General features: G+C 65.6%; 48 protein-coding genes and 1 tRNA gene (2 of these 49 only partly in view). 27 read left to right on the forward strand and 22 right to left on the reverse strand.

What is annotated here, in order from left to right; genetic code table 11:
- The 15 genes from IEJ03_RS02430 to IEJ03_RS02500 form a co-directional block, all read right to left on the reverse strand.
- Positions 1-211, reverse strand: partial view of a hypothetical protein gene (locus tag IEJ03_RS02430; protein WP_192037144.1) — the beginning only. 377 nt of this gene lie to the left of the window's left edge; only the first 211 of its 588 coding nucleotides appear in the window; its start codon is at positions 209-211; the stop codon falls past the left edge of the window.
- A 287-nt stretch (positions 212-498) separates the two neighbouring features.
- Entirely contained in the window at positions 499-1,902 is a 1,404-nt protein-coding gene (der, locus tag IEJ03_RS02435; RefSeq protein ID WP_192036142.1) for a ribosome biogenesis GTPase Der, read from the reverse strand.
- Positions 1,899-3,050, reverse strand: a complete 1,152-nt coding sequence (gene bamB / locus IEJ03_RS02440) for an outer membrane protein assembly factor BamB (RefSeq protein ID WP_192036143.1) — start codon at positions 3,048-3,050, stop codon at positions 1,899-1,901. The genes der and bamB overlap by 4 nt, the downstream gene beginning before the upstream one ends.
- The gene (locus tag IEJ03_RS02445) at positions 3,047-3,706 is read right to left on the reverse strand and encodes a tetratricopeptide repeat protein (protein ID WP_192036144.1); all 660 of its coding nucleotides are present in this window, start codon (positions 3,704-3,706) and stop codon (positions 3,047-3,049) included. The genes bamB and IEJ03_RS02445 overlap by 4 nt, the downstream gene beginning before the upstream one ends.
- Before the next feature lie 67 nt (positions 3,707-3,773).
- Positions 3,774-5,072, reverse strand: coding sequence for a histidine--tRNA ligase (gene hisS, locus IEJ03_RS02450; protein WP_192036145.1), 1,299 nt, complete (start codon positions 5,070-5,072; stop codon positions 3,774-3,776).
- A 28-nt stretch (positions 5,073-5,100) separates the two neighbouring features.
- Positions 5,101-6,216, reverse strand: a complete 1,116-nt coding sequence (ispG, locus tag IEJ03_RS02455; RefSeq protein WP_192036146.1) for a flavodoxin-dependent (E)-4-hydroxy-3-methylbut-2-enyl-diphosphate synthase — start codon at positions 6,214-6,216, stop codon at positions 5,101-5,103.
- Between the two features lie 6 nt (positions 6,217-6,222).
- On the reverse strand, positions 6,223-7,242 hold the full coding sequence (locus IEJ03_RS02460; protein ID WP_192036147.1) for a RodZ domain-containing protein: 1,020 nt from the start codon (positions 7,240-7,242) through the stop codon (positions 6,223-6,225).
- A 29-nt stretch (positions 7,243-7,271) separates the two neighbouring features.
- The gene (gene pilW, locus IEJ03_RS02465; protein ID WP_192036148.1) at positions 7,272-8,039 is read right to left on the reverse strand and encodes a type IV pilus biogenesis/stability protein PilW; all 768 of its coding nucleotides are present in this window, start codon (positions 8,037-8,039) and stop codon (positions 7,272-7,274) included.
- Between the two features lie 130 nt (positions 8,040-8,169).
- Positions 8,170-9,300, reverse strand: a complete 1,131-nt coding sequence (gene rlmN / locus IEJ03_RS02470; RefSeq protein ID WP_192036149.1) for a 23S rRNA (adenine(2503)-C(2))-methyltransferase RlmN — start codon at positions 9,298-9,300, stop codon at positions 8,170-8,172.
- 63 nt (positions 9,301-9,363) lie between these two features.
- Positions 9,364-9,792, reverse strand: coding sequence for a nucleoside-diphosphate kinase (gene ndk / locus IEJ03_RS02475; protein WP_192036150.1), 429 nt, complete (start codon positions 9,790-9,792; stop codon positions 9,364-9,366).
- Positions 9,793-10,021: 229 nt separating this feature from the next.
- Positions 10,022-10,348: an iron-sulfur cluster assembly accessory protein gene (locus tag IEJ03_RS02480; RefSeq protein WP_192036151.1), complete on the reverse strand. Its 327-nt coding sequence runs from the start codon at positions 10,346-10,348 to the stop codon at positions 10,022-10,024.
- A 106-nt stretch (positions 10,349-10,454) separates the two neighbouring features.
- Positions 10,455-11,603, reverse strand: a complete 1,149-nt coding sequence (locus tag IEJ03_RS02485; RefSeq protein ID WP_192036152.1) for an aminotransferase class V-fold PLP-dependent enzyme — start codon at positions 11,601-11,603, stop codon at positions 10,455-10,457.
- Between the two features lie 29 nt (positions 11,604-11,632).
- Positions 11,633-12,112 (reverse strand): Fe-S cluster assembly transcriptional regulator IscR, encoded by a 480-nt coding sequence (gene iscR / locus IEJ03_RS02490; RefSeq protein WP_192036153.1) that lies wholly within the window; start codon positions 12,110-12,112, stop codon positions 11,633-11,635.
- A gap of 177 nt (positions 12,113-12,289) precedes the next feature.
- Positions 12,290-13,219: a serine O-acetyltransferase gene (cysE, locus tag IEJ03_RS02495; RefSeq protein ID WP_192036154.1), complete on the reverse strand. Its 930-nt coding sequence runs from the start codon at positions 13,217-13,219 to the stop codon at positions 12,290-12,292.
- A gap of 119 nt (positions 13,220-13,338) precedes the next feature.
- Entirely contained in the window at positions 13,339-14,199 is an 861-nt protein-coding gene (locus IEJ03_RS02500; RefSeq protein ID WP_192036155.1) for an RNA methyltransferase, read from the reverse strand.
- 173 nt (positions 14,200-14,372) lie between these two features.
- Here IEJ03_RS02500 and IEJ03_RS02505 point away from each other — a divergent pair, with 173 nt between their 5' ends.
- Positions 14,373-15,170: an inositol monophosphatase family protein gene (locus tag IEJ03_RS02505; protein ID WP_192036156.1), complete on the forward strand. Its 798-nt coding sequence runs from the start codon at positions 14,373-14,375 to the stop codon at positions 15,168-15,170.
- A 225-nt stretch (positions 15,171-15,395) separates the two neighbouring features.
- On the opposite strand, the gene secF is transcribed toward IEJ03_RS02505, so the two are convergent.
- The 5 genes from secF to queA all read right to left on the reverse strand — a co-directional run bounded on the left by secF (position 15,396) and on the right by queA (position 21,063).
- On the reverse strand, positions 15,396-16,319 hold the full coding sequence (secF, locus tag IEJ03_RS02510; RefSeq protein ID WP_192036157.1) for a protein translocase subunit SecF: 924 nt from the start codon (positions 16,317-16,319) through the stop codon (positions 15,396-15,398).
- Positions 16,316-18,163, reverse strand: a complete 1,848-nt coding sequence (secD, locus tag IEJ03_RS02515) for a protein translocase subunit SecD (protein ID WP_192036158.1) — start codon at positions 18,161-18,163, stop codon at positions 16,316-16,318. Before secD ends, secF begins: the two co-directional genes overlap by 4 nt.
- 118 nt (positions 18,164-18,281) lie before the next feature.
- Positions 18,282-18,611, reverse strand: coding sequence for a preprotein translocase subunit YajC (gene yajC / locus IEJ03_RS02520; RefSeq protein ID WP_192036159.1), 330 nt, complete (start codon positions 18,609-18,611; stop codon positions 18,282-18,284).
- Positions 18,612-18,711: 100 nt separating this feature from the next.
- A complete protein-coding gene (gene tgt / locus IEJ03_RS02525) occupies positions 18,712-19,839 on the reverse strand; it encodes a tRNA guanosine(34) transglycosylase Tgt (protein WP_192037145.1) in 1,128 nt (375 codons plus the stop codon).
- A gap of 180 nt (positions 19,840-20,019) precedes the next feature.
- The gene (gene queA, locus IEJ03_RS02530) at positions 20,020-21,063 is read right to left on the reverse strand and encodes a tRNA preQ1(34) S-adenosylmethionine ribosyltransferase-isomerase QueA (RefSeq protein ID WP_192036160.1); all 1,044 of its coding nucleotides are present in this window, start codon (positions 21,061-21,063) and stop codon (positions 20,020-20,022) included.
- Positions 21,064-21,220: 157 nt separating this feature from the next.
- On the opposite strand from queA, the gene IEJ03_RS02535 reads away from it, so the two are divergent.
- The 18 genes from IEJ03_RS02535 (at position 21,221) to IEJ03_RS02620 (ending at position 46,005) form a co-directional block, all read left to right on the forward strand.
- A tRNA-Leu gene (locus IEJ03_RS02535) sits at positions 21,221-21,307 on the forward strand.
- 99 nt (positions 21,308-21,406) lie between these two features.
- Positions 21,407-22,687 (forward strand): site-specific integrase, encoded by a 1,281-nt coding sequence (locus IEJ03_RS02540; RefSeq protein ID WP_192036161.1) that lies wholly within the window; start codon positions 21,407-21,409, stop codon positions 22,685-22,687.
- Positions 22,688-22,783: 96 nt separating this feature from the next.
- Positions 22,784-23,428: a hypothetical protein gene (locus IEJ03_RS02545; protein ID WP_192036162.1), complete on the forward strand. Its 645-nt coding sequence runs from the start codon at positions 22,784-22,786 to the stop codon at positions 23,426-23,428.
- 113 nt (positions 23,429-23,541) lie between these two features.
- Positions 23,542-23,799, forward strand: a complete 258-nt coding sequence (locus IEJ03_RS02550; RefSeq protein WP_192036163.1) for a helix-turn-helix domain-containing protein — start codon at positions 23,542-23,544, stop codon at positions 23,797-23,799.
- A 223-nt stretch (positions 23,800-24,022) separates the two neighbouring features.
- On the forward strand, positions 24,023-24,856 hold the full coding sequence (locus tag IEJ03_RS02555) for a toprim domain-containing protein (protein ID WP_207116426.1): 834 nt from the start codon (positions 24,023-24,025) through the stop codon (positions 24,854-24,856).
- Positions 24,846-26,780, forward strand: coding sequence for a DUF927 domain-containing protein (locus tag IEJ03_RS02560; RefSeq protein WP_207116427.1), 1,935 nt, complete (start codon positions 24,846-24,848; stop codon positions 26,778-26,780). Before IEJ03_RS02555 ends, IEJ03_RS02560 begins: the two co-directional genes overlap by 11 nt.
- Positions 26,777-27,232, forward strand: a complete 456-nt coding sequence (locus tag IEJ03_RS02565; protein WP_192036166.1) for a hypothetical protein — start codon at positions 26,777-26,779, stop codon at positions 27,230-27,232. Before IEJ03_RS02560 ends, IEJ03_RS02565 begins: the two co-directional genes overlap by 4 nt.
- A 912-nt stretch (positions 27,233-28,144) precedes the next feature.
- The gene (locus IEJ03_RS02570) at positions 28,145-30,124 is read left to right on the forward strand and encodes a class I SAM-dependent DNA methyltransferase (RefSeq protein WP_192036167.1); all 1,980 of its coding nucleotides are present in this window, start codon (positions 28,145-28,147) and stop codon (positions 30,122-30,124) included.
- Positions 30,121-31,461 carry a restriction endonuclease subunit S gene (locus tag IEJ03_RS02575; RefSeq protein ID WP_192036168.1) on the forward strand — a complete coding sequence of 447 codons (1,341 nt, stop codon included), beginning with the start codon at positions 30,121-30,123 and terminating at the stop codon, positions 31,459-31,461. Before IEJ03_RS02570 ends, IEJ03_RS02575 begins: the two co-directional genes overlap by 4 nt.
- The gene (locus tag IEJ03_RS02580; RefSeq protein WP_192036169.1) at positions 31,458-32,390 is read left to right on the forward strand and encodes a GIY-YIG nuclease family protein; all 933 of its coding nucleotides are present in this window, start codon (positions 31,458-31,460) and stop codon (positions 32,388-32,390) included. Before IEJ03_RS02575 ends, IEJ03_RS02580 begins: the two co-directional genes overlap by 4 nt.
- 25 nt (positions 32,391-32,415) lie before the next feature.
- Positions 32,416-32,937 (forward strand): hypothetical protein, encoded by a 522-nt coding sequence (locus IEJ03_RS02585; RefSeq protein ID WP_192036170.1) that lies wholly within the window; start codon positions 32,416-32,418, stop codon positions 32,935-32,937.
- 101 nt (positions 32,938-33,038) lie between these two features.
- On the forward strand, positions 33,039-36,266 hold the full coding sequence (locus tag IEJ03_RS02590) for a DEAD/DEAH box helicase family protein (RefSeq protein WP_192036171.1): 3,228 nt from the start codon (positions 33,039-33,041) through the stop codon (positions 36,264-36,266).
- Positions 36,267-36,370: 104 nt separating this feature from the next.
- Positions 36,371-36,721, forward strand: a complete 351-nt coding sequence (locus IEJ03_RS02595; protein ID WP_192036172.1) for a hypothetical protein — start codon at positions 36,371-36,373, stop codon at positions 36,719-36,721.
- Positions 36,722-37,184: 463 nt separating this feature from the next.
- Positions 37,185-37,763 carry a hypothetical protein gene (locus tag IEJ03_RS02600; RefSeq protein WP_192036173.1) on the forward strand — a complete coding sequence of 193 codons (579 nt, stop codon included), beginning with the start codon at positions 37,185-37,187 and terminating at the stop codon, positions 37,761-37,763.
- A 566-nt stretch (positions 37,764-38,329) separates the two neighbouring features.
- Positions 38,330-40,060 (forward strand): methyl-accepting chemotaxis protein, encoded by a 1,731-nt coding sequence (locus IEJ03_RS02605; RefSeq protein WP_242458024.1) that lies wholly within the window; start codon positions 38,330-38,332, stop codon positions 40,058-40,060.
- 302 nt (positions 40,061-40,362) lie between these two features.
- Positions 40,363-42,057: a methyl-accepting chemotaxis protein gene (locus IEJ03_RS02610; protein WP_347400989.1), complete on the forward strand. Its 1,695-nt coding sequence runs from the start codon at positions 40,363-40,365 to the stop codon at positions 42,055-42,057.
- Positions 42,058-42,346: 289 nt separating this feature from the next.
- Positions 42,347-44,074 (forward strand): methyl-accepting chemotaxis protein, encoded by a 1,728-nt coding sequence (locus IEJ03_RS02615; protein ID WP_242458025.1) that lies wholly within the window; start codon positions 42,347-42,349, stop codon positions 44,072-44,074.
- Positions 44,075-44,424: 350 nt separating this feature from the next.
- Positions 44,425-46,005, forward strand: coding sequence for a phosphodiesterase (locus IEJ03_RS02620; protein ID WP_192036176.1), 1,581 nt, complete (start codon positions 44,425-44,427; stop codon positions 46,003-46,005).
- A 91-nt stretch (positions 46,006-46,096) separates the two neighbouring features.
- On the opposite strand, the gene IEJ03_RS02625 is transcribed toward IEJ03_RS02620, so the two are convergent.
- Entirely contained in the window at positions 46,097-47,029 is a 933-nt protein-coding gene (locus tag IEJ03_RS02625; protein WP_192036177.1) for a LysR family transcriptional regulator, read from the reverse strand.
- A gap of 173 nt (positions 47,030-47,202) precedes the next feature.
- On the opposite strand from IEJ03_RS02625, the gene IEJ03_RS02630 reads away from it, so the two are divergent.
- From IEJ03_RS02630 to IEJ03_RS02645, 4 genes are all read left to right on the forward strand, one after another.
- Positions 47,203-47,673: a DoxX family protein gene (locus IEJ03_RS02630; protein WP_192036178.1), complete on the forward strand. Its 471-nt coding sequence runs from the start codon at positions 47,203-47,205 to the stop codon at positions 47,671-47,673.
- Between the two features lie 113 nt (positions 47,674-47,786).
- Positions 47,787-48,641, forward strand: coding sequence for a class III extradiol ring-cleavage dioxygenase (locus IEJ03_RS02635; RefSeq protein ID WP_192036179.1), 855 nt, complete (start codon positions 47,787-47,789; stop codon positions 48,639-48,641).
- Between the two features lie 217 nt (positions 48,642-48,858).
- A complete protein-coding gene (locus tag IEJ03_RS02640; RefSeq protein ID WP_192036180.1) occupies positions 48,859-49,467 on the forward strand; it encodes a LysE family transporter in 609 nt (202 codons plus the stop codon).
- Positions 49,468-49,561: 94 nt separating this feature from the next.
- The gene (locus IEJ03_RS02645) at positions 49,562-50,821 is read left to right on the forward strand and encodes an EAL domain-containing response regulator (protein WP_192036181.1); all 1,260 of its coding nucleotides are present in this window, start codon (positions 49,562-49,564) and stop codon (positions 50,819-50,821) included.
- Between the two features lie 203 nt (positions 50,822-51,024).
- Here the strand turns inward: IEJ03_RS02645 and IEJ03_RS02650 are convergent, their stop codons facing one another.
- Positions 51,025-52,680: an acyl-CoA dehydrogenase family protein gene (locus tag IEJ03_RS02650; protein WP_192036182.1), complete on the reverse strand. Its 1,656-nt coding sequence runs from the start codon at positions 52,678-52,680 to the stop codon at positions 51,025-51,027.
- Positions 52,681-52,829: 149 nt separating this feature from the next.
- Between IEJ03_RS02650 and IEJ03_RS02655 the strand changes: the two genes are divergently transcribed.
- The 4 genes in view from IEJ03_RS02655 to IEJ03_RS02670 are tightly spaced (at most 3 nt apart) and all read left to right on the forward strand, a layout consistent with a single transcriptional unit that may run on beyond the window.
- Entirely contained in the window at positions 52,830-53,369 is a 540-nt protein-coding gene (locus IEJ03_RS02655; RefSeq protein WP_192036183.1) for an NUDIX domain-containing protein, read from the forward strand.
- A complete protein-coding gene (locus IEJ03_RS02660; RefSeq protein WP_192036184.1) occupies positions 53,366-54,295 on the forward strand; it encodes a MoxR family ATPase in 930 nt (309 codons plus the stop codon). Before IEJ03_RS02655 ends, IEJ03_RS02660 begins: the two co-directional genes overlap by 4 nt.
- Before the next feature lie 3 nt (positions 54,296-54,298).
- The gene (locus IEJ03_RS02665; protein WP_192036185.1) at positions 54,299-55,363 is read left to right on the forward strand and encodes a DUF58 domain-containing protein; all 1,065 of its coding nucleotides are present in this window, start codon (positions 54,299-54,301) and stop codon (positions 55,361-55,363) included.
- Positions 55,360-57,390 carry the 5' portion of a DUF3488 and transglutaminase-like domain-containing protein gene (locus IEJ03_RS02670; protein WP_192036186.1) on the forward strand. Its footprint extends 348 nt past the window's final position, so only the first 2,031 of its 2,379 coding nucleotides appear in the window; the start codon lies at positions 55,360-55,362; its stop codon lies beyond the right edge, outside the window. Before IEJ03_RS02665 ends, IEJ03_RS02670 begins: the two co-directional genes overlap by 4 nt.

A 57,390-nucleotide genomic window follows, 5' to 3' on the forward strand; every position in this document is an offset into this window, starting at 1 on the left:
GCAGGCCCAGCCCCAACGCCATGGTGGCCTTTAGGGGCAGGCTGCCCATGCCGAGACTCGAGGCCACCAGGGAACCGATGTCACTGGTGTCGAGGCCGGCATCGATCTGGTAGGGCCCGATGCTGACCTTCTCGATGCCGAGCGAGGTGACCGCCAGGCGCATGGCGAAGAGCCCGGTCTGGGGCAGCGCGAAGCAGGCACTCAGCAGCATCAGCAGGCCGATGGTCAGCGCCTGGCGCCAGGCACGGCATCGGTGGAGCAGGGCCTGGGGCGAGCGGATCAACCGAGACCGGTTCAAACGAGACCGGATCGAATGAGACAGAGTCAGGCGAGAAAGAGCGAAGTGAGACAGGTTTAAGCAAGACATGATGGCACCCCTCGGCATCCATCCACGGAGGCTTCAGCATAGTCGCATAGTCGAGGGCGCCCACAACGCGCAGCCCCCGCCGGACGAGGTCGGGCGGGGGCAGGCGCATGGGGACGGTGGGGGTGAGAACGCTAGCGGCGGTTCTTGCGGGCTTCCTTGGTCCGGTTGAGCTCGCGCTTCTTGGCCTTCTCGCGATCGCCGGCGCCGGCCATGTTGTCATACGGGTTCTTGCCGGAGCGGAACTCGAAGCGGATCGGTGTGCCGCGCACCTTGAGCACCTTGCGGAAGGTGTTGGTCAGGAAGCGCTTGTAGGCTTCCGGCAGCGCCTCGGTCTGGTTGCCGTGGACGACGATGATCGGCGGATTGCTGCCGCCCTGGTGCGCCATGCGCAGCTTGATGCGGCGGCCATGGACCAGCGGCGGCTGATGCTCGGTGACCGCATCCTGCAGGATGTTGGTCAGTCGGTTGGTCGACCAGTGGCTGTTGGCGGAGGCGAAGGCGCGGTCGATGGACGGATAGAGATCGCCCACCGCGGTGCCGTGCAGGGCCGAGATGAAGTGCATCTCGGCATAGTCGGCGAAGCCCAGGCGGCGCTTGATGGCGGCGCGCATCTTGTCCTTGGCCTCGGCCTCCAGGCCGTCCCACTTGTTGACCGCTAGCACCAGGGCGCGCCCGGAGCTCAGCACATAGTCGAGCAGATGCAGGTCCTGCTCGACCAGGCCGGAGCGCGCGTCCAGCACCATGATCGCGACATGGCACTCCTTGATGGCGTCGAGGGTCTTGATGATCGAGAACTTCTCGGCGATCTCCTTGACGTTCTTGCGCCGGCGCACACCAGCGGTGTCCACCAGTACATAGGGCTTGCCGCGGCGCTCGAAGGGGATCTCGATGGCGTCGCGGGTGGTGCCGGCCTCGTCGAAGACCACCACCCGGTCCTCGCCGAGCAGGCGATTGACCAGGGTCGACTTGCCGACGTTGGGCCGGCCGATCACGCCGATGCGGATGCCGTTGCTCAGGTCGGGGGGCGCGGCATTGGCCTCACGCTCGGGGAAGGGTGCGAGCACTTCCTCGATCAGCGAGGTGACGTTGCGGCCGTGGGCCGCGGCGATCGGGCGCGGGTCGCCGATGCCCAGTCCCCAGAAGTCACCGGAGGCGGTGTCTTCATCCAGGCCGTCGGTCTTGTTGACCACCAGCCAGGTCTTCTTCTGGTTGACCCGCAGGTGGTTGGCGATGGCCTCGTCGGCGACGTTCAGGCCGGCGCGGCCGTCGACCATGAACAGCACGATGTCGGCCTCGTCGATGGCCAGCAGCGACTGTTCGGCCATGGCGGCGTCGATGCCTTGCTCGTCGCCGCTGATGCCGCCGGTATCGATCACCGTGTAGGTCTTGTCGCCGAGCGCCCCGTTGCCGTACTTGCGGTCACGGGTGAGGCCCGGGAAATCGGCCACCAGGGCGTCCCGCGAACGGGTCAGGCGGTTGAAGAGCGTGGACTTGCCGACATTGGGTCGGCCGACCAGGGCGATGACAGGATTCATGGTAGTTCGCGGATCTCCAGCGCCTCGAGGCGCCCGTCGTTGGCCAGCGCATGGATGCGCCGACCGTCAGTGAGGGGGCGCAGGCTGATGCCTGAGCTATCGATGTGCTCGCGACCGGCCAGGCGGCCGTCGGTGGCATCGAGCAGGTGCACATAGCCTTCGAAGTCGCCGAGCACCAGCTTGCCATCGGCGAAGGCCGGGGCAGTCAGCTGGCGACCCTCGAGGGTGTTGCTGCGCCATTTGAGTTGGCCGGACAGGGCGTCCAGCGCCAGCACATGGCTGGCATCGTCGATGATGAAGAGGGTCTCGCCGACCAGCAGCGGCGACAGGTAGCTCGAGATATCGCGCTCCCAGATCAGCTCGCCGCTCTGGGCCTCCAGGGCCACCAGGCGACCGTGGTAGCTGGTCAGATAGAGCCGACCGTCGCGGGTCAGCAGCGGTTCGCCATCGAGATCGATCAGGCGATCCACCTCGCTACGGCCCTTGGGCACGGCGATGCGCTGTTCCCACAGCGGCTGGCCGCTGCGGTTATCCAGGGTCGCGACCCGGCCGTTGGCGAAGCCGGCGAAGGTCACCGGCTCGATGACTCGGGGGGTGCCGGTGCCACGCAGGGTCAGCGCCGGGTCGCTGGTGGTGTAGACCCATTGCTCGGCGCCGCTCTCGCGCTCGAGCGCCGTCACGCTGCCGTCGACGCTCTGCACGACGAGCTGCTGCTGGTTGGGCTGGGGCGCGGCCAGCACTTCGCTGGGCACCCGGGAGCGCCACAGCACCTTGCCATTGGCCTGATCGATGGCCAGCACCTCGCCATTGCGGGTGCCGAGATAGAGTCGCTCGGCCACGGCGGTCAGGCCGCTGGAGACGGGATGATCCAGCGTGACCGTCCAGCGACGCTTGCCGTTGGCAGCATCGATGGCCATCAGTTCGCCCTCGGCATCGGCGGCAAACAGGGTGTCGCCGTCCTGGGCCGGGCTGATCGGGTAGCGCGCCTCGCCCAGGCCGTCGCCGACCTGGAGCGACCAGAGGTTATCCAGCGTCACGCGCTCGGTGAAGCTGGTGAGCTCCTTGGGCGGGGTCTCGGGTTCGACCTGACCGGCGCAGCCGGCGAGCAGGCCAAGTGACGCCAGGGCGATCACCAGGGTCGATTTCATAGCGTGGCTTCCTCTGCGCCGAGGTTGTCGAGCTTGAGCCTTGTGCCGAACAGGGGCTGACCGCCTGCCTCGGCGGTGGCCAGCGCCTCGCGATAGGCGTCGCGGGCCTCGTCCTGGTTGCCGAGCGCCAGCTGGGCGTCGCCACGTAGCTCCAGGCGCTGGGCGTCGAGGGCCTTGCTTGCGATGGCGTCCAGGGTGGCAAGCGCCGTGTCGGCTTCGTCGGCGGCCAGCTCAAGGCGGGCCAGACGCAGCCGCGCCAGGTCCTTCAGGTAGCCACGCTCGGTGCCTTCGATCAGCGCGGACAGGGCCGCACGGGCGCCGGCCAGGTCGCCATCGGCCACCGCCAGGCGTGCCTCGATCAGCGTGGCCAGGTCGGCGTAGAGGCTGCCGCCATGCTCGTCGTTGAGGGCGGTCACCTGTTCGCGGGCCTGGGCCAGGGCGGCGTCTTCAAGCGTCGGCTGGCTGGCCAGGGTCAGCAGCTGCTGGTAGCGCATGGAGGCGGCCTCGGCCTGGTTGGCCTGATAGCCTTGCCAGGCCTTCCAGCCGAAGATCCCGGCGGCGGCGATGACCACGCCGGCGATCAGCGAGGTGCCGTTTTCCTTCCACCAGCGCTTGATGGCCTCCAGCTGTTCTTCTTCGGTGTTCAGCTCCGCCACGGGCGGTCTCCTTGCGTCAGTGACCCGCCGCGCCGGCAGCCGGCGCGGGGATGGGCATCATGGATGGTCAGGCGTGGCCCAGCGGCCGGTCGACCAGCGCCGGCAGGACCTCGGCGAGGGTCTCGCGGGACAGGCGCTGCTGCTCGCGGTCCTCGCGCAGGAACTTGACGGTCACGGCATTCTCGGCGAGCTCTTCCTCGCCGATCAACAGCGCGAGCCGGGCGCCGCTCTTGTCGGCCTTCTTGATCTGGCTCTTGAAGCTGCCGCCGCCGCAGTGCACCTGGGCCCGCAGCTCGGGCAGGGCGCTGCGCAGGGTCTCGCCGAGCAGCAGGGCGCTGCGGGTGGCCGCAGTGTCCATGCCGAGCACATAGACGTCCAGCGGCGGACGCGCCTCGTCGGGCACCAGCTCGAGGGTCTCGAGCAAAAGGATCAGCCGCTCGACGCCCATGGCGAAACCGACCGCCGGGGTCGGCTTGCCGCCGAGCTGCTCGACCAGGCCGTCGTAGCGGCCGCCGGCACAGACCGTGCCCTGGCTGCCGAGCGCGGTGGTGGTCCACTCGAAGACGGTGCGCGAGTAGTAATCGAGGCCGCGCACCAGGCGCGGGTTGACCACGTAGTCGATGCCGGCGGCATCGAGGATCGCGGTCAGCTGCTCGAAGTGGGCGCGGGAGTCCTCGTCGAGGTGATCCATCAGCTTGGGCGCGCCCTCGATCACCTCGGCCATCGCCGGGTTCTTGGAGTCGAGGATGCGCATCGGGTTGCTTCCGAGGCGCCGCCTGGAGTCCTCGTCGAGGGCGTCGGCGTGCTGCTCGAAGTAGGCCACCAGCAGGTCGCGATAGGCGGCGCGGGCCTCACTGGAGCCTAGCGAGTTGAGCTCCAGGGTCACGTGCTTGTCGAGGCCGAGCTGCTTCCACAGCCGCGCCGAGAGCAGGATGACCTCGGCGTCGATGTCCGGGCCTTCGAGGCCATAGGTCTCGATGCCGACCTGGTGGAACTGCCGATAGCGGCCCTTCTGGGGGCGTTCGTGGCGGAACATCGGACCCTGGTACCACAGCCGCTGGGTCTGGTTGTGCAGAAGGCCCTGTTCCATGGCCGCGCGCACGCAGCTCGCCGTGCCCTCGGGACGCAGGGTCAGGCTGTCGCCGTTGCGATCCTCGAAGGTGTACATCTCCTTCTCGACGATATCGGTGACCTCGCCGATCGAGCGCTTGAACAGCGCGGTCTGCTCGACCACCGGGGTGCGGATCTCGTCATAGCCGTAGCGGCCCATCAGGGCGCGGACCTGGCCCTCGAAGTACTGCCACAGGGGCGACTGGTCCGGCAGCAGGTCGTTCATGCCACGGATGGCCTGGATCTTCTTACTCAATGCTTGCTCCTTGAGGGGGTCGTCGGGCTCAGGCGTCCCGGGCGATGACGTCCTGCTCGGCCTGCTCCTTGAGGCGGACCCGTTCGCGAATCAGGGCCTCAAGATCGTCGACCAGATGGTCGTTGCGCAGCTTGCTGGCCGGCTTGCCGTCCAGATAGACGAGGTTGGCCGGGGAGCCACCGGTCAGACCGACATCGGTTTCCTTGGCTTCCCCGGGACCGTTGACCACGCAGCCGATCACCGAGACATCCAGCGGCGTCATGACGTCCTCGAGGCGTTCCTCGAGGGCGTTCATGGTGCCGATGACGTCGAAGTTCTGCCGTGAGCAGCTGGGGCAGGCGATGAAGTTGATGCCCTTGGCGCGCAGCTTGAGGCTCTTGAGCATGTCGAAGCCGACCTTGATCTCCTCGACCGGGTCGGCGGCCAGCGACACGCGAATGGTGTCGCCGATGCCGTCCATCAGCAGCATGCCCAGGCCGATCGATGACTTGACCGTGCCCGAGCGCAGGCCGCCGGCCTCGGTGATCCCCAGGTGCAGCGGCTGCTCGATGCGGGTCGCCAGATCGCGGTAGGCGGCCACCGCCATGAAGACGTCGGAGGCCTTGACGCTGACCTTGTATTCCTGGAAGTCGAGACGGTCGAGGTGATCGATATGGCGCATCGCCGATTCGACCAGGGCCGCCGGGGTCGGTTCGCCGTACTTCTTCTGCAGGTCCTTCTCCAGGGAGCCTGCATTGACGCCGATGCGGATCGGGATGCCGTTGTCGCGGGCGGCGCTGACCACTGCCTTGACGCGGTCCTCACGGCCGATGTTGCCGGGGTTGATGCGCAGGCAGTCGACGCCGAGCTCGGCGACGCGCAGGGCGATCTTGTAGTCGAAGTGGATGTCCGCGACCAGCGGCACGTTCACTTCGCGCTTGATGCGGCCGAAGGCCTCGGCGGCGTCCATGTCCGGCACACTGACGCGCACGATGTCGGCGCCGGCGGCCTCGAGCTGCTGGATCTGGCCGACGGTGGAGGCCACGTCCAGGGTGTCGGTGTTGGTCATGCTCTGCACCGAGATCGGCGCATCGCCGCCCACGGGCACGTTGCCGACATGAATCTGGCGGGAGCGGCGTCTAACGATGGGAGACTGCGCGTGCATGCGAAATCATTCTCCTAGGCTGAAGCGGGCGACGTTGTTGCGGCCGGCATATTCGGCCAGATCGACGGCCTCGCCCCGGTAGCGCAGCTCGACGCCGCTGGCGTTGCCGATGGTCAGGCGGAAGGGCGGCACGCCCTCGGCGCGGGCGGTGCTGCCGGCCGACTGCAGGCCGACGAAGATGCGCTCGTTGTTGGCGTCGAAGATCTCGGTCCAGGACTGCTCGTTGAAGGTCAGCTCGAGCAGGTCGGGGCCGGCGGTGGCCGGGTCCTCGGTCGCGTCGGGAGCGGTCGTGGCGCTGTCTGAGGACTGAGCCGTGGACTGGGCGTCGGGTGTTTCGGCCACGGCGGGTGCGGCGTTGACGGTCTCTGCCGCCGTGGGCGCGTCGCCGGTGGTGGGCTGAGCGGTGTCCGTCGTGCTGGCGGTCTCGCTCTCGGCGGCGCCGTCGGTCAGCCCCAGGGCATCGTCCTCGGCGGGCAGCGGCGGCATCTGCTCGTCGGCCGTGCCTTCGGGGGTCGGCTCGATGGCGGTGGGCTCCTCGGTCACGGCGGTGCCGTCCAGGGTATCCACGGCGACCGGCTCGTTGTCGCTAAGGCCCGGCAGGCCGCTGCCGTCGCGGCTCTGCCACCACAAGAGAGTCAGGCCGGCCAGCCCCAGGATCACCACCAGGGTGACCAGTTTGAACAGCCAGGCGCCGAGCTTGGAGGGCGGCTTGGCGATCTTGACCGGCGTGACGCGACGCTCGGTCTCGGTGGTGCCGTTGACGGCGCGATAGGCATCCAGCACGCCGGCCTCGTCGATGCCCAGCAGCCGGGCATAGGCGCGCAGGTACCCGCGGCGGTAGGCCACCACCGGTACCTGCTCGTAGTCGTCCTGCTCCAGGCCGGCGACCACGGCGGGGCGCAGGTTCAGGGAGGTGGCGACCTCGTCCAGGGAAAGCCCCTGTTGCTCGCGTTCACTGCGCAGCATGTCACCGGGGGATGCCTGGCGGGCCCTATCGACGGTGTCGTTGTCGTGCATGTCGCTCATGACTGAGCATCCTTGATCGAGAAGCGGTTTCAGGGCGTGCCACGGGAGGCGTCCGCGGAGCCTGACGGCACGAGCTGGCGGGCATAGAAATCGGCCCGCTCGGTGTCGCCCCGGGCCAGCGCGATATCCTGCGCCAGGGCCAGGTTGTCCGACGTGATGCCTGCCAGGCGCATGTGCGCCTGGATGTTGTCCCAGGCACGGGCTTGATGCCCCTGCGCATGTTCAAGTCGTGCCAGCAGCAGATAGCTTCTGGGCTGGCGCGGGTCGATGACCTTGGCCCGCTCCAGGGCCTCCCGCGCCTCCTCCGTCTGGCCCAGATCGCGCCGGCACTGGCCCAGGTTGGCAAACAGCTGGGCACGATTGGCGTATTGTGTGTCTTCGCTGGCGAGCGCCAGCTGCTTGCAGGCGTCACGCGTCCGCCCCTGAGCATACAGGAAGGCGGCGAAATTGTTGCGTGCCCGGGTCGCGTCGGGGGCGGCGTCCAGGGCGCGACGGAAGTATTCCTCGGCCAGCGCGATCTCGTCCTGACGCTGGAAGATCATCGCCATGGCCTGCAGCGCCTCGGGGTCGTTGGGGGCGACCTCGAGGGCCCGGTTGAGGGCGCGAGTGGCCCGCGGCAGGTTATTGCGTTCGAGGTAGGCCGTGCCCAGGCGGGTGTAGGCCTCCACGGCCTCGTCCTGGTTGTCCTGTTGCGGAACCGCGGTAGTCGCGCAGCCGCCCAGCCACGCCACGCATAGCAGGGCGGCGAACAGGGGGCCTCGCCTGGGGCCGGTCGGTAGGCGATGACGGCGTGTCATGGGCATTTCTTGCGACATGTTGGAGGCGTCCCGGGTTGCGGCCGGCCACGCTGCCAGGAGTGTCGGCGTGGCCGATAAGGCTTGTTCATCAAAGCGTTCTGCCTAGTTGAAGTCAAGCGCACCCGGGGCGTCAGTCGGCGTCGAGCTGGATCGACTGAATGTAGCGCTCGTGGCGCTTGGTGCGGTCCTTGACCCGGCCGACCAGCTGGCCGCAGGCGGCATCGATATCATCGCCGCGGGTGCTGCGCACCGGTGCGGTATACCCCAGTTCGTAGAGCCACTGCTGGAAGCGCATCGTCTGGTTGCGGGACGGCTTCTCGTAGCCCGAGTGCGGGAAGGGGTTGAACGGGATCAGGTTGATCTTGCACGGCAGCTCCCGGAGCAGTTCGGCGAGCTGTTCGGCATGCTCCTGCTGGTCGTTGACGTCCTTGATCAGGGTGTACTCGATGGTCACGATGCGGGTGTCGTCGCACTTGGCCAGGTAACGCTGGCAGGCATCGAGCAGGGAACGGATGTTGTACTTGCGGTTAAGCGGGACCAGTTCGCTGCGCAGCTCGTCGGTGGCGGCGTGCAGCGAGATGGCCAGGCTCACGTCGAGTTCGTCGCCGAGCTGGTCGAGCTTCGGCACCACGCCGGAGGTCGACAGGGTGACGCGACGCTTGGACAGGCCGTAGCCGTTGTCGTCGAGCATCAGCTTCATGGCCGGCACGACGGCATCGTAGTTCATTAGCGGCTCGCCCATGCCCATCATCACCACGTTGGTGACCGGGCGATTGGCGGTGTCGCGGCGCGGGCCCACGCTGCGCTGGGCGACCCATACCTGACCGATGATCTCGGCGGCGGTAAGGTTGCGCTGGAAGCCCTGCTTGCCCGTGGAGCAGAAACTGCAGTCCAGCGAGCAGCCGACCTGGGAGGATACGCACAGGGTGCGGCGCTTGCCGTTCTCGGCCGGGATCAGCACGGTTTCCACGTAGCTGCCGTCCTCGACCTCGAGTACCCATTTGCGGGTCCCGTCGCTGGAGGTGCCTTCATAGACCACGCCGGGGCCACGGATCTCGGCCACCTCGGCCAGGCGTTCGCGCAGGGCCTTGGACAGGTTGGTCATGGCGGCAAAGTCGTCACAGCCTTCCTGATGAATCCACTTCATCAGCTGGGCAGCGCGGAACTTCTTCTCGCCAATGGACAGGAAGAAGGATTCCATCTGTTCTCGGGACAGGCCGAGCAGATTGGTGCGGGACGGGGTGTCGGTCGTGGCAGTCATGGTGGGCATCGCGGGGTCGGTGGGCGGTACGCGGGAGGCCGGGCCTCCCGCGTGGAGACGCTATCAGCCGCGCGGGCAGATCTCGTCGGCGCCGAAGAAGTAGGCCACTTCACGCTCGGCGGACTCGGCGGAGTCGGAGCCATGAGCGGCGTTGGCATCGATGGACTCGGCGAAGTCGGCGCGGATGGTGCCGGCTTCGGCTTCCTTCGGGTTGGTCGCGCCCATCAGGTCACGGTTGACGGCGATCGCGTTCTCGCCTTCCAGCACCTGAACCATCACCGGGCCGGAGGTCATGAAGCCGGTCAGGGCGCCGAAGAAGGGGCGTTCCTTGTGCTCGGCGTAGAAGCCTTCGGCCTTCTCCTGGGAGAGGTGGATCATCTTGGCGGCGACGACCTTGAGGCCGGCCTTTTCGAAGCGAGTGTAGATCTCACCGATCACGTTCTTGGAAACGGCATCGGGCTTGATGATGGACAGCGTGCGTTCGGTAGCCATGGGACAGGTCTCCGTAAGGGGGGTTGGAAGCGTCGGGAACTTCATAGGACGGCGCGCCGCCCGCAGCGACACACGAGCGGTGCATGCCACGGGCGGCGCGTCGAAAATCGTGGATCTGCCGCGCTCGGCGGCCGATGAGGCGCGGATTATAACGCCGGAAGTCCGCGGGGGACAATCTTCGACCACCTCGCTCCCACAGGCTATAGGCGCGCGGGCCCGGGCGCGTGGCTCAGACGGTGAAGCTTTCGCCGCAGCCGCACTGATCCTTGACGTTGGGGTTGTTGAAGCGGAAGAAGCGGTTGAGGCCTTCCGAGACGTAGTCGACCTCGCTGCCGTCGAGCATCTCGAGGGCCTCGGGGGCGACATAGACGGCCGCGCCGTGCTCCTCGAAGGTCACGTCCTCGTCGCCCTGTTCGTCGGCGAAGTCGAGCACGTAGCTGTAGCCGGAGCAGCCGCTCGGCTTGACCGAGACGCGCAGGCCGAGGCCGTGGCCGCGCTCGTCGAGCACCTGACGGATCTGGCTGGCGGCGGCGGGAGTGATCGAAAGATGGGCCATGGTGCGAGCCTCCTTGTAGGTGTCGGGTGCGTGGTGGTGCAAAGGGTGCGCAAAGATCGTGTCAGCGAACGGCCTGTGTGCTGTCACGGAACTCCACGTGAGGCCGTCAGCGACGCAGCGCCGGTACGGCGTGCTGGAGCTCGGCGATGGCGGTATCGATGTCGGCTTCGGTGGTGAAGCGGCCAACGCTGAACCGCAGCGAGGCCAGCGCCTGTGCCCGGGGCACGCCGATGCCCTTCAGTACATAGGACGGCTCGACGCTCGCCGAGTTGCAGGCCGACCCGGTGGAAATCGCCAGGCCGCGCAGCGCCATCAGCAGCGACTCGCCGTCCAGGCCGCTGAAGGCCAGGTTGATGATGTGCGGCACCGACACCCGGGTGTCGGTGTTGCGATGCAGGCCCTCGAGGCCCTCGAGGCCAGCAAGGAAACGCTGCTGCAGGGCGCTGGCGTGGGCACGATCGACCTCGCCTTCGCTGGCCGCCTGAGCGAAGGCCTCGCCCATGCCGACGATCTGATGGGTCGGCAGGGTGCCCGAGCGCATGCCGCGCTCGTGGCCGCCGCCGTGGATCAGGGCCTCGATGCGCAGGTCCGGGTCGCGGCGCACATAGAGGGCGCCGATGCCCTTGGGGCCATAGGCCTTGTGGGCCGACAGCGACAACAGATCTATCCCCATGGCGGCGGCGTCGAGAGGCAGCTTGCCCGGTGCCTGGGCGGCATCGACATGGAAGGTCGCGCCGCGGGCATGCACCACCTCGGCAAGGGCGGTGAGATCGTTGATGGTGCCGAGCTCGTTGTTGACCGCCATCAGCGACACCAGCACGGTATCGTCGCGCATGGCATCAGCCAGCTGATCCGGCGTGATCCGGCCGTCGGCGCCGGGCGTGAGCCAGGTCACCTCGAAGCCTTCCGCCTCGAGAGCCTTGGCGGTGTCGATGACCGCCTTGTGCTCGATGATCGAGGTCACCAGGTGACGCCCTCGGGCGCGATTGGCGCGCATGAAGCCGGTCAGCGCCAGGTTGTCGGCCTCGGTGGCGCCGCTGGTCCAGACGATCTCCCGAGGGTCGGCTCCGATCAGGTCGGCGACCTGGCGGCGTGCGCCCTCGACCGCCTGTTCGGCCAGCCAGCCGGCGATATGGCTGCGCGACGCCGGGTTGGCGAAGGTGCCATCCAGGGTCAGATGACGGGCCATGACCTCGGCGACCCGCGGGTCGACGGGGGTGGTGGCGGCATAATCGAGATAGACGGGAGCGCTCATGGTGATCCGGTATCAGTGAGGAGTCGGGGTCAGGACGCCGTCGGCGAGGATACGGCGATGGTGTCCGCATCGGCACGCAGCCGCTGACGCTTGGCGATGTGCTTGACCTCATGGCGCTTGACCAGCTCACCGAGGGTGATGCCGTCTAGGAAGCCGTGGATCTCCTTGGAGAGATCGCACCAGAGGTGATGTGTCAGGCAGGTATCGCCCTGCTGGCAGTCCGAAAGCCCCTGGCAGCGGGTAGCGTCCACCGACTCGTTGACCGCGTCGATGACCCGGGCCACCGAGATGTCGCCGGCCTCGCCGGCCAGCAGATATCCGCCCCCGGGGCCGCGCACGCTCTTGACCAGGCCGGCACGGCGCAGACGCGAGAACAGCTGCTCGAGGTAGGACAGCGAGATCTCCTGACGCTTGGAGATATCGGCCAGGCTGGTGGGCGTGGCGGCGCCATTCATCGCCAGATCGAGCATCGCGGTGACGGCGTAGCGTCCTTTGGTGGTCAAGCGCATGGCAGTGTCGCACGCAGAGGGTCGAGGGCCGGCCCGCTCATGGCGGACCGAAGGATGATCGTTAGGGAGCCATTATGAGAATCCCGAGTATCACGGTCAACAATTGGGTCGGGCCCCGCTGGGCCGCGCATCGCTAGGCCGCGCCGCGCTGGCAGTACGTCGGCCGGCCGCATGGCCTCAGGTGCCGGTGCCGCCCTGCCGGCGGGGCGCTGCCTCGGTGGCCATGTCACGACCCCGGTCTCGCTCCTTGCCCTGATCGTTGCTTTGGTTCTTGTCTCGATCATTGCCCCGGTCGGCCTCGTCATCGATAGGCGGGCAGCAGCTGTCGACGTCGGCAAGCACGCCTTCGAAGTCCTCATCGCGCAGCTCCGGCAGTTGGCCGGCGCGGTAGCTGTGATCGAGCCGGCGCAGGGTGGTGCACATCAGCTCGATGCGCCCGTCGACGGCGTGCATGTGATCGAGCATCGCCTGCATCGAGCGCGCCACCGGGTCGGGCATGTCCTGGCTGACGCCGTAGGCATCGAAGCCGAACTTCTGGCGCATCGCCTCGCGGCGGGCCGGGTCGACGTCGAGGACGGCCTCGCTGTCGGGCTCCTCGCGCTTGACGATCTTGCCGGGGATGCCGACCACGGTGGCGCCAGCCGGCACCGCCTTGGTGATCACCGCATTGGAGCCGATCTTGGCGCCGGCGCCCACCGTGAAGGGGCCGAGGATCTTGGCCCCGGCGCCGACGATCACGCCGTCTTCCAGGGTCGGGTGGCGCTTGCCCTTGTTCCAGCTGGTGCCGCCCAGGGTCACGCCCTGGTAGAGGGTCACGTCGTCGCCGACCTCGGCGGTCTCGCCGATCACCACGCCCATGCCGTGATCGATGAAGAAGCGCCGGCCAATGGTAGCCCCCGGGTGGATCTCGATGCCGGTCAGCCAGCGGAACAGCTGCGACAGGGTGCGGGCCAGCCACTTCAGGTTCTTCTGCCACAGCCAGTGGCTCAGCCGGTGTGCCAGCAGGGCATGCAGGCCCGGATAGTTGGTCAGCACTTCCAGGAAGTTGCGCGCCGCCGGGTCTCGGGCGAACACGCTGTTGATATCTTCTCGCAGACGACGAAACATGCGGCAAATCCTTGTGGAAGAGAGTCGGCGCGCAGGAGCCGAGCGGACCCTGATTATTGGGGCGCCGATTGTCCGCTGCAAGGCGGCCTCTCACGTCAGCTTATGCAGACGCTCTGTTATCAGCCCTGATCCCTGGGGGCGGTCTTCTTCTCGGTGGCGCTGAGGATGCCGCGCAGGATGTTGATCTCCATCTGGTCCGGGCGGGCGCGCAGGTACAGCCGGCGCAGCCGGGCCATCAGCTGGCGGGGCTTGTCCGGGTCGTGGAACTCGAGGGTGATCAGGGTGCGCTCCAGGTGCTCGAAGAAGCGCTCCAGGTCGGCGTGGCTGGCCGGCGGGTGATCCCAGGCGATGCCGAAGACCGCCTCGTGCTCGGCGCTCGCCGCCGCCTGCTCCGCTTCGGCGTCGCGCCCTGTCGCCGCTGCCGAGGTTGCCGTTGCCGAGTCAGTATCGGCTTCTGACGGCGATGACGACGCGGGCTGTCCATGCTCCAGCCAGGCCAGACGGCACTCGTAGGCCAGCACCTGCACCGCGGCGGCCAGGTTCAGGGAGCTGTAGTCCGGGTTGGTGGGGATATGCACGTGGGCATGGCAGCGCTGCAGCTCGGCATTGGTCAGGCCGGTGTCCTCGCGGCCGAACACGAGCGCCACCCGCGATTCGGGATCCGCCAGTTCCGCCGGCAGCCGTTCGCCGAGGGCGCGGGGCGTGATCATCGGCCAGGGCAGGGTGCGCGATCGGGCGCTGGCACCGACCACCAGCCGACAGTCGGCCACGGCGCTTTCCAGGTCGTCGTACACCGGGGCGTGGTGGAGGATCTTATCGGCCCCCGAGGCCCGGGATATGGCCTCCGCCGAGCGCGATTCGCCGCGCGGCGCGACCAGGGCCAGGTCGGCGAGGCCCATGTTGTGCATGGCGCGGGCGGTGGCGCCGATATTGCCGGGGTGACTGGTGCCGATGAGGACGATGCGAATGCGCTCGAGCATGGGGCCTGGGCCTGTCTTGGGTGACGATGGGCGACATAGTCTAGCATGTACCACCGGCTCCTGGCGGCCCCTGACCGGGGGTGTCGATGGCGAAGGAGTGGCGAATCTGCTAGGATACGCCCCGATTTGCGTCACCGTTCTTTAACAGTACCCGACTCCTCGAAGGCCCGATCATGCATCCGATGGTCCAATTCGGCCTGCGCGCCATGCGTAGTGCCGCTGAACAGTTCGTGCGTATCCGCGAGCGTATCGAAAACTCCCATGATGAACACAATCTCGACCGTCTGCTCGAAGACGCGGGCCGCAACGTCGAGACGCTGGTCGCCAACCAGCTCTCCCGCGGCTATCCCGAGCATGGCATCTCCGGTCGCTATATCCCCTACCGCGAAGGCGAGGGTGAAGGCGGCGATCATCACTGGAAGATCGAACCCTTCCACGGCTATTCCAACCTGAGCGTCGCCGGCAGCGGCTTCGCGATGTCGCTGGTGTGCCTGGTCAAGGGACGCCCCGAACATGCCATCGTGATCTGCCCGTTCGCCGATACCGAGTTCCTGGCCAGCCGTGGCCGCGGTGCCCAGCGCAACGGCAAGCGCATTCGTGTGCCCAAGACCACCGCCATCGCCGGCTCGCGCCTGGCGCTGGGTCTGCCGGAGCTGTGGCTGCGCCCGCGTCACCTGCCGACCTATCTGACCCTGGTGCAGCAGCTCGGCCCGCAGATCGAGACCCAGCTCGCCACCGGCAGCGGCCTGCTCGACCTGGCCGAACTGGCCAGCGGTCGCTGCGATGCGGCCTTCGTGCTCGGCCTCGAGGAGCAGGACAAGCTGGTCGGCACCCTGCTGCTCAAGGAAGCCGGCGCCCTGATGGGCACCCCCGATGGCGGCCCCAGCGTCGAGATCGAGGGTCAGCTGATGGCCGCCGGCCCGCGCCTCTACAAGGCACTGATGCAGCAGCTCAAGCCGCACATGGTCTGAGCCTGCACCGAGCGTTCGAGTAAGAGAGATAGACGAAGCCCCACACGCCCAGGCGTGTGGGGTTTTTTTGTGGCGATGGTTCGGGGGCGGAAGCGTGACGAGCGAGGGGCCGACAACTACAGGGCCGACAACTAACGGGCCGACAAAAAAATGCCCCCACTCGAGGAGCGGGGGCGCGAGGGGCCGTCAGTTACATGACGCAAGGCCGGTGGAATAGGCTGCCGCTCAGGGCAGCTCCTCGGCGTCCTCGTTTTCCTTCGGCGCCGGGATCAGGTCGGTGCGCACAAGCTTCAAGGGCAGCAGCAGCGCCGAGGCGACGTAGATCGACGAGAAGGTACCGACGCCGATACCGATCAGCAGCGCCACGGCGAAGTTGTGGATCATGTCGCCGCCCAGGATCAGCAGTGCCAGCAGCACCAGCACCGTGGTGCCGGAGGTCGCCAGTGTCCGGCTCAGGGTCTGGTTGATGGCGTCGTTGAAGATCGCCGGCATGTCATCGATGCGCGAGGTGCGGATGTTCTCGCGGATCCGGTCGTAGACGATGATGGTGTCGTTCAGCGAGTAGCCGATCACCGCCAGCACCGCGGCCAGCACGGTCAGGTCGAACTCGATCTGGAACAGCGAGAAGGCACCGAGCACCAGGATCACGTCGTGAACCAGCGCCAGCAGCGCGCCGATGGCGAACTTGTACTGGAAGCGGAAGGCCACGTAGAGCATCACCATGCCCAGCGCCACCAGCATGCCGAGCCCGCTCTGGTCGCGCAGCTGCTCGCCGACCTGGGCGCCGACGAACTCGGCCCGCACCAGCGAGACCTGATCGCCGCCCTGGCGCAGCAGGTCGGTGACCTGCTGGCCCACGTTGGGGTCGAAGGCCTGCTGCAGGCGGATCAGGATCTCGTCGGCGGCGCCGAAGGTCTGCACCGAGATGTCCTGGAAGCCGGCGGCCTCCAGCACCTGGCGCACGCTGTCCAGCGCCGGCGCCGTGGCGTAGCTGACCTCGACCAGGGTGCCGCCGGTGAAGTCGAGCCCCAGGCTCAGCTGCTGCACGGCCAGCGAGCCCAAGGCGATCAGCAGTAGCACCGCCGAGGTGATGAAGGCCAGGCGGCGCTTGCCCATGAAATCGAACTGTCGCATCGCGAGGCTCCTCATATCCAGAGTGTCTTGAGTGGCTTGCCGCCGACGGTCAGGTTGACCATGGCGCGGGTCACCATCAGGGCGGTGAACATCGAGGTCAGGATGCCCAGCGACAGGGTCACGGCGAAGCCCTTGACCGGGCCGGTGCCGATCGAGAACAGGATCAGCGCCACCAGCAGGGTGGTCAGGTTGGCGTCGACGATCGAGGTGAAGGCGCGTTCATAGCCGGCGTGGATCGCCTGCTGCACCGAGAGGCCGGTGCGCAGCTCCTCGCGTATGCGCTCGAAGATCAGCACGTTGGCGTCCACGGCCATGCCGAGCGTCAGCACGATACCGGCGATGCCGGGCAGCGTCAGGGTGGCGCCGAGCATCGACATGGCGGCGATCACCAGCACCAGGTTGATGCCGAGGGCCACGTTGGCGATCACGCCGAAGGCCTTGTAGCGCAGCAGCATGAAGGCCACCACCAAGAGCAGGCCGATCTGCACCGAGAGCACGCCGCGGTCGATGTTGTCCTGACCGAGGCTCGGGCCGATGGTGCGTTCCTGCACGAAGTAGATGGGCGCGGCCAGCGAGCCCGAGCGCAGCAGCAGCGACAGCTCGGCGGCCTCGGTGGGGGAATCCAGTCCGGTGATGCGGAAGCTGTTGCCCAGGGCGCTCTGGATGGTGGCCAGGCTGATGATGCCGCGTTCGGTGTAGGGGTCGCGCACCACCACCGGCTTGCCGTCCTGCATCACGGTTCGGTCGCGGGTCTTGTGCTCGATGAACACCACGGCCATGTTGCGGCCGATGTTGGAGCGGGTCGCCCGGTTCATCAGGGTGCCGCCGGTGCCGTCCAGGTCGATGTTGACCTGGGGACGGCCGTTCTCATCGAAGCTGCGGGTGGCGCTGGAGACGCTGTCGCCGGTGATGATGACGTCGCGCATCAGCTCGGCGGTGCGCGGGCTGGAGCGGAACTCGAGGCTCTCGGTTTCCTGCGCCGGGGTGTCCGGGCGGGCCTCGAGGCGGAACTCCAGGTTGGCGGTCGCACCCACCACGCGCTTGGCGGCGGCGGTGTCCTGCACGCCGGGCAGCTCGACCACGATGCGGTTGGGGCCCTGGCGCTGCACCAGCGGCTCGGCCACGCCTAGCTCGTTGACGCGGTTGCGCAGGGTGGTCAGGTTCTGGTTGATCGCGTAGTCCTGGATTTCCTGGACTGCCTGATCGCTTAAGGTCATCACCAGGGTCGCGCCGCGATCCGCCTCGCTCTCTTCATACTGGAAGTCCGGGAAGTCGCGGCTGATCAGGCTCCTCGCCTCGTCGCGATCCTCGGCGTTCATGAAGTCCAGGCTCAGCGTGCGACCGTCGATCTCGGTGTTGCGGTAGCGGATGCGCTCGTCGCGCAGGGTCTCGCGCATGGCGCTGGCGTTGACCTCGAGGCGCTGGGTCACCGCGGCGTCCATGTCGACCTCGAGCAGGAAGTGCACGCCACCGCGCAGGTCGAGGCCCAGGGTCATCGGCGAGGCGGCCAGGTTGGCGAGCCAGTCGGGCGTCGACTCGGCCAGGTTCACCGCGACCACATGGTCGTCATCGAGCAGGCCGTCGACCACGCCACGGGCGCGCATCTGGTCGGAGGCGCGATCGAGACGCAACAGGACGCTGGTGGCATCGCGTTCGGTGGACTTGAGGGAAATGTCGGCATCGGCCAGGGCGGTCTGAACCCGCTCCAGCTGGGATTCGCTGAGATCCTCGCCGCCGCTTGCGGGGCTGATCTGCACCGCGGGGTCTGCGGGGAAGAGATTGGGGAGCGAATAGACCAGGCCGACGGCGAGGACAAGAAGTATCAGCAGATACTTCCATAGGGGGTAACGGTTAAGCATGCAGGCCCTGCCTTGTAGCTAACATGGCGACATCGCGAGAGCGAAAGAGGGGGTCGCCACCGGCGCACCGCCGACGGGCGGGCGCGGGCCTGCCCGCCGGCGGTGCCGGGGTGCGAGATCAGATGGACTTGATGGTGCCCTTGGGCAGGACGGAGGCAACGGCGTTCTTCTGCACGTTGATCTCGGTGCCTTCGGCGATTTCCATGGAGATGAACTCGTCGGCCACCTTGGTGATCCGGCCCAGCATGCCGCCGCCGATGACCACTTCGTCACCCTTGGACAGGCCGGCGATCAGCTGCTTGTGCTGCTTGGCCCGCTTGGCCTGGGGGCGCCACAGCAGGAAGTAGAAGATCAGCACGAAGCCGCCCAGCATGACGATCTGGGCGATACCGCCGCCTGCGGCCGCGCCGCCTTCGGCGTGTGCCGGGGAAATGAGGAAGTCCAGCATGTTGTTGGTTCTCCTGAGAGGGTTGCTAGGGTCCAGAATGGCCGGATGATGAGCGCATCACCCGGCCGTCAGATTCGGTGCAGACGGGCCTGCGACCCCGTCATTCGGGGCTTTGTTCCAGCGGTGGAACCGACAGCCCGCGGCGACCATAGTATGCTTCTACAAAGTTTGCCAATGTACCCGCTTCGATGGCACCGCGCAAACCGTCCATCAGGCGCTGATAATGGCGCAGATTGTGGATGGTGTTGAGCATCGAACCGAGCATCTCGTTGCAGCGATCCAGGTGATGCAGGTAGGCCCGCGAGAAGTGCTTGCAGGTGTAGCAGTCGCAGTCGGCTTCCAGCGGTGCCGTATCGTGGCGATGCCGGGCGTTGCGGATCTTGACCGTGCCCTCGAAGGTGAACAGGTGGCCGTTGCGGCCGTTGCGGGTCGGCATCACGCAGTCGAACATGTCGACGCCGCGGCGCACACCCTCGACCAGATCCTCCGGCTTGCCCACGCCCATCAGGTAGCGCGGCTTGTCGTCCGGCATCCACTCGGGCAGGTAGTCGAGCACCTTGATCATCTCTTCCTTGGGCTCGCCCACCGACAGTCCGCCGATCGCGTAACCGTCGAAGCCGATCTCATCGAGGCCCTTGAGCGAGGCCTCGCGCAGGTCCGGGTACATGCCGCCCTGGATGATACCGAACAGCGCCGAGGGCGAGTCGCCGTGGGCGTCGCGGGAGCGCTTGGCCCAGCGCAGCGACATCTCCATCGAGCGCTTGGCTTCGTCATGGGTGGCCGGGTAGGGCGTGCACTCATCGAAGATCATCACCACGTCCGAGCCCAGCGAGCGCTGCACCGCCATGGATTCCTCGGGCCCCATGAAGACCTTGGAGCCGTCGACCGGCGAACGGAAATGCACCCCTTCCTCGGTGATCTTGCGCATCTCGCCAAGCGAGAAGACCTGGAAGCCGCCGGAGTCGGTGAGGATCGGCTTGTCCCACTGGGCGAAGTCATGCAGGTCGCCGTGTTCCTCGATCACCTCGGTGCCCGGGCGCAGCCACAGGTGGAAGGTGTTGCCGAGGATGATCTCGGCGCCGATCTCCTCGACCGACTGGGGTGTCATGCCCTTGACGGTGCCGTAGGTGCCCACCGGCATGAAGGCCGGGGTCTCGACGGTGCCGCGGGGGAAGCTCAGGCGGCCGCGGCGGGCCCGGCCGTCGGTGGCCAGGCGCTCGAAGGTCATGAAGCATTCGTTACGCATGAAGGCTCTCTCGCATGAAGGCTTTCTCGAAAGGGGCGGGCGACAAGGATCGCCCTCGAATAGTGGGTGCGCCAGAAGACGAGCGGCCCGATGCGTCGGGCCTTGGCGAATGAGATATCGGCTGTCGGGTATCGGCGGTCGAGTATCGCTTGTCGGATGTCGCTAGCCGGCGTCGGCGCGGGTCAGGAACATGGCGTCGCCATAGCTGAAGAAGGCGTAGCGCTCCTCGACCGCGGCCCGGTAGGCGTTCATCACCGGCTCGAAGCCCGCGAAGGAAGCCACCAGCATCATCAGCGTCGACTCCGGCAGGTGGAAGTTGGTGACCAGCGCATCGACGCAGCGCCATTCATAGCCCGGATAGATGAAGATGTCGGTCTCGCCGCGGTAGGGCGCGATCTCGCCGGTTTCACTCTTCATGCAGGCCGATTCCAGGCAGCGCACGCCGGTGGTGCCCACCGCCACCACCCGATTGCCGCGGGCCTTGGCCTCGCGGACCTTGGCACAGGCGGCCTCGTCGACCTCGATCCACTCGCTGTGCATGTGGTGGTCGCGGATGTCGTCGGCGCGCACCGGCTGGAAGGTGCCGGCGCCCACGTGCAGGGTGACGAAGGCGCTCTCGATGCCCTTCTCCTCGAGTGCTGCCATCATCGGCTCATCGAAGTGCAGGCCGGCGGTGGGGGCGGCCACCGCGCCATCGCGCCGCGCGTAGACGGTCTGGTAGCGCTCGCGGTCGGCCAGCTCGTCCTCGCGGGTGATGTAGGGCGGCAGCGGCATGTGGCCGTGGGCCTCGAGCAGCGCGATCAGCGGCGTGTCGCCGAGGAAGCGCAGCTCGAACAGAGCATCCTGGCGGCCTTCCACCACGGCGCGCACATCGCCCTCGAAGATCAGCTCGGTGCCCGGCTTCGGCGACTTGCTGGCGCGGATATGCGCCAGGCCGCGGTGGGCATCCAGCGGCCGTTCGAGCAGCATTTCGACGCGGCCGCCGCTGGCCTTCTGGCCGTGCAGGCGGGCCGGGATCACTCGGGTGTCGTTGAACACCAGCAGGTCGCCCGGCTCGAGGATCTCGAGCAGGTCCGGGAAACGGCGGTGGTCAAGCGCCCCCGAGGCGCCATCGACGCACAACAGGCGGCAGTCACTGCGACGCTCGGAGGGGTAACGGGCGATCAGCTCGTCGGGAAGCTCGTAATGGAAATCGGCGCGCTGCATGGGAGATATCGACTCGGGCTAGCTAAGGCGGTGCAGGAATGGTGCTGGACCATTCGGACAAGGCGCCTAGGATACCCGTTCCCGCCAGTGAAGTCAGTCGCTTGCGGTGCGTTTGCGATTGACCTGCGAGGTGGCTGCCGTATAATGCGTCCCCGCTGCCGGTGTGGCGGAATTGGTAGACGCAGCGGATTCAAAATCCGCCGCCCTAACAGGCGTGTCGGTTCGAGTCCGACCACCGGCACCACTAAATCAAGTAGTTACCCTCCCTGCCTTGTGGCCTCGCGTGGCATAAACTAGCATCCAATAACACTACCTATGTTGGTAAGGATGTTGGTAAGCGGCCATGTCAAAGAAAGCCCATCCCCTGTCTGCCCTTGAAGTGAAGCGCATCGCTACCCCTGGCTATCACGCCGTGGGAGATGTTGCTGGCCTACTACTGCGTGTCGATAAGAGCGGCGCTCGGTCGTGGATACTGCGCTATTCCACCGGCGAGACTCGCTTGGCCCAGAGCGGCAAGCCCTACAAGGTGCGCCGGGACCATGGCCTAGGCGGCTACCCTGACACCTCACTGGCACAGGCCCGCGAGAAGGCTCGCAAGGTCCGCGAAATGTTGGCCGAGGGCATCGACCCACTTGCAGAGCGCAAGGCCGCCAAACAAGCCCGGTTGGCTGCTGAGCTGCGCCGGCTTACCTTCGTCCAGGCCGCCGAGGCCGTTATCAAAGTGAAGCAGGCCGAAGCCAGCAATCCGAAGCACGCCGCTCAGTGGCGGCGAAGCCTGGAAGCATATGCCTTACCAACATTGGGCAATATGAGTGTGGCCGATATTGAACTGGTTCACGTCAAGAAAGCCCTTGAGCCTATTTGGCAGAGCAAGCCCACTACTGCCGCCCGTGTGCGCCAGCGCATCGAGTCAGTTATGTCATGGGCGACGGCCCACGGCCACCGCGCCGGCCCCAATCCCGCCACCTGGAAAGGCAATCTGGATGCCGTGTTGCCGGCGCCAGCCAAGATCAAGAAGAAGGCACACCATCGCGCCATGCCCATTGATGAGATGCCGGCGTTCTGGGCGCGGCTGAGCGAGCGGGACGATATGCCGGCAAAGGCGTTGGCGTTTACGATCCTAACGGGCAGCCGTTCCGGAGAGGTGCTGGGCGCCCGCTGGGAGGAGATCGACATGGCCGGTGCGGTCTGGGCGATACCGTCGGAGAGGATGAAGGGGCGCCGAGAGCATCGCGTACCGCTGGCGCAGGCTGCCGTTGAGCTGTTGCGTTCGGTGCCCCAGGCTGATGAAGGGCTGGTATTCACCCGCGATGGCGGGCGCAAGCTGTCCGACCGGGCAATGACCGACCTGCTGGCCGCCATGGGGGAAAAGGAGCAGGCGACGGTTCACGGCATGAGGTCCACGCTACGCGACTGGATGGCAGAACGCACCGCTACCCCGCAAGACGTTGCCGAGATGATCCTGGCCCACGCCATCGGCAACCAAGCCGAGGCCGCCTATCGGCGCGGCGACCTGCTGGCAAAGCGGGCTCGAGTGATGAAGCAGTGGGCCACCTTTCTGGCCACCCCTGCCAGCGCCAGCGGCAAGAAGGTAACGGCGATCCGCAAAGGCGGCACTGAATGACCGATTTGGCCGGTTAGGGCCGTACACCCGAAAGCGCGGCGACTCCACCGCGCCCGCCGGCCAATCTTCCCTGGAGCAAGCGCGAGGAGTAGCGCAATGGCCATTTCGCCATGGCACCTACTGAGTGTTATCCGATGTGATGATGTAGCTGCATTGCTCGCCGATTTTGATCCTGCAGTTCCCACTGTTGACAGTTACACAGGCCGCTTATACGACGAGTGGCGACGGGTCTTGGTGGAAGAGGCACAAGCAGGCCACCTGTCCCCAGCGAAAGTTTTCGTTGGGGATGATGAAGTACAGCAGTACACAGACGCTCTCGTCCCCCAGCCAATTATTCATACTTGGCGAAAGATTCACCCTAGTAAGAATGATTGGCGCTATCACTCATATGCAGAGATACGGTTAAGCTTCGATAGAAAGGAGCTTTATCGCTGGCTAAAACAAGCAGTGCCTGCAGCAGAGATACCTGAGGCATTGCGCCTCATACCGAATACCCAGGCGCCAGCCGCACCGCAAGACAAGCCCCTTCACCACAAGCGCCGGCAAACCTACCTGAAATTGATAGAAGGGCTGGCGCTTGAGGTATTGGGCGGCGAGATGCCAGATGAGCCCTACAAAGCCGCTGTCATGCTTCAACAGGTGCTGCAGCGCCACGGGCTGAAGCTGGATGACGAGCCGATAGCCAAGACGGTGCAAGAGATACTGGCCGCCCGCGAGGAGCGCGAAAGCGACCCTTTTTGATGCGACATAGCCCTATGTCGCATCCATGACGGACGGCACTCGCCCTATATAGAACTACCGGCCAAACTGCCACGCCATGCTCCTCGTGAATTCACAAAGCGAGGCAGTGCCACATGGCAATTCCCACCCGAGCCGCCACCACCGGCGACTACGACACCACTGCACCGGAGCCGCGCGGCGCCAGCAATGCTTGGCGTCTCTGGTTCTCCGTCAAGCAACTAGCCCGCCGCTACGGCACCCATGAGGCCACCATTTGGCGCTGGTCACGTGAGGGCCGCTTTCCCGCGCCAGTGAAGCTGGCGGGCAACCTCACTCGCTGGTCACTTCACGACGTTGAGAGCTGGGAGCAAACCCAGCGGGAGCGGACGTGATGTTCGAGCTCTCAAGCCTACTGGCTGGCGCTTGGCGCTGGATTACTCGACAAGGTGGACGAAGCGTTCGCCGCAAACCCGGGGAGGGCGAGCAATGACTCCCTCAAATCAAAAGTCTCATCCCCCTGAGAAGAGCAGGCCCCGTATTGAAGCGCCGCCGAAAGCGCCCCCCAAACATAGCACCATCGAGGTCGCGCTGGCCGACGCATTAGCCGGCTATGGCGTGACGTTGGCGCCCAAGGCGTCAGGCCGCTTCGAGCGATTCGACGCGCCCGACAAGCCCAAGGGCAACGGCAATGGTTGGTATCGCATCCATTCGCCCCAGGCGGCGAGCTTTGGCATTTGGCATCTGGACGTTTCTGAGGTTGTGACGCTTAACGACGTCAGCAACTCTGAAGCCGTGGCTCAGTCAAGGCTGGAGGCTATACGAGAGCGCGACCGCCGCGATCGAAAGCGCCAGCAGTGTGAAGCCCAGGCCGCCGAGAAGGCCCGGCGCTGGTGGTCCGAGGCCGCTCCCGGCGATCCGGCCCACCCCTGGCTGGCCCGCAAGCGTCTACCGCCCCACGCTCTTCGCCAGCACGGCAAGGTGCTGTTGGTGCCTCTGTATGTCGAGGGCGGCCTGGTCAACTTGGAGCGCATCTTTCCCGACGGGAACAAGCGCACCCTGGCAGGAGGCCGCGTTAGGGGCGTGGCTAGCCTGATCGGCCGCCTGACCGGCGCTGGGCGCGTGCTGGTGGCTGAGGGTTGGTCAACGGCCGCTGCGCTCCACGAGGTCATGGGTTGCCCGGTCGTAGTCGCTCGAAACGCCGACAACCTGGCCTTGGTCGCCCGTCGCCTGCGCCAGCGGCTCCCTGATGCTGACATCACCATCTGCGGTGATGATGACCGCCACCTGCCGGCCAAGGGCAAGCCCAACAAGGGCTCGGTTGAAGCCCGCCATGCCGCCCTAGCCATTGGTGCTGACCTGCTGATGCCGTCGTTCTGCGAGGGCTGCCGGCACTGTACTGACTTTGCCGACGTGCGCCTGTGCCGGCTGGGAGGTGGCCATGGTGGCTGAGTACCTCGACCCCGATAGTGTCGATATGTTCGGAAAGCCTGACACTGAGCCCGCCCATACCTCGTTGGGCATGTCCCAGGTGTCCCACGTGTCCCAGCCCAGCAATGACGCGGCTTCCCGCCGGGACACCACCGGGACACCACTTGTCCCAACGTGTCCCATCGCCCGCGAGGTAGACCCGAGCGAGGCGGCGCCGGCCAAGGTGAAGGAGCCAGTGCGCCCTACCTTCGCCTGCTACTTGACCTCCAGCCAGTACGGGCCGCCGGGGCTTTACTACCACGGGCAGCGCATTCCCAAGGGCGACGGCGACCCCGAGCCCTTCGACAAGCGCGTCTGCACCCCCGTCGAGTGTCTGGCCGCCACCCATGACGAGCGTGGCGATAACCATGGGCTGCTGCTGCGCTTCAAGCCGCTGTATGGGCCGTGGCGGCAATGGGCGATGCCGCTGCGTCTGCTGAGGGGCAGCGGTGAGGAGATGCGCGGCGAGCTGCTGGACATGGGCGTTCGTATCGAGCCCGACGCCTTTAAGGAGCTGAATCAATGGGCTGCGAGGCAGGCGCCCGATGAGGTGGTGGTGGCCGCGACCCGTGTGGGTTGGCATCGCGTCGAGGAGGCGCTGGCGTTCGTCATGCCCCGGCACACCATCGCCCAGGGCGAGCTGGCGCGCCGGATCACCTTCCAGAGCGAGGTGGCCGGCCAAGACGAGTACGCCACCGCCGGCAGCCTGATGAGCTGGCGCGAGGCGATTGGCCGGCTATGCAGCGGCAACCCGCTAATGGTGCTGGCCGTGTCCACCGCCCTGGCCGGCCCGCTGCTGTACCTGACGCACCGGCAGACGGCAGGCATTCATCTGGTAGGCGATTCATCCAACGGGAAGACGACGCTGCTGGAGGTCGCTGCGAGCGTCTGGGGCGGTCCCGACTTCAAGCGCACCTGGCGCGCCACCGGCAACGGACTGGAGGGCATCGCGGCAGCCCTGAGCGACACGGCGCTGATACTGGACGAGATAGGCGAGGCCGACGGCCGCGAGATCGGCGCTACCGTCTACGCCCTGGGCAATGGCACCGGCAAGGCCCGCGCCAGCCGCAACGGCACTGCAAGGCGCCCGCACCGCTGGCGCATCGCGGTATTGAGCAGCGGCGAGCGTACCCTGGCCGCCCACATGAGCGAGGCCGGCAAGCGCCCCCTTGCCGGGCAGGCCGTCCGGTTGCTGGATATACCCGCCAAACGCGCCCACGGCGCCTTCGACACCCTGCACCACCTGGCCGATGGTCGCGCCTTTGCGGATCACCTGAAAAGCGAGGTGACGCGCCACCATGGCCACCTTGGGCCGGCGTTCATCGAGCGGCTGGTAGCCGAGGAGCGCGACCTGGCTGCTGAGGTGGACCGCTTCGCCCAGGTAGACGGCTTCGCTTCGACCCGCCCGTTACAAGGCCGGGCCGCCAAGGTGCTGGCGCTGATAGGGCTGGCCGGCGAGCTGGCCACCGAATACGGGCTGACGGGCTGGCAGCCGGGCGAGGCGATGGCCGCCGCTGTCGAGGCGTTCCACGCATGGGCCGCCGGGCAGGGCGGCGTGAGGTCCGAGTATGAGCAGATATTGGACAGCGTGGGCGGCTTCATCGAGCGACATGGCGATGCCCGTTTCAGCAGCGTCGAGAGCGACCCGGCCCATATCCCCACGGTCCACAACCGGGCCGGCTGGTGGCGCGATGATGCCAAGGGCCGAACCTATCTGTTCAACGGCGAGGGCTTGAGCGAGGCGCTGGGCGGCTTCGACCTGAAGCGCGGCACCGAAGCCCTGGAGGTGGCCGGCTGGCTGGTCGAGCGCGATGCTGGCGCCCGGTCCGTGCGCGTTCGGATCAACGGCAGCCGCCGCCGGGTCTACGCGATCCGCCCGGTGGAATGTGAGGAGAGCGTGGCATGAGCCTGGACGATGTTTACCGCGCCTTCGCTGGGACATCACGGGACACCACCTGTCCCGCACCTGTCCCGGCGCCAGTCCGCACGGTTGAGCAGTTGGGGCACGTCGGACACATGGGACATTACGAAAATGAGGAGCGGCAAGACAAGGCGGGGCCTGCGCATGAGGTCGAGACGCTGCTGGCCGCTCTGGCTGATGCTGGCCGCGACCTCAGGCCGGCACTGGCGCATCGCCTACGCGAAACGCTGTTGCCCCTGAGTCGGCAAGTACGGGCTGAACTGATCGCGGTAATAGATGATGCCTTCGAAGTGGCTCCCGACGTGGAGGCCGCCTGCAGGCATGCCCATCGCCTGCTTGACGACCCTGCTGCCGTGGAGGCCGCCAAGGCGGTTTGGCCAGCCTACCCTGAGCCACTGGCCCCACAAAGACTTGGCAACGTGAGAAAGTCAGGTTGAGCCGCCATGGCTGGCATCACCCATTACAGCGAACTGCTGCCAGGCGATGTCAGCTACGCGATACGCCATCTGTCCCAGCCATCCGAAGATGAAGCCAGGAAACTGGCCCGCTGACAGCCTGATAAATATGTCTCCCCTGCGAAAAGGCCGGTCAGGTGTTATCTGAGAGTCCACACGTGACGGCCGGCGCTGTTGTTCCACATCTATACGCGAGGAGTCCAGCATGACAATAGATAACCAAGCCGAACTTCGTAAAAGATACCGGGCATGGTCCAGAGCCATAGCCAAGGGTGAGCGTTTGCCCTTCCCGGAGGAGTGCCGTGGCCTGCGTTGTGGTGCCAGAACGAGAGCTGGGACACCTTGTAAGCGCCGCGATCTTTTCAGCTCCGGTCGCTGCCGACTTCATGGCGGGCTATCGACAGGTCCAAAGTCCGGCCCGAGAGTTAAGCAGTCGGAGCCACCCATCAAGCCTAAGGCAACGTTACCTTCCTTGAATGATCCTGAGTTTCAGGAGTATATACGGAGGTTGTGTCAGTTCTGATGCTGCTGGCCCGCCAAGCTAAACCCCATGAACACTCAGCAATAGCAAGTTAATTGGAGGTTGGCAGCCAGGGCCTGCTTTAGGGGGAACCCATAATACGCCGTCAAAAAACGCTACCTTCTTGATAGCACATTCTTCAGTCCAGAGGGTGCCGCGAGCTTCTAGACGACCCGAGGTCGAACGCTTCCGGCGACACCACTCACCGGCATGAGCTAATGAGCCGCATACCGTTGTAGGAGTTCGCCGACAGAGGATGTAAGGCAGGCCGCGTCATGGCCATCTCTAAGGTGTCCCTTGCCCCTCTCTCCGCCCCGCTGTGTATGATGGTGCCCATTCATCATCACTAGACTCAGCACACCCGGAGACGCATCGTGAACACGGACAGTCACTCTCAGACGGCGGCCTTCATCTGGTCGGTCGCAGACCTGCTGCGCGGCGATTTCAAGCAGTCCCAGTATGGGCGGGTGATCCTGCCGTTCACCCTGCTGCGGCGCCTGGAGTGCGTGCTGGCGCCGACCAAGGCGGCGGTGCTGGCCGGGGCTCAGGAACATCAGAACAAGCCCGAGGCGGTGCGTGAGAAGCTGCTGCTGCGGGCGGCAGAGCAGCAGTTCTTCAATGCCTCGCCGCTGACGCTGGGCACCCTGTCGGATACTCAGACCGCCGACGACCTGATGAGCTACGTGCAGGCGTTCAGCCAGGATGCCCGAGAGATCTTCGATCACTTCCACTTCGAGGACTTCGTCCAGCAGCTGGCCGCCAACGACCTGCTCTACCAGGTGGTGCAGCGGGTCGCCAGCATCGACCTGAGCCCGGAGCGGATCACCAACTACGGCATGGGGGTGATCTTCGAGGAGCTGATCCGCAAGTTCGCCGAGAGCTCCAACGAGACCGCCGGTGAGCACTTCACGCCCCGCGACATCGTGCACCTGACCACCTCGCTGGTGCTGACCGGCCAGGACGAGACCCTGCGCCCGCACCGCATCGCCACCGTCTACGACCCCACGGCGGGCACCGGCGGCTTCCTCTCCGAGAGCGATGAGTACATCCGGCAGGTCAGCGACCAGGTCACGGTGTCGCTGCACGGCCAGGAGCTGAACCCGGAGTCCTACGCCATCTGCAAGGCCGACATGCTGATCAAGGGCCAGGACGTGGCCCAGATCAAGCTCGGTAACACCCTCTCCGACGACCAGCTGCCCGCCGAGCGCTTCGACTTCATGCTCGCCAACCCGCCGTTCGGGGTCGAGTGGAAGAAGGTCCAGAAGCAGGTCACCGACGAGCACAAGCAGAAGGGCTACGATGGCCGCTTCGGCCCGGGCCTGCCGCGCGTCTCCGATGGCTCGCTGCTGTTCCTGATGCACCTGGTCAGCAAGATGCGCAGCCCCAAGGACGGCGGCTCGCGGATCGGCATCATCCTCAACGGCTCGCCGCTGTTCACCGGCGGGGCCGGCAGCGGCGAGTCCGAGATCCGCCGCTACCTGCTGCAGCACGACCTGGTCGAGGCGATCGTCGCCCTGCCCACGGACATGTTCTACAACACTGGCATCGCCACCTACGTGTGGGTGCTCTCCAACCACAAGCCGGCCGAGCGGCGCGGCAAGGTGCAGCTGATCAACGCCACCGCGCGCTACACCAAGATGCGCAAGTCGCTGGGCAGCAAGCGCCAGTACGTGACCGACCGCGACATCGACGAGATCGTGCGCGGCTATGGGGCCTTCCAGGAGACCGAGGAGAGCAAGATCTTTCCGGTGGAGGCCTTCGGCTACCGGCGCATCACCGTCGAGCGCCCGCTGCGCCTCAACTTCCAGGCGAGCCCGGAGCGCCTGGCCCGGCTCGACGGCGAGAAGGCCCTCCAGAAGCTGCCAGAGGCCGACAGGGACGCCCTCAGGGCCGCCTGCGCCACCTTGGACCCCGAGCGCTGCTACACCAACCGGGACGCCTTCACGAAGGACCTGAAGGCCGCGCTCAAGCCCACCGGCCTCAAGGTCGGCGCCCCGCTACTGAAGGCGATCCTCAACGCCCTCGCCGAGCGTGATGACGAGGCCGATGTCTGCACCGACAAGCAGGGCAACCCGGAGCCCGACAGCGGCCTGCGCGATAACGAGAACGTGCCGCTCGACGAGTCGGTGTTCGACTATTTCGCCCGTGAGGTGAAGCCCCACGTGCCCGACGCCTGGATCGACGAGGATAAGCGCGACCCGCTTGACGGCCGTATCGGCCTCGTCGGCTTCGAGATCCCCTTCAACCGGCATTTCTACACCTTCGAGCCGCCGCGCCCGCTGGAGGCGATCGACGCCGACCTCAAGGCCTGCACCGACCGGATCAAGTCGATGATCGAGGAGTTGTCGGCATGACGTTTCCCGCGTATCCCGAGTATAAGGATTCTGGCGTCGAGTGGTTGGGGCAGGTGCCGGCGCATTGGCAAGATAAGCGGTTAAAGTTCCTGTTCGATCTTTGTAAACGTGGTATTAGAAAAAAAGACAGCATTGTCACTTGCTTTAGGGATGGCACAGTCACGCTTCGCACCAACCGGCGTACTGAAGGCTTCACGAATGCATTGAAAGAAATAGGATACCAAGGCGTTCGGAAAGGCGACCTGGTTATACATGCCATGGATGCATTTGCAGGCGCTATTGGGGTGTCAGATTCAGATGGAAAATCCTCCCCTGTCTATTCGGTGTGCTCCCCTGCTTCTAGGGCTGTATCTTCCTATTACTATGCACGGCTGCTTCGCCACATGGCGCTTTCTGGCTTTGTGGCGTCGTTAGCTAAGGGGATTCGAGAAAGGTCCACTGACTTTAGGTGGTCTGATGCGGCAGAGATTTTCTTGCCTGTCCCTCCTTATGAAGAGCAGGCCACCATCGCTGCCTTCCTCGACCACGAGGCGGCCCGCATCGACGCCCTGGTGGCCGAGCAGCAGCGCTTGATCACGCTGCTCAAGGAGAAGCGCCAGGCGGTGATCTCTCATGCCGTGACCAAGGGCATTGACCCCGACGTGCCGATGAAGGATTCAGGCGTCGAGTGGCTGGGCGAGGTGCCGGCGCATTGGGAAGTAATGAAGTTCTTGCGTTGTGTAAAGATAGCTGAAGGGCAAGTGGATCCGAAGCTGGAAGAGTATCGTGAAAAAATCTTGATTGCCCCTAATCACGTTGAGTCAGCAACAGGGCGGATTCTAAGTCTGGAGACTGCCGAATCCCAAGGGGCTGAGAGCGGTAAATACATTTGTCAAGCTGGTGATGTAGTGTACAGCAAAATCAGGCCTGCCCTCAGGAAAGCTTGCGTCATTGATCAAGAGGTTCTTTGCAGTGCTGACATGTACCCGCTTCGACCACTAGAAAAATTAACCAGCGATTACTTGCTGTGGAGCATCCTTTCCGAGCCGTTCTCTCGGTTGACTGTTCTAGAGTCTGAGCGAGTGGCTATGCCGAAAATTAATCGCGAATCACTGAATGAAATTTTCATGGCGGTGCCCCCCGTAGAGGAACAAGCAAGGATTAGTGGCCACATTTCTCAAGAAGCCCAGCGGTTAGATCAGCTCACTTCTATCGCAACTGAAGCCATTGAGCTCCTCTCCGAGCGTCGCTCTGCACTAATCTCCGCCGCCGTCACCGGCAAGATCGATGTTCGAGGATGGACGCCACCGGCCGATGCGGCGCCAGCCCAGCAGGACACCCGCATGGAGGCGGTATGACGCAGGGACGCAGCATCCGACTGTTCCTGGTGGACGGTACGCCCAATGGCCTGCTGACCGCCGAGATCATGAACTGGACCGGGCATGTACTCACTGGGCCGCGCAGCAAGCTGAGCGAGCTGGTGCAGCGCCCGGAGTGCGGCCGTACCGGTATCTACTTCCTGGTCGGGCCGGACCCCGAAAACAGCCTGCGCCCGCTGGTCTACATCGGCGAGAGCGACGACGTGGCCACGCGCCTCAAGCAGCACAACCGCCCCGAGGAGAAGGGTGGCAAGGATTTCTGGGAGAAGGTCTGCCTGGTCACCAGCAAGGACCAGAACCTGACCAAGGCCCATGTGAAGTACCTCGAGAGCCTGCTGATCCAGAACGCCGGCGAGGTCGGCCGCTGCAAGCTGATCAACGGCACCGCCCACGAGTACATCGGCCTGCCCGAGTCAGACCGCGCCGACATGGCCTTCTTCACGGAACAGGTGCGCACCGTGCTGCCGGTGCTGGGGCTCGACTTCCTGCGCGATCGGCCGATGCCCTCCAGCGCGGCATCCGAGCCAGAGGAGCCCAAGCGCCAGCCCTCGCCGCGCTTCGTGGCCGAGGTGCCCCGGTTCGGCATCAAGGCCCACGGCCAGGAGATCGACGGCGAGTTCTACGTGCTTAAGGGCTCCCTGGCCCGGGGCAGCTGGACGGGAAAAGATGGCGGTTACCAGAGCCTCTTCCAACAACTCTGTGACGATGGGGTGCTTGTGGAAGCCGAACAGGGGCTGCGACGTTTCGCCAGCGACTACGCTTTCTCGAGCCCTAGCGCCGCCGCAGCGGTCGTCTCAGGGCGTAGCTCCAATGGCCGTGAGCATTGGAGAGTAGAGAGCACGAACCAGAGCTACGCCGCCTGGCAGGATCAGCAGGTCAATGAAGCCGCCGAGGCAGTGTCCGACTAACCACCATGACATGGAGCGTCATCACATGAATCAACTGAGCGAGCCCACCCAGGAACGGGATGCCCAGATCCAAGCGGCGATCGAGGATTACCTTCAGTCGCGAAAAGCGATACTCGAGCTGGGCCGGGAAGTACCCGGTAGGATCGGTGGCAACGACAACATCATCGGCCGCATCGGTGAGTTCTTGGGGCTACGCTTCCTGGAATCGCTGGGCCAGGCACCACAAAAAGCTGCAGGCCTTTCTAACCCGGGGTACGACCTGTTCGATGGCGAGCTACTCACCCAGGTGAAAGCCATCACTCAGGAGAACCAGCGCGGTCGCAGCGTGCGCCTGACACCCGGCTGGAATCAGTTTTTGCTGATCGAACTGGGCGAGCATTACACGCCTATTCGTATCGGTCTGCTGACCGAAAACCAGCAGCAGCAAGCGATTCATGATGGCTTTGCCAAAACTGAGACACCCGTGGTCAGCCTGTCGATGCTTGGGCCGAAAGGGTTGATCGGGCGTTATGGACAGGTCTACAGCCAGGATCAGATCCATCTTTGATGCGCGTGGCGCTGGGCACTCTCAAGGCCGACAAAGCCTTTATGAGTCCCTGAGAGGCGCAGTAGGATCAATAAACAACAACGCCGGAGCAGGGAGCGAGCATGGCGGACAGCAGGGAAGCGCAGTTTCAGCAGGACATCCTCAATGCCATGGCCGCCAATGGCTGGCGCGTGGGCCAGGCCAGCGGCTATGACCGGGTCAATGCCGTCTACCCCGAGGACCTGGTCGGCTACTTCCAGGAGGCCTACCCGGAGCGCTGGGATAAGTTCGCCAAGGCCCACCCCAAGGCCCCCGAGACGGCGCTGATAAAGGCGGTGGTGCGCCAGCTGGAGCGGGTCGGCACCCTCGAGGTACTGCGCCATGGCTTCAAGGTGCCGGGCAACCGGATCGAGCTGTGCAGCTTCAAGCCCGACCACGGCATGAACCCGGACGCCCAGGCCCGCTACCGGGCAAACCGGCTGAGGGTGGTGCCGGAGGTCTCCTACTCGCCCCACGCCCGCGAGAGCGGCTCAGAGGCGGCGCAGGGGGCAGGAAAAAGCTATAACCCGCGCCTGGACCTGGTGTTGTTCGTCAATGGCTTACCGGTGTCCACCCTGGAGCTCAAGAGCGCCTTCAAGCAGTCGGTCGAGAACGCCAAGCGCCAGTACCGCGATGACCGCCCGGTGAAGGACCCCGTGACCCGCAAGGCCGAGCCGCTGCTGACCTTCAAGCGTGGCGTCCTGGTGCATTTCGCGGTCAGCCAGGACGAGGTGGCGATGACCACCAAGCTGGCCGGTAAGGACACCTTCTTCCTGCCTTTCAACCAGGGCACCGAAGACGGCGGCGCCGGCAACCCACCGGCGCCGGATGACGCCACCTACGCCACCGCCTACCTGTGGAATAGAGTCTTCCAGCCCGATGCCTGGTTAAAGATCCTCGGCCGTTTCCTGCACCTGGAGCAGGTCACCAAGGAAGATTTCGACGGCCGCCGCCAGACCAAGGAGACGCTGATCTTCCCCCGCTTCCACCAGTGGGACGTGGTCAATCGGCTGGTCGAGACCACCCGCCAGGAAGGGCCGGGAAGTCGCTACCTGGTGCAGCACAGCGCCGGCTCGGGCAAGTCCAACTCGATCGCCTGGACAGCCCATCAGCTGGCCAACCTGTACGATGAGGACGGACAGAAGCAGTTCAATTCGGTGATCGTGGTCACCGACCGCACGGTGCTCGACAGTCAGCTGCAGGACACCATCTACCAGTTCGAACATGCCCATGGGGTGGTGTGCCCGATTACCCGTGACGTCGGCAACCAGAGCAAGTCCGAGCAGCTGGCAGAGGCGCTGGCCAGCAACACCCGGATCATCATCGTCACCATCCAGACCTTCCCGGCGCTGTTCGATGCCCTCGACAAGCGCCCCCAGCTGGCCGAGGGCAGTTATGCGGTGATCGCCGACGAGGCGCACTCCTCGCAGACCGGATCCTCGGCCAGCAAGCTCAAGGCGCTGCTGGCCGCCGCCGGGGAGGCCACTGGGGACGATGAGGAAGTGAGCGCCGAGGCCCTGATGGATGCCGCCGTCAGCGCCCGTAAGCCAAGCGAGCGGATCAGCTACTACGCCTTCACCGCCACCCCCAAGGCCAAGACCCTGGAGCTGTTCGGCCGGGTGCCCGATCCCGAGCTGCCCGCCAGCAGCGACAATAAGCCTGCCCCCTTCCACCTGTACTCGATGCGCCAGGCCATCGAGGAGGGCTTCATCCTCGACGTGCTGGAGCGCTACACCACCTACAGCACCGCCTGGAAGCTGGCCCACCCGGACGGCGACGACCAGGAGGTGGACTCCAAGAAGGCCTCGAAGACCCTGGCCAAGTGGGTGCGGCTGCACCCTCACAACATCGGCCAGAAGGTCGAGGTGATCGTCGAGCACTACCGGGCCAACGTGAAGCACCTGCTGGACGGCCAGGCCAAGGCCATGGTGGTCACCGCCAGCCGCCAGGAGGCGGTGCGCTATGCCCTCGCCATGCGTAACTATGTGAAGGAGAAGGGCTACCAGGACGTGCACCCGCTGGTCGCCTTCTCGGGCAGCGTACTGCCGGATGGCGTGATCGAGGAGGAGGTCACCGAGACCAGCAGTAAGCTCAACCCAGGCCTCAAGGGACGCGACCTGGCCGACGCCTTCGATACCGACGACTACAACGTCATGATCGCGGCCAATAAGTACCAAACCGGCTTCGACCAGCCCAAGCTGTGCGCCATGTACGTGGACAAGAAGCTGCAGGGCGTGGACTGCGTGCAGACCCTCTCACGGCTCAACCGTATTTTCCCGGGCAAAGAAACTTTCATCCTCGATTTCTTCAACGACCCCGAGGAGATTCTCGGCGCCTTCGCCCCCTACTACCGCAAGGCCGAGCTGGCCGACGTCTCCGACGCCAACGTGGTCTATGACCTGCAGCAGAACCTGGATGCCAGCGGGATCTACCACTGGGAAGAGGTCGAGGCCTTCGCCACCGCCTTCTTCGACCCCAAGGCCTCCTCCACTAAGCTGAGCTATTACTGCAAGCCGGCTGCCGAACGCTTCACCAAGCGCTACAAGGCGATCGTTGATCAGATCCAGACCTGGCAGGCGGCTAGGAAACAGGCCGAGCAGCAAGGCGATCAGGCCGGTGTGCACCGCGCCGACCAGGAGCTCAAGGACGCCGGCACCACCCGCGACGAGCTGGACCTGTTCCGCAAGAATCTCGCGAGCTTCGTGCGTACCTACGAGTTCCTGTCGCAGATCGTCCACTTCGACGACCGCGAGCTGGAGCAGCTCTGTGTGTTCGCCCGCCACCTCGCCCCGTTGCTGCGCATGGAGCGCCTCGAGGAGGACACCATCGACGTCAGCGAGCTGGAGCTGACCCACTACCGCCTGACCAAGCGCGCTGAGCACCAGCTGCGCCTGGAGGAGGAGCAAGGCGACTACGGCCTGCAGCCGATCAGCGAGGTCGGCTCCGGCAAGCCGCACGACCCCGAGAAGAAGCGCCTGGACGAGATCATCGACAAGCTCAACGACCTCTACGGCACGGAGGTCAGCGACGACGACAAGCTACACTTCGCCAACGGCATCGCCGATCGCATCGAGCGCGACGAATCGGTGATGGCACAGGTCCGCCATCATGACGAAGGTCAGGTGATGCACGGGCTGTTTCCCAAGCGGGTCACCGACGCTGTGCTCGACGCCATGAGTGATCACGAGAAGCTCTCAATGCCGCTGCTGGAGGACGAGAAGACCGGGCGGGAGTTTGCGCTGCTGATCCTCAAGCTGCTGGCGGGGAGGGCGATGGAAGAAACTCAGAGTGGGGGGCGGTTTTCTCAATGAAGATCCTTACGAAATTTTTTTATCCGCCAAGTTGAATGTGGCGATACTATGACTATATGTCCCGAAGTAGAGTGCGATAAATCTACATATGAGGAGGGTTTTTCATGAATGATTATGTTGTTGTTCTTTTAATGGTTTTTTTGGTTTTTGTTGGCGGTATTTCGGCTAATCAAGCGCTTGATCCGCTTAATCGACCTTTGGTTTTTCGAGGAAAAGCGGGGTCATTGGCTTTGAGTTTATGTAGTTCTGTGATAATGATTTCTTTATTTTCTGCAATTTCATGGGGTTTTTACTCGTTCGACTGGTATGCCGCGATAGGGCTGATTTTGAGTGGTTTTGCTTTTTCCGTCGCGGTAACCCCACACATTCCGACTATGGTCTTAGGTAGTGCTCTTGGTCCTATAGTATGCTCAGTGTCCCTGTTGTTTTTAAATTTTTATGCTTGGGGTTCATGAAAAAATTATTGTAATAAGTTTGCATAAGGCTTGATGGTTTTTAGTGGCAGGTGATCTATAAGTATATGATTTAGAATCGTAAAAAGCTTTTTCGACTAATTTCGTGGCGGATCCAATGAGGTGGCGAGTCTGCCCGGTTGGCCGGGCATGAGATGGTCAGCCTGAAAACGATCGGGCACGACAGGAAGGCGGAATAGACTGGGGTCAAGTGACTTGTGCTTATGCCTCCTTCATGGGGGAGATCATTGGGATGTTTTACCAAGCCCCTCCTTTTCGGTAGCAAAGAGCCTCGAGCTAGTCTTTATGTTGTGGCTCTTCGTAGAGCTTGTAAGGATAAGCCAACAATGGATCCGTCGATGTGATGCTCGTATGCGCAGTTCCATAAGATAACGGGTAGTGACGGCGTCCTAAAAAATCAGTATCGTGCGAGCATTTCTGAAATAAATGCCGAAAGGAACATGTGATGAGAAGTCTATCGATACTTGCTCGGGCCGGTATGCTTTCCTTGCTTCCACTATCTGCCATGGCTAAAGAGCCGATCGAGGAAGAGCCGTGGCCTGTAAAGTTAGTATCTCACTTCGAGGCGTTCTGCTACCAAACGGATGCCAGTTTTCCAAAGGCAGTGGCCCTGGCTAATGTGTTGGAGAAACAGGAAATCCCCAGCGAGATGATGGCCGCTTTCATGCCATTGAATGATGTAGATGATGCCAAGGGCTATCTGCTTGAGCGAGATGATGTGAGGCAACGAGCTATATTTTTGGGTGTCGTGACTGGAAAGGATGCCTGCAGTGTTGCCGGAACAGGGATAAGCCAAGATGAAGTGATTGCCTCTATGTCCGAGAATTACCGTTTGCGTGAGGTCGCTTCAACCGACATCGGCCTGCAGATCAGCACAATGTATATACCGGGGGGCACAAGCGACGCCACCCGAGAAGCGCATCGCAAAGGCATGATCGCTATTACAAAAGGTAAGTCTGGCGCCACTGCAGAAACCATGACCCTTGCCTATATTCCACCACGTACAGCAAAAGAGACGTTTTGAAGAAAGCAACTGCCGAGGCTGCGAGAAAGGTTCCGGCATGGCGGTTGATTGCCTGCTTTCCGCAATTGGAGAATGTAGGGGACCGCTGTAAACCCAGCCACCGCTTGCAAGGTTACGATGTGGCCGCTAGGTGTCCACATTGATGTCGCATACTGTGGCAGGCAAGCGCATCGCTAGATGTTGGTAGGGATGTTGGTAAAAAGGAAAAGATACATGTAAATAACTGATTTTATAACAATGTGGTCGGATTCAAAATCCGCCGCTAGCGATAGCGTGTCGGTTCGAGTCCGACCACCGGCACCACAGATCAAGCACTCATCTCCCTCCCTCGTGCCTTGATCTTCGACCTATCCCGATCGATCAATACCCTGCTTTGCTCACCGTACCTCGGTGATACCTCCGCGGTTTTCATTGGCCGCCGCTTGCTGCATTCTGCCCGTGCTTAGTCCTGCCCCCCGCTGTACCCCTCATGCTCCTTTCGTCAAGTTTAACTAAAGCTTCGGCCCAGTCAGGTCGATATGACAGGTTATGTTGGTCTTCACTAACCATGATGGAAATGGAATTCAATGACGACACAAACAACCCGGTCAAGCCGCTGGAATCTGCAGACCAAGATGCTGGTGCTGGTATTGGTGCCGCTGTTGCTGATTACTCTCACCTTGGTCGGCATCACGACCTACGACAGCGTGCGTTCCTCCCAGCAAAATCTGGCACATCAGCGAGAGGAACTGCTGGAGAGTCGGCAGGAGGCGGTGAAGGACGTGGTGCTGGCTGCGAAGAGCGCCATCGCGCCCATCTATGACCAGGCTGGCCCCAACGATGAGCAGGCCAAGGCTCGCGCAGCGGAGCTGCTGCGCTCCATTCGCTTCGATGGCGACAACTATATCTTCGTCTACGAATTCGATGGCACCAACGTCGTACTGCCCCACGCGCCTGACAAGGAAGGCACCAACCTGATGGGGCTGCAGGATGCCGCCGGCGCCTATCTGGTCCGCGACCTGATCGACACCGCTAAGGCGGGGGGCGGCTACTATCAGTACATCTGGCCGCACCCTGAGACGCGCCAGAATGAAGCCAAGTATTCCTACGTTGGACAATTGGAAAAATGGGGCTGGATGCTGGGCGCCGGCGTCTATGCGGTGGACGTGGAAGAGGCGATGGCAGAAGCTCGGGCGGTGGCTCGCGCCAACCTGCAAGACTCGATCAGAAGTGAGCTGATGATGGCGCTGGCACTGTTCCTCGTCGTCGCGCTGGTGGCGAGCTGGCTGGTCAAGCGCACCCTGCAGCCGATCCGTTCCGCCGCCGAGGCGATGGGCGATATCGCCAATGGCCGGGGCGACCTGACCCAGCGGCTGACCGTCGCGACCCACGACGAGGTGGGCCAGCTGGCCGAAGGCTTCAATCGGTTCGTCTCGCGGATGCAGGATACGCTACGCGAGGTGCGCGCCAGCACCCGCCACGTCGGCCAGGCGGCCACCGAGATTGAGCAGGGCAGCCAGGAACTGGCGACCCGTACCGAGCAGGCGGCGGCCAACCTGCAACAGACCTCGGCCTCCATGGAGGAGATCACCTCCACCGTCGATCACAGCGCTCAGTCGGCTCAGCAGGCCAATCAGCTGGTGCAGGGCACCGCCGAGGTGGCCCGCAAGGGCGAGTCGGCGATGCAGCAGGTCGAGCGCACCATGGCCGACATCCATGAGTCGTCGAGCAAGGTCAGCGACATCGTCAGCATGATCGATTCCATCGCCTTCCAGACCAACATCCTGGCGTTGAATGCCTCGGTGGAGGCGGCCCGCGCCGGCGAGCACGGCCGCGGCTTCGCGGTGGTCGCCGAGGAGGTGCGCACCCTGGCCAGTCGCTCGAGCGACGCCTCCAAGGAGATTCGCGGCCTGATCGACGCCTCCGCCGCCCACACCGAGTCCGGTGCCGAGCTGGTGCGCAACGCGGGCACCACCATGCAGGAGATCGCCGAGAGCGTGGCCAAGGTCACCGACGTGATCGGCGAGATTTCCGCTGGCGCCAGGGAGCAGAGCACCGGCATCGGCCAGGTCAACACCGCCGTCACCGAGATGGATACCATGACCCAGCAGAACGCCGCCATGGTGCAGCAGTCGACCACCACGGCCAGCCAGATGCGCGATCAGGCCGAACAGCTGCAGCGCCTGCTTGGGTCCTTCGTGCTGGGCGAGGATGACGCGGCGTCGACCTATCGTAAGGGAGCGCCGGCGTTGCCCTCGGCGTCCGTGCGCCAACGGTCGGCATCCACGGCGGCCGAGGAGGAATGGCAGGCCTTCTGATCATGGGCTCGCCCAACGGAAAAGGGTGAGCCTTTCATGAACGCATGAACGCATGAACGCATGAACGCATGAACGCTGCGAGATGCCCCCGCCGGTGATGGCCACCGGTGGGGGCGTTTTCGTTTGGCGCACCGAGGCGGGTGACGCCGTTCCGAGCTGAGGATGCTGCGTCTTATCTTTCTCTCACACTAAAGTCTAAAGGCCTGGTCTGCTGAGCCGATACTGCCTAGTTCATGAATATTTTCTAATTTTTTGGGAGAGGCGTTATGACGTTAACCGCACCCGGCACGAGTAGGTGGGGGTTGCAGACCAAGATCTTGATGCTGGTGTTGGTGCCGCTGTTGTTGATCACCCTTGTCCTGGTAGGGGGGAATACCTACCAGAGCATTCAGTCTTCCCAAGAAAATCTGGCCCAGCAGCGCGAAAAACTGCTGCAAGCTCGACAGCAGGCGGTGAAGGACGTGGTGCTGGCCGCGAAGAGCGCGATCGCGCCCATCTATGAGCAGGCTGGCCCCAACGATGAGCAGGCCAAGGCTCGCGCGGCAGAGATGCTGCGCTCGATTCGCTTCGATGGCGATAACTACATCTTTGCCTATCGCAATGATGGGACTAGCCTCGTGCAGCCCAAGAACCGCACCTTGGAAGGACAGAACCTGATCGACCTTCAGGGACCCGATGGGCGCTATCTCGTTCGTGAGATGATCGAGAAGGCCGAGGGAGGCGGTGGGTTTAATAGCTTTCCCTGGCCGCACCCGACCACTCAGCAGGACGAGACCAAGTATGCCTACGCGGTGGCGCTGGAAAAATGGGACTGGATGTTGGGCGCCGGCGTCTATGCGGTGGATGCGGAAGAGGCCATGGCAGACGCCCGGGCGGTGGCTCGCGCCAACCTGCGGGCGTCGATCCTCACTTCCCTGCTGATGGCGCTGGCGCTGTTCCTCGCCGTCGCGGTGCTGACGAGCTGGCTGGTCAGGCGCACCCTGCAGCCGATCCGCTCCGCCGCCGAGGCGATGGGCGACATCGCCAGTGGCCGGGGCGACCTGACCCAGCGGCTGACCGTCGCGACCCATGACGAGGTGGGCCAGCTGGCCGAAGGCTTCAATCGGTTCGTCTCGCGGATGCAGGACACTCTGCGCGAGGTGCGCGCCAGCACCCGCCACGTCGGCCAGGCGGCCACCGAGATGGAGCAGGGCAGCCAAGAGCTGGCGACCCGCACCGAGCAGGCGGCGGCCAATCTGCAGCAGACCTCGGCCTCCATGGAGGAGATCACCTCCACCGTCGATCACAGCGCTCAGTCGGCTCAGCAGGCCAATCAGCTGGTGCAAGGCACCGCCGAGGTGGCCCGCAAGGGCGAGTCGGCGATGCAGCAGGTCGAGCGCACCATGGCCGACATCCATGAGTCGTCCAGCAAGGTCAGCGACATCGTCAGCATGATCGATTCCATCGCCTTCCAGACCAATATCCTGGCGCTGAATGCCTCGGTGGAGGCGGCCCGCGCCGGCGAGCATGGCCGCGGCTTCGCGGTGGTCGCCGAGGAGGTGCGCACCCTGGCCAGTCGCTCGAGCGACGCCTCCAAGGAGATTCGCGGCCTGATCGACACCTCCGCCGCCCACACCGAGTCCGGTGCCGAGCTGGTGCGCAACGCGGGCACCACCATGCAGGAGATCGCCGAGAGCGTGGCCAAGGTCACCGACGTGATCGGCGAGATTTCCGCTGGCGCCAGGGAGCAGAGCACCGGCATCGGCCAGGTCAACACCGCCGTCACCGAGATGGATACCATGACCCAGCAGAATGCCGCCATGGTGCAGCAGTCGACCACCACGGCCAGCCAGATGCGCGATCAGGCCGAACAGCTGCAGCGCCTGCTTGGGTCCTTCGTGCTGGGCGAGGATGACGCGGCGTCGTCCTATCGTAAGGAGGCGCCGGCGTTGCCCTCGGCGTCCGTGCGCCAAAGGTCGGCATCCACGGCGGCCGAGGAGCAGTGGCAGGCCTTCTGATCGCCAGCCCCGTCATTACCATGATGACGCGCCGACCTTGAAGGATAAGCGTGAACGCAACAAGCGAAGCCGGCTGATCATTCGATTAGCCGGCTTTGTCTTATGTAGCCAATAGACTGGCGCTGAGGCATGGCTATAAAAGGCGTCTCAACGGCGTTGATTTTAACTAGTTCTTTGGTCGTAACTATCTAAAGCCAATCAGCTTTCAGGACGATATGACACCTGACTGCGTGACGTGAAAAACAATACCGGGGAGGCCGCCATGCCGATAACATCAATCAGGCCAAGCATGTGGAGTCTGCAAACCAAGATACTGGTAATGGTGCTGGTGCCACTGTTGCTGATCACCCTTGCCCTGGTCGGGATGAGTACGTACGACAATATCCAGATGACCCGTCAGAATCTGGCGGAGCAGCGAGAAGAGCTGCTGGAAGGCCGACAGCAGTCGGTAAAGGATGTCCTGCTGGCCGCGAAGAGCGCTATCGCGCCGATCTATGACCAGGCTGGCCCCAACGATGAGCAGGCCAAGGCTCGCGCGGCGGAAATCCTGCGCTCGATCCGTTTCGAGGGCGACAACTATGTTTTCGTGTTTCGCAATGATGGCACCAACGTTGCCCATGCCAATCGTGATCTCGAGGGCAAGAACCTGATCGATCTGCAGGGGCCCGACGGTGATTACATCATCAGTTCACTGATCGAGGTGGCCAAGGCCGGCGGCGGTTTCTATGAGTACTCCTGGCCGCACCCCACGACCCAGCAGGATGAAATCAAGTACTCCTATGTCGAGCAGTTGGAGAAGTGGGACTGGATGCTGGGCACCGGCGTCTATGCGGTAGATATCGACGAGGCCATGGTGGATGCACGGGAAGTGGCAAACAATAACCTCAAGCACTCGATTATCATCTCTTTGCTGATCGCGCTGGCGTTGTTCCTCGCCGTCGCGGTACTGACGAGCTGGCTGGTCAAGCGCACCCTGCAGCCGATCCGTTCCGCCGCCGAGGCGATGGGCGATATCGCCAATGGCCGGGGCGACCTGACCCAGCGGCTGACCGTCGCGACCCACGACGAGGTGGGCCAGCTGGCCGAAGGCTTCAATCGGTTCGTCTCGCGGATGCAGGATACGCTACGCGAGGTGCGCGCCAGCACCCGCCACGTCGGCCAGGCGGCCACCGAGATGGAGCAGGGCAGCCAGGAACTGGCGACCCGTACCGAGCAGGCGGCGGCCAACCTGCAACAGACCTCGGCCTCCATGGAGGAGATCACCTCCACCGTCGATCACAGCGCTCAGTCGGCTCAGCAGGCCAATCAGCTGGTGCAGGGCACCGCCGAGGTGGCCCGCAAGGGCGAGTCGGCGATGCAGCAGGTCGAGCGCACCATGGCCGACATCCATGAGTCGTCGAGCAAGGTCAGCGACATCGTCAGCATGATCGATTCCATCGCCTTCCAGACCAACATCCTGGCGTTGAATGCCTCGGTGGAGGCGGCCCGCGCCGGCGAGCACGGCCGCGGCTTCGCGGTGGTCGCCGAGGAGGTGCGTACCCTGGCCAGTCGCTCGAGCGACGCCTCCAAGGAGATTCGCGGCCTGATCGACGCCTCCGCCGCCCACACCGAGTCCGGTGCCGAACTGGTGCGAAACGCGGGCACCACCATGCAGGAGATCGCCGAGAGCGTGGCCAAGGTCACCGACGTGATCGGCGAGATTTCCGCAGGCGCCAGGGAGCAGAGCACCGGCATCGGCCAGGTCAACACCGCCGTGACCGAGATGGACACTATGACCCAGCAGAACGCCGCCATGGTGCAGCAGTCGACCACCACGGCCAGCCAGATGCGCGATCAGGCCGAGCAGCTGCAGCGCCTGCTCGGGTCCTTCGTGCTGGGCGAGGATGACGCGGCGGCGTCGTATCGTAAGGAGGCGCCGGCGCTGCCCTCGGCGTCTGGTGCATCGTCGCGTTCCCCGGCGCCCGTGCGCCAAAAGTCGGCTTCCACGGCGGCCGAGGAGGAGTGGGACGCCTTCTGAGCGAGGGCTCGTCATTGGGGTGATGACGAGCCCTCGGATAGATGCCAGCGCCTGAAGAGGCAGGCACCGCCGGGGATGGCGACCTCCCCGGCGGTGTCGTTTCCAGCCCAAGATTCTTTCCCGTGTCAGTGGGGGAAGACACTGATGGTACTGTGGCGATATGCCGCGATCAGCGTTGATATTGCATCACCTTTTTGTCGGATTGTGGTGGTGCCTTCGTATACCCTAGGGGCTCTTGTGGGAAATGGCTGGGAGCGAGGCGGATGGTGAAAGGCGGCGTCATCAAGTCAGTAGAGTGGAGGAGCGGCTGTCGTGCACTCGCGGCGAGCCGTCATCTCCTGCGAGGTGGCGTGATAGTTCTCCTGATGCTGCTGGCGGCCGGTGTTGTGCGTGCCACGGGCGGCACGGCCTATGCCTATCCCTACCTGATGCTGGCGCCGGTGCTGGTCGGTGCCTACTGGTATGCCTTGGCCGGTGGGCTCGGCGTGGCCCTGGCTGCCGGCCTGCTGATGGCCTTGATGCCGCAGGATGCGGCGCTGGGCATCGAGCAGAGCCTGGCCAATGTGATGATTCGCTTGGCGCTCTACCTGCTGCTGGGGGGCGTGTCCGGCTGGCTGTTCCTGCTGCGTCGTCGCTCCGCGGCTCAGCACCGGATCATCGCGCGCACCGATCCCCTGTCGGGGTTGGCCAATCAGGTGGCCCTCAACGAGGATCTGCGTCGCCGGCTGCCCCCCGCCGGCCATCAGGGGCGCCACACCGGCCTGATGCTGGTACGGCTCACCGACCTCACCGATGTCATCGATGCCTTGGGCCTGGATGCCGCCAACGAGCTGGTGCTGATGCTCGGTGAGCGGCTCGAGCGGGTGGTGCGCGGGGCGCCGACCGCCTATCGTATCCACCACGACGAGTTGGCGCTGATTCTCGAGGATGTCACGCCGGAGGATCTGGCGCGGGTGGCCGAGCGCCTGATGGCGGCCGGCGAGGAGAGCCTGCCCATTCACCAGGTGCCGGTGCGCGTCCAGCTGGCGATGGGCAGCAGTATCGCCCAGAGGGCTCAGGCTCAAGCAAGCGAGCTGTTACGCGAGGCCCGTATCGCCCTGTTCACCGCTCTTCGACAACGCCAGGGCTACCGGCACTTTGCCGAGCACCTGGAACGCCATTCCCGAGAGAGCCTGCAACTGATCGCGCGGGTACGCAGTGCCCTGGACAGGCGAGAGTTCAGGCTGCATTACCAGCCCAAGATTCGCCTCGCCGATGGCCGGGTCTGTGGCGGCGAGGGGCTGATTCGCTGGCAGGCCGCCGATGGCCAGCTGATTTCCCCCGGCCAGTTCATGCCCAAGGTCGAGAGCACCTCGCTGATCTATCCGGTCACCCATTTCGTCGCTCGGGAAGCCGGCGCCTTCGTGCAGACTTGTGCCGGCGAGGGCGTAATCAGCATCAACCTGTCGGTCTACAACCTCTATGACGAGGAATTCATCACCCTGCTGCGCGAGCTGGTCGCGCAAGACGGCGTGGCGGCCGAGCGGCTGGAGGTGGAAATCACCGAGACCGCGCTGATCGGGGATCTGGAGGCGGCGCGTCAGGCCATCCAACGCATCCGTGACCTTGGCATCGGCGTCAGCATCGATGATTTCGGCACGGGCTACGCGTCCTTCGAATACCTTCAGCACCTTCCGCTCACCGGCCTCAAGATCGATCGCAGCTTCGTCGCCCACCTGGAGGAGACGCCGACCACCCGCAAGCTGATGGCCTGCATGATCGACATGGGACATGCGCTGGATCTGGTGGTGACAGCCGAGGGGGTGGAGACGCAAGGGCAGGCGGATATTCTGCGCGAGCTGGGCTGCGATCAGGCGCAGGGCTTCTTCTATGCCCGGCCCCTGCCGGCCGCGGACTATCACGCCTGGTGCTTGGCCAACGACGCGAGTTGAGTCGGTAGGTCAGCCTGCGCCTGGCCCGCACCTGAGTCAGGCAGCGTCGCTTGCGCGCCCCCTTTCCCCCGAGGCCTCGGATACCGCCGCATCAGCCGTTCAGCGCCTCGCGCAGGAAGTCCCGAAACACCCGCACCCGCGCCGGCGCCTCGAGCCCGGCGAGGGTGATGGCGTACAGCCGTCCCTCGGCCAGATGGTGCTCGGGCAGCACCCGGGCGAGCCGGCCTGCCTCCAGCAGCGGCCTGGCGATCCGGTCAGGCAGTACGCCGATCCCGCCGCCGGCCGCCAGCAGGCGGGCCAGGCTCGAGTAGTCGGTGGTGCGTAGGCCGGGCTGGGCATGGATCTCGCTGCGCCGGCCGCGGCGATCGGTCAACACCAGCGGCGCCGCGCCCTCGAGGGCACGACAGATCGCCAGCGCATGCTCGGGCAGCGCCTCCGGTGCCCCGGGGTGGCCGTGGCTCGCGAGGTAGTCCGGCGCGGCATAGAGGCACATCTGAAAGTCGGCGAGGCGCGAGGCGCGATAATTCATGTCGGGCAGATCATCGGCGCTGGCCCGCAGCGCCAGATCGATGCGGTTGGCGGCCAGGTCCAGCTTGGTGTCGGTGGGCAGCAGCTCGATGCGGATCTGCGGATGGCGCCGCTGAAAGGCCACCACCAGCGGCGGCAGCAGGTCGATGCCCATGTCCACCGGCGCGGTGACCCGCAGCAGTCCCTGGGGCACCGAGCGGGAGAGGCGAGCGCCCTCGGTGGCGTCGGCCAGCAACGCCAGGGCATCCCGCGCCTTGGCCTGGAACAACATGCCTTCCTCGGTGGCGCTGACCGCCCGAGGAGTCCGTGCCAGCAGCGCCGCACCGAGCCGACCTTCCAGTCGCGAGATGCGCCGGCTGACCCCGCCCTTGGTTTCGCCAAGCTCTCGCGCCGCCGCCGAGATCGAACCCAGCTCCACCACCGTGCAGAAGGCACGAATATCCTCCAGGGCGCCACCCAGCTGGGGGGTGCCTGAGGTTTCTGATTCATCAACCATGTGTTGCCATCCTGCGCACTCCCGAAAAATCGGAAACCTCAATATGCTGTCTTCCATCGACAGGGCGCAAGCGCCCGATGCTTTCAGCCAACGTTGTTATCAACCGACATAGCGACCAACTGACATCGCGATCAACCGACGTTGCCCCCCACCAACGATGCGAGGACAGACTCATGAACCATAACACCCACACCACCGCTGACACTGCCACCTCCGGCCCGGCGATCTTTTCGCGCCTCTCGGGGCTGTCGTATCCGCTGATCCGCGTGACCGCCGGGCTGCTGCTGATGCCTCATGGCGCCCAGAAGCTGTTCGGCTGGTTCGGCGGCTATGGCCTGGAGGCCACGGGGCAGTTCTTCGCCGAGAGCCTCGGCATGACGCCTGGGGTGCTGTTTGCCCTGCTGGCCGGCCTGGTCGAATTCTTCGGCGGCCTGGCGCTGGTGCTTGGCCTGCTGACGCGTCCGGCGGCGCTGGGCGTGATGGTGCTGATGGGCGTGGCACTTAGCGTACATATTCCCAACGGCTTCTTCTGGACCAGCGGCGGCATCGAGTACCCGCTGATGTGGGGCCTGGTCGCCCTAGGGATCCTGCTGCGCGGCGGCGGCCGCTTGTCGCTGGATGCCAAGCTAGGCCTCAGGATCTGATGGCGGCCCGGCGCTTCCAATCCCGCTGTTGAGGTATGTTGGTCCCCGGAGCCGGCGTTATTAGAGGCCGGCTTCGGCGACGAATCTCGCCCCCTTGGCCAGGAGACGCGACCATGGCTCCTTCGTCTTTCTCTTCTTCCCGCGCTCTTTCTCGCTCTCTCACTCGGCCTTTGCCCACGGTGTTTCTGCCCCACGGCGCCGGTCCCTGCTTCTTCATGGATTGGCAGCCAGCCGGCCTCTGGGACGCCATGGCCGGCTGGCTGAGTGGGCTCAGCGAGGCGCTGAAGGTAAAGCCTCGGGCGCTGCTGGTGATCTCCGCCCACTGGCAGGCCGAGATGTTCACCGTCAACGCTCAGGCGACACCGCCGCTCTATTACGACTACTACGGCTTTCCCGAGCACACCTACCGGCTGCGCTGGCCGGTGTCGGGCGCCCCTGCGCTGGCTGCCGAGGTGCGGGAGCGGCTGGCCGGGGCGGGAATGCCGAGCGGCGAGGAGCATCGGCGCGGGCTCGACCATGGGGTATTCATCCCGCTCAAGCTGGTCTTCCCCGAGGCCGAAGTGCCGGTGGTTCAGCTGTCGCTGAAGGCGGGGCTAGACCCCGCCGAGCACCTGGCGTTGGGGCGCGCCCTGGCGCCGTTGCGCGAGCAGGGCGTGCTGATCATCGGCAGCGGCATGAGCTATCACAACATGGCTCGGCTCAAGCGCGGCGATGCGGCGGTCGACCCGGATTCCCGGGCCTTCGATGCCTGGCTATCCGAGACCGTGGCGCTGCCGCGAGAGGCCCGCGAGGAGCGCCTGCGCCAGTGGGAGGCCGCACCGGGTGCCCGGGTATCCCACCCGGAAGAGGAACATCTGCTGCCCCTGTTCGTGGCCGCCGGTTCCGGCGGAGACAGCCCGGGAGTGAAGGTCTTCGAGGACGAGGTAATGGGCAGCGTGCAGTCGGCCTTCGTGTTCGGCAGGGCCTGAGGCGCGTCGTCGGGCGCCCCGGAGAGGCAAAGGTCGGCTTGGCCGGGGCACGGTCGAGGCCTAAGATAGCGCCTTTCCACCGTCTCCCCGGCGGCCTCTGCGTCGCCGGGGAGTCGTTTGCCTGAAGCACATGGCCTGCCAGGGAGGGCAGGCGGCGACGGAGCCGCGCCGGGTGGGCCAGCCCTGAGACCGCCCCTATGAGAACAAGGAGAAGAAGATGCCGATGACCCTGTGGCTGTCGCTGGCGGCCGTCTGTGCCATGGGCGCCATGTCGCCCGGACCGAGCCTCGCCCTGGTGCTGCGCCACACCCTGGGCGGCGGCCGGTTGCCCGGCGTGGCGGCGGCCCTGGCCCATGCCTTGGGCGTCGGGCTCTATGCGCTGCTGACCGTCTGGGGGCTGGGCGCCGTGATCGCCAGGCATCCGATGCTGTTTCAGGTCATCACCTGGGGCGGGGCCGCCTACCTGGCCTGGCTCGGGGTGCAGGCGCTACGGGCCGGCCGGGCGTCTGCCCTCAAGGCCGAGGGCGTGGCCACCAGCCGTGCCCAGGCCGCCAGGGACGGCGTGCTGGTGGCGCTGGGCAATCCCAAGCTGATTCTGTTCTTCGTCGCCTTGCTCAGTCAGTTCGTCAGCCCGGAGATGAGCGTGGCGGCCAAGGCCGTGATCGTCGCCACCGCCATGGTCATCGACGGCGGCTGGTACGTGCTGGTGGCGGTGGCATTCTCTCACTCCGCCGTGCTGCCCTGGCTGCAGGCCCGCGCCCACTGGCTCAACCGTATTACCGGCGTGATCCTGCTGGGTCTGGCGCTCCGCGTGGTACTCGGCTAGTCCGGCCTCGATACGACATTGTTCATGTAGAAATGTCAGTTAAAGGCTAAGCTGTTTTCAGGCTTCACGACTACATGACTAAGTGAGGGTACTGATGCCAATGGATGAGGCGCCACTGGCCGTGGTGGTCGACACAGATCTCGACGTGGTGGTCGCCCTGTCGCTGCATCTGCGTACCTTGGGGCTCGAGACGCACCACCTCGAGCAGCCCTGTGAACTTCTGGCCTGCCTCTCCCGCCTGCGCCCGCGGCTGGTGATCCTCGACCTGGAGATCGACGGGGAGGAGGGCATCGATATCCTGCGCCACCTGGCCGAGGCCGGGTATCGTGGTGCGGTGATGCTGCTCAGCGGGGTGAACCCCAAGGTGATGCGGATCGCCGAGCGGATGGGGCGGACCCTTGGGCTGCTGATGCTCGATTCGCTCAGCAAGCCCTATCGCCTCGACGGGCTGCGCGACAGTCTGGAGGGGCTGCAGATGCCGCCGCATGATGTCATGAGCCGTCAGGGGGACCAGGGATGGGAGCGGGAAGAGATCAAGCGCGCCCTGGCCGATGAGGAGTTCCAGGTCCATTATCAGCCGCAGTTCGATCTCGGCTCTCAGGACGTCAGCGGCGTCGAGGTGCTGGTGCGCTGGCAGCATCCGCGGCTTGGGCTGCTCTGGCCCAGTCGCTTTCTGCACCTGATGACCCTCGAGCAGTCGCGCCTGATGACGCGCCAGATCGTCACCCAGGTCGCCCTTGACGCCCGTCGCTGGCAGGCGGCCGGCCACCAGCTGTCGGTCTCGATCAATGTCTCCCCCAACGAGCTGATCCATGGCGAGCTGGTGCCGCTGATGGACGAGCTGCAGCGCTCGCTGGGTCGCCGTCTGCCGCTGGTGCTGGAGATCACCGAGAGTGATGCCATGCAGGACGAGCTGCTCGGCAGCGAGATCGCCGCTCGGCTGCATCTGCTCGGCATGGAGCTGTCGGTGGATGATTTCGGCATCGGCTTCTCGTCCCTGGCACGCCTTCAGCTGCTGCCGATCAGCGAGGTCAAGATCGATCGCGGCTTCGTGCGCCACCTCGACGACAATCCTCAGGATGCGGCGATCGTCGAGGCGGTGGCGCTGCTCGGCCAGCGCCTCGGCATTCGCGTCGTGGCCGAGGGCGTCGAGTCCCTCGAGAGCCTGATACGGCTGTCGCGCTTCGGCTGCACCCATGCTCAGGGCTTCGCGCTGGCCAAGCCGATGCCGGTTGACCGCCTGATCGACTTGCTGGCCAGTCTGGGCAGCCATCAGGCGCCGTCGGTGCAGCGTGACAGGAGGCCGGCCTTGGGCCGCCACGACCGGCCGCGCCTCGTGTCGACCTACCAGTAATCCCTCCGGGGCGGGCCTAAGTCCGATAAATAGGTCCGATGATTAGGTTCGATGATTAGGTTCGATGATTAGGTTCGATGATTAGGTTCGATGATGAGGCTCGATGATGAAGGTCATCGGCGGCCTCGCTGCCTGCCATGGCATCCTGCACCCAGGCCTCGATCTCCCTCTTGCCTGCTCGGTGAAATGCCAGGGTCACCGGATCAGGGCGTGATGCGCGCGAGAATGGCGGCCAGCGGCGCATCCGCCGGCAGCACCCCATAGGCGGGGCTGGGCGAGGGGCCGAGCCGGCTTCGGCAGAAGGTCCCGGCCACCGCCTCGGGGGCGTGGCGTAGCAGTAGGGCCGCCTGCAGAAGCTGCGCCATGCGCTGAGCCAGCCAGCGTGCACGCAGGGCCAGGGTCTCGTCGGGCAGGGTCAGCGCCTGGTCGAGCTCGGCCAGGGCGCGGTCGAAGTCGGCCTGGGCCCTGCGTGCCGCCTCGAGCTCGCGTCTCAGTGCCTCGATGCTCTCCGGGTGGCGAGCCATCACCCGCAGCACGTCCAGGCAGATGACGTTGCCCGAGCCCTCCCAGATCGAGTTCACCGGCGCTTCCCGGTAGAGCCTCGCCAACGGCGTTTCCTCCACGTAGCCGATGCCGCCCAGACACTCCATGGCCTCGGCCATGAAGCCCGGGCCGCGCTTGTTGTGCCAGTACTTGGCAAGCGTCGGCAGCAGGCGCGCCAGGCCGCGCTCGTGCTCGTCGCCGCCGTCGACGGCTTTATCGAAGGCTTGGGCGGCTCGCAGGCCAAGCGCCACCCCGGCCTCGACCTCCAGGGCCAGGTCGGCGATCACCATGCGCATCAGTGGCTGGTCGGAAAGCGGTCGGCCGAAAGTGTGGCGATGGCGGGCATGGCGCCAGGCCTCCCGCAGGGCCTGGCGCATCATGCCCACCGGGGCCATCGCGGCATCGAGCCGGGTCTGCTGGACCATCTCGAGGATGGTGGCGATACCACGGCCCGGTGCGCCGATCGGGTGAGCCCAGGCGCGACGATACTCGATCTCGGCGGAGGCGTTGGCGCGGTTGCCACACTTGTCCTTCAGGCGCTGAATCTCGATGGGGTTGCGGCTGCCGTCGGGCAGGAAGCGTGGCACCAGGAAGCAGCCCAGGCCTTCCGGTGTCTGGGCCAGGGTCAGGAAGGCATCCGACATCGGTGCGCTGCAGAACCACTTGTGGCCGGTCAGCCAGGCGCCATCGGCATCGGGCTCGGCGCAGGTGGTGTTAGTGCGCACGTCGCTGCCGCCCTGCTTCTCGGTCATCGCCATGCCGATGGTCACCGCCGCCTTGTCATCACTCGGCCGGGCGCGGGGGTCGTAGTCCCAGGCCAGCAGCCGCGTGCCCCAGTGGGCCATCAGCGCGTCGTCCTGGCGCAGTACCGGCAGAGCGGCGTGGGTCATGGTCAGCGGGCAGCAGACGCCGGTTTCGGCCTGCGTCAGCAGGTAGAGCGCGGCGACATGGGCCTGATGGCCGCCGCGGCCGTCCTCCTGCCAGGCCACCGCGTGCCAGCCGTGGTCGAAGGCTTCGTGCATCAGCGCATGATAGGCAGGGTGATACTCGACCTCGTCCAGGCGCCGCCCGTGGCGATCGAAGAGCCTAAGGCGCGGCGGGTGTCGGTTGGAGGCTTCGCCCAGCGCCTGCAGCCGCTGGCTGCCGACGGCTCGCCCGAGGGGAGCGAGGCGCCGGGCCACCCAGGCGGGGGCCTCCCGGTCGAGCGCCTCGCGCAGCGGCGTATCGTCGATAAGCCAGTCCTCGTCGCCCGGCAGTGGCGGCTGGTTGATCACCTCATGGGTGGCGAGGCTGGCGCGGGGCGCGGTATCGGCCATGGCGAGGCTCCGGGCGGCGTCTCGAGGGGGCCCTTGGGCCGGCGTCCTCTGAGCATGGTCAGCGCCCGATGATCGGTCAAACGCCACGAAGCTGGCCCTGTGGCGGGTGACTGGTTAGTCTAAAAGTCTGATCCGACAGGGAGAGCCCGATGACCGCCGACGAATCCACGCTGCCGCCCCCGGTGATCGCCGATGAGCATATTCAGCTGGTCGATGCCCGCAATCGCCCCTGCGGCAGCGCGCCCCGGGCGCTGATGCGTCGCTTCCACTTCTGGCATCGGGCGACCTATATCGTGGTCCGTAATGCCCGGAGGGAGATCTGTGTGCAGCGTCGGACCCTGACCAAGGAGGTCTTCCCAGGTGGTGACGACCTGGCTGCCGGCGGGGTGGTCGGCGCCGGCGAGGCGGTGCACCTGGCCGCCCGCCGCGAACTCGCCGAGGAGCTCGGCATTCACGGCCAGCCGCTGCGCGCCTGTGGCGATTTCCGCTATGCGGAAGACGGTAACCACATCTATGGCAGCGTCTACCTGGTCGATTATGAGGGGCCGCTGTGTCTGCAGGCCGAGGAGGTCGCCTCGGTGCGCTGGATGCCGCTCACGGAGGCCCTGGCTCTCGACACCGCCACCCCGGATACCCGCTGTGCCCTGCGCCTGTTGCATGCCGGGGGCTGGCTCGAGGAGGTGGCATGAACCGGCCCCAGGCGCGTCATGCCAGCCTCGAGGACGTCATCTCGGCGCTGTCGCGGGTGGTGCGCGGCAAGCCCGGCGAGGTGCGCCTCGCGCTCTGTTGCTTGCTCTGCCGGGGGCACCTGCTGATCGAGGACCTGCCGGGGCTCGGCAAGACCACCCTGGCCCAGGCGCTGGCGCGCGTCACCGGCCTCGACATGCAGCGGCTGCAGTTCACCAGCGACCTGCTGCCCGCCGATGTGCTGGGGGTCTCGGTATTCGATCCGGGGCAGGGACGCTTCCATTTTCATCCGGGCCCGATCTTCCATGGCCTGGTGCTGGCCGACGAGGTCAATCGCGCCACCCCCAAGACGCAGAGTGCCCTGCTCGAGGCCATGGAGGAGGGGCAGGTGACCGTCGAGGGCGAGACTCGCCCGCTGCCGGATCCCTTCTTCGTGATCGCCACCCAGAATCCCCAGGATCAGGCCGGCACCTTTGCGCTGCCCGAGTCCCAGCTCGACCGCTTCCTGATGCGCCTGTCGCTGGGCTATCCCGATCGCCAGGCCGAACGCGAGATCCTGCGCGGCGAGGCCGGGCGCCTGCGCCTCGACGAGCTGCCGGTGCTGCTCGATGCCGCCACCCTGCGCGACCTGCAGGCACGGCTCGCCGGGCTGCATGTCGCCGAGCCGCTGCTCGACTACGTGCAGGCCCTGGCCGCGGCCAGCCGCAGCCATCGCGACCTGCCCTGGGGGCTCTCCACCCGCGGCGTGCTGGCGCTCCTGCAGGCCGCTCGAGGCTGGGCGCTGCTCGCCGGCCGCGATCATGTCCTGCCCGAGGATGTCCAGGCGGTATGGACGCCGGTGGTGGCGCACAGGCTGAGCGACGGCGACCGCCATGTCGGCGAGAAGGCGGCCCGGGAGCTGCTGGCCGCCGTGCCGGTGCTGGGCTAGCCGATGGGCCGCCGGCAGGCATCGACCGTCGGGCTAGGGGCCCGTGGCTGGGCACGGTTGCGTCAGGGGAGCTGGACCCGCCGCTCGACCCCTGCCGATGCGCCGCTCTCCCAGCATCGGCTGTTCGTGATGCCCACCGGCTTCGGCCTGGCCTGGGCGGGGCTGGTGTTGATCCTGTTCCTGTTCGGCATCAATTATCAGAACAACCTCGCCTATGGCCTGGCCTTCTGGCTGTTCGCCATCGCCCTGGTGGCGCTGGTGCGTGGCTGGCGCAACCTGCTCGGGGTGCGCCTGGCGATCGTCCCCGAGGGCGAGGCCTTTGCCGGCGGCGAGGCGCGTCTCGCCGTGCGGCTCGCCGCCGCTCGGGATCGCCGGGCGCTGGCGGTGTGTCTGGGGCGGCGGCTGGGGCGCCGTGCCGGACGCCATGCCGGCGGCCGACGCGAGGTGGTCGATCTCGTCGACGGCGAGGCCAGCCTGACGCTCGGCTGGCCGGTGGAGGAACGGGGCGAACGGCCGCTGCCGCGGCTGCGCCTGGAGAGCGACTGGCCCCTTGGGCTGGTCCGCGCCCTGGCCTGGATCGAGAGCGATGAGACCCTGCTGGTCTATCCCCGGCCCGGGGCGGAGTCCGCCTCGGCGCCCCGTCAGCCGCGGGAGACGACTCGCTCGGCGGGGGCAGCGCCCCGGGAGGCGCAGGACTTCGCCGGGCTCCGGCGCTATGTACCCGGCGATACGCCGTCGCGGCTCGCCTGGAAGCAGTGGAGCCGCACCGGCGTGCTGGCCACCAAGCACTTCACCGAGCCGCCGGCCTCGCCGCCCTGGCTCGACTACGCCGCCGCGTCGGGCGATACGGAAACGCGGCTGTCTTGGCTCTGCGCCCAGGTGCTCGCCTATCATCGCCGCGGCGAGCCCTTCGGGCTACGCCTGCCGGGCCTCACCCTGGCGCCGGCCGGCGGCCCCTTCCAGCGGCGCCGGGCGCTGGAGGCCCTGGCGCGGTTTTCGGCCCCTGCGTCGCGCGACACGGTCCAAGGCAAGGCTCCCGGCGTCGATGCCGGTGAGGAGGGCGCATGAGCGCCGCTGCTACCCCTGTGCTGCTGGCCGATGGCGAAACGCTGTCTGCGGCCCTGCTGCGCCGGCTGTTCATCGGCCAGTGCCTGGTGCTCGCCCTGCACCTGGCGTTCATGCCGCCGTGGCTGGTGGCGGTGGCCGCCCTGGTGGCCTGGCGCCGCCATCGTCAGCTGATCGAGCGCGCTCCTCGGGCGGGGGTGATTCTGCGCCTGGTCGCGGTGGCGGTGCTGCTCGCCGCGCTGTGGGCCGAGTACGGCGGCCTTGGCGAGCTCGAGGCGCTGCTTGGCCTGCTGGTCGGCATCTACCTGCTGAAACTGCTGGAGACCCGCACCCGTCGAGATGCCCGGGTGGTGGTGGGCATCGGCTTCGTGGCCCTGGTGGCGAGCTTCCTCCACGACCAGGGCCTGGTCGTGGCGCTGGGGGCGACGCTGGCGGCGGTCTGGCTCGTGCAGTCGCTGGTACTGCTCGCCGGGGCGACCAGCCAGGCGTCATCCCAGACATCAACCCAGGCATCCCCCCTGACGGCCGGGCGCGCCGCCCAGCGTGCCGCCTGGCGCGAGACCGCTTGGCTGGTGGGGCTCTCGGCGCCGCTGATGGTGGCGCTCTTCGTGACCGTGCCGCGCCTCGGGCCGCTGTGGAGCCTGCCGACCCTGGAGCGTGCCTCGACCGGGCTTTCGGACAGCATGGCGCCTGGGGAGATCGCCCGGCTCTCGAGAAGCGACGCCCGGGCCTTTCGGGCAAGCTTCGCGGGCTCGGTGCCGCCCCCGGGCGAGCGCTACTGGCGGGTCTATACCCTCACGCACTTCGATGGCGAGCGCTGGTCCCGGGAGACACCGGAAATGCTGGCCGCGACCCTCGAGCGACCGGTCGACGACTTCGCCCGGACCGCTCGGCGCAATCCCTTTGCCCCGGCGACGGCCGGGGAGGATGGCGAGGAAGGCGGCGAATCGGCCACCCTTACGCCCCCTCGCGCATCCCGCTATCGGGCCGAGCTGCTGCTGGAGCCGGACAGCCGCCCCTGGCGGCCTTCGCTGGGCGCGCCGCTGTCGAGTCCCGAGCGGCTGCGCTTTCTCGGCGATGGCACCGTGGAGGGCCTGACGCCGCTCGCCTCCCGCAGCCTGGTGGTGCTAGAGAGCAGCGGTGAGGCGCCGCGCTTCGCCGACCCGGCCGGCCGGGCCTGGCATACCCTGCTGCCGCGTGAACGCAACCCCCGCTCCCTGGCGCTGGCCCGCCGGCTGTGGCGTGAAGCCGAGGGCGACCCTCGAGCCTATCTGGCCGCCGTGATGGCCCGCTTCGGCGAGGCGCCGTACCGCTACACCCTCGAGCCGCCCAGGCTCACCGGCAAGCATCGGGTCGATGCCTTCCTGTTCGACAGCCGGGCCGGCTACTGCGCCCACTATGCCTCGGCCACCGCCGTGATGGCCCGGGCGGTGGGCATTCCTGCCCGGGTGGTGGCGGGGTTCCTGGGCGGCGAGCGCCACCCAGACGGGCACCTGACGGTGCGGGACTATGACGCCCATGCCTGGGTCGAGGTCTGGCGCGATGGCGCCTGGCGGCGCCTGGATCCCACCGCGGTGATCGCTCCCGAGCGCATCGAGCAGGGCGCCGCCGCCCTGAGTGGCGGCCGCGAGGCCTTCCTGGCCGATGCGGGCCTGTCGCCGCTGCGCTTTCGCGACGTGGCCTGGGTGAATCAGGCGAGGCTCGCCTGGGAGCGGCTCGAGTATCGTTGGCAGCGCCAGGTGGTGGGCTATGCGGGTCGCGAGCGCGAGGCGCTGCTGGCACGGCTGATACAGGCGCTGGAGGCGCCCTGGCAGGTCGTCACGGCGCTGAAGGCACATGCGTTGTCACTGCTGGCGGCGGGTGGCCTCGGTGCGTTGATCATGGGTGCCTGGCTCGCCGGCGGCCTCGCGCTCGCCGTGTTGCTTGGCCTTTGCCTGACATGGGGCGTCAGGCGCTGGCGCGCGCCGTCGAGCCTTGGCGACAAGGTGCGCGAGGAGATGGCCTGGCTGGCCCGCCAGGGACATCCGGCG

The organism is Halomonas sp. YLGW01, assembly GCF_014840935.1.
Lineage (GTDB): Bacteria > Pseudomonadota > Gammaproteobacteria > Pseudomonadales > Halomonadaceae > Onishia.

What these genes read in the sequence shown, in the direction of transcription:
- der (WP_192036142.1), bottom strand. Translation starts at nt 1,902, where the DNA reads ATGAATCCTGTCATCGCCCTGGTCGGCCGACCCAATGTCGGCAAGTCC.
- bamB (WP_192036143.1), bottom strand. Translation starts at nt 3,050, where the DNA reads ATGAAATCGACCCTGGTGATCGCCCTGGCGTCACTTGGCCTGCTCGCC.
- ispG (WP_192036146.1), bottom strand. Translation starts at nt 6,216, where the DNA reads ATGCACGCGCAGTCTCCCATCGTTAGACGCCGCTCCCGCCAGATTCAT.
- IEJ03_RS02460 (WP_192036147.1), bottom strand. Translation starts at nt 7,242, where the DNA reads ATGAGCGACATGCACGACAACGACACCGTCGATAGGGCCCGCCAGGCA.
- pilW (WP_192036148.1), bottom strand. Translation starts at nt 8,039, where the DNA reads ATGACACGCCGTCATCGCCTACCGACCGGCCCCAGGCGAGGCCCCCTG.
- rlmN (WP_192036149.1), bottom strand. Translation starts at nt 9,300, where the DNA reads ATGACTGCCACGACCGACACCCCGTCCCGCACCAATCTGCTCGGCCTG.
- ndk (WP_192036150.1), bottom strand. Translation starts at nt 9,792, where the DNA reads ATGGCTACCGAACGCACGCTGTCCATCATCAAGCCCGATGCCGTTTCC.
- IEJ03_RS02480 (WP_192036151.1), bottom strand. Translation starts at nt 10,348, where the DNA reads ATGGCCCATCTTTCGATCACTCCCGCCGCCGCCAGCCAGATCCGTCAG.
- IEJ03_RS02485 (WP_192036152.1), bottom strand. Translation starts at nt 11,603, where the DNA reads ATGAGCGCTCCCGTCTATCTCGATTATGCCGCCACCACCCCCGTCGAC.
- iscR (WP_192036153.1), bottom strand. Translation starts at nt 12,112, where the DNA reads ATGCGCTTGACCACCAAAGGACGCTACGCCGTCACCGCGATGCTCGAT.
- cysE (WP_192036154.1), bottom strand. Translation starts at nt 13,219, where the DNA reads ATGTTTCGTCGTCTGCGAGAAGATATCAACAGCGTGTTCGCCCGAGAC.
- IEJ03_RS02500 (WP_192036155.1), bottom strand. Translation starts at nt 14,199, where the DNA reads ATGCTCGAGCGCATTCGCATCGTCCTCATCGGCACCAGTCACCCCGGC.
- IEJ03_RS02505 (WP_192036156.1), top strand. Translation starts at nt 14,373, where the DNA reads ATGCATCCGATGGTCCAATTCGGCCTGCGCGCCATGCGTAGTGCCGCT.
- secF (WP_192036157.1), bottom strand. Translation starts at nt 16,319, where the DNA reads ATGAGGAGCCTCGCGATGCGACAGTTCGATTTCATGGGCAAGCGCCGC.
- secD (WP_192036158.1), bottom strand. Translation starts at nt 18,163, where the DNA reads ATGCTTAACCGTTACCCCCTATGGAAGTATCTGCTGATACTTCTTGTC.
- yajC (WP_192036159.1), bottom strand. Translation starts at nt 18,611, where the DNA reads ATGCTGGACTTCCTCATTTCCCCGGCACACGCCGAAGGCGGCGCGGCC.
- tgt (WP_192037145.1), bottom strand. Translation starts at nt 19,839, where the DNA reads ATGACCTTCGAGCGCCTGGCCACCGACGGCCGGGCCCGCCGCGGCCGC.
- queA (WP_192036160.1), bottom strand. Translation starts at nt 21,063, where the DNA reads ATGCAGCGCGCCGATTTCCATTACGAGCTTCCCGACGAGCTGATCGCC.
- IEJ03_RS02540 (WP_192036161.1), top strand. Translation starts at nt 21,407, where the DNA reads ATGTCAAAGAAAGCCCATCCCCTGTCTGCCCTTGAAGTGAAGCGCATC.
- IEJ03_RS02545 (WP_192036162.1), top strand. Translation starts at nt 22,784, where the DNA reads ATGGCCATTTCGCCATGGCACCTACTGAGTGTTATCCGATGTGATGAT.
- IEJ03_RS02550 (WP_192036163.1), top strand. Translation starts at nt 23,542, where the DNA reads ATGGCAATTCCCACCCGAGCCGCCACCACCGGCGACTACGACACCACT.
- IEJ03_RS02560 (WP_207116427.1), top strand. Translation starts at nt 24,846, where the DNA reads ATGGTGGCTGAGTACCTCGACCCCGATAGTGTCGATATGTTCGGAAAG.
- IEJ03_RS02565 (WP_192036166.1), top strand. Translation starts at nt 26,777, where the DNA reads ATGAGCCTGGACGATGTTTACCGCGCCTTCGCTGGGACATCACGGGAC.
- IEJ03_RS02575 (WP_192036168.1), top strand. Translation starts at nt 30,121, where the DNA reads ATGACGTTTCCCGCGTATCCCGAGTATAAGGATTCTGGCGTCGAGTGG.
- IEJ03_RS02580 (WP_192036169.1), top strand. Translation starts at nt 31,458, where the DNA reads ATGACGCAGGGACGCAGCATCCGACTGTTCCTGGTGGACGGTACGCCC.
- IEJ03_RS02585 (WP_192036170.1), top strand. Translation starts at nt 32,416, where the DNA reads ATGAATCAACTGAGCGAGCCCACCCAGGAACGGGATGCCCAGATCCAA.
- IEJ03_RS02590 (WP_192036171.1), top strand. Translation starts at nt 33,039, where the DNA reads ATGGCGGACAGCAGGGAAGCGCAGTTTCAGCAGGACATCCTCAATGCC.
- IEJ03_RS02595 (WP_192036172.1), top strand. Translation starts at nt 36,371, where the DNA reads ATGAATGATTATGTTGTTGTTCTTTTAATGGTTTTTTTGGTTTTTGTT.
- IEJ03_RS02600 (WP_192036173.1), top strand. Translation starts at nt 37,185, where the DNA reads ATGAGAAGTCTATCGATACTTGCTCGGGCCGGTATGCTTTCCTTGCTT.
- IEJ03_RS02605 (WP_242458024.1), top strand. Translation starts at nt 38,330, where the DNA reads ATGACGACACAAACAACCCGGTCAAGCCGCTGGAATCTGCAGACCAAG.
- IEJ03_RS02615 (WP_242458025.1), top strand. Translation starts at nt 42,347, where the DNA reads ATGTGGAGTCTGCAAACCAAGATACTGGTAATGGTGCTGGTGCCACTG.
- IEJ03_RS02625 (WP_192036177.1), bottom strand. Translation starts at nt 47,029, where the DNA reads ATGGTTGATGAATCAGAAACCTCAGGCACCCCCCAGCTGGGTGGCGCC.
- IEJ03_RS02630 (WP_192036178.1), top strand. Translation starts at nt 47,203, where the DNA reads ATGAACCATAACACCCACACCACCGCTGACACTGCCACCTCCGGCCCG.
- IEJ03_RS02635 (WP_192036179.1), top strand. Translation starts at nt 47,787, where the DNA reads ATGGCTCCTTCGTCTTTCTCTTCTTCCCGCGCTCTTTCTCGCTCTCTC.
- IEJ03_RS02640 (WP_192036180.1), top strand. Translation starts at nt 48,859, where the DNA reads ATGCCGATGACCCTGTGGCTGTCGCTGGCGGCCGTCTGTGCCATGGGC.
- IEJ03_RS02645 (WP_192036181.1), top strand. Translation starts at nt 49,562, where the DNA reads ATGCCAATGGATGAGGCGCCACTGGCCGTGGTGGTCGACACAGATCTC.
- IEJ03_RS02650 (WP_192036182.1), bottom strand. Translation starts at nt 52,680, where the DNA reads ATGGCCGATACCGCGCCCCGCGCCAGCCTCGCCACCCATGAGGTGATC.
- IEJ03_RS02655 (WP_192036183.1), top strand. Translation starts at nt 52,830, where the DNA reads ATGACCGCCGACGAATCCACGCTGCCGCCCCCGGTGATCGCCGATGAG.
- IEJ03_RS02660 (WP_192036184.1), top strand. Translation starts at nt 53,366, where the DNA reads ATGAACCGGCCCCAGGCGCGTCATGCCAGCCTCGAGGACGTCATCTCG.
- IEJ03_RS02665 (WP_192036185.1), top strand. Translation starts at nt 54,299, where the DNA reads ATGGGCCGCCGGCAGGCATCGACCGTCGGGCTAGGGGCCCGTGGCTGG.